The sequence below is a fragment of the Leisingera sp. CC-HEC096 genome, assembly GCF_059429235.1.
This window is the reverse complement of the sequence record NZ_JCAIJS010000005.1, coordinates 1-49,498: the sequence shown is the minus strand read 5'-3', so window position 1 is coordinate 49,498 and position 49,498 is coordinate 1. Positions and strand designations below refer to the sequence as shown.

General features: G+C 61.4%; 42 protein-coding genes. 20 read left to right on the top strand and 22 right to left on the bottom strand.

Annotation, left to right across the window (positions count from 1 at the left end):
- The 9 genes from rfbB to AC5STI_RS20355 form a co-directional block, all read right to left on the bottom strand.
- The coding region (rfbB, locus tag AC5STI_RS20395) for a dTDP-glucose 4,6-dehydratase (protein WP_495448092.1) at positions 1–1,040 on the bottom strand (1,040 nt) is incomplete at its 3' end.
- A gap of 3 nt (positions 1,041–1,043) precedes the next feature.
- Entirely contained in the window at positions 1,044–1,598 is a 555-nt protein-coding gene (gene rfbC / locus AC5STI_RS20390) for a dTDP-4-dehydrorhamnose 3,5-epimerase (RefSeq protein WP_495448091.1), read from the bottom strand.
- Between the two features lie 26 nt (positions 1,599–1,624).
- Positions 1,625–1,822 carry a hypothetical protein gene (locus tag AC5STI_RS20385; RefSeq protein WP_495448090.1) on the bottom strand — a complete coding sequence of 66 codons (198 nt, stop codon included), beginning with the start codon at positions 1,820–1,822 and terminating at the stop codon, positions 1,625–1,627.
- Complete coding sequence (locus AC5STI_RS20380; RefSeq protein WP_495448089.1) at positions 1,819–2,475, bottom strand: metallophosphoesterase; 657 nt, start codon at positions 2,473–2,475, stop codon at positions 1,819–1,821. The genes AC5STI_RS20385 and AC5STI_RS20380 overlap by 4 nt, the downstream gene beginning before the upstream one ends.
- A 463-nt stretch (positions 2,476–2,938) precedes the next feature.
- The gene (locus AC5STI_RS20375) at positions 2,939–3,451 is read right to left on the bottom strand and encodes a hypothetical protein (RefSeq protein WP_495448088.1); all 513 of its coding nucleotides are present in this window, start codon (positions 3,449–3,451) and stop codon (positions 2,939–2,941) included.
- Positions 3,452–3,777: 326 nt separating this feature from the next.
- Entirely contained in the window at positions 3,778–4,101 is a 324-nt protein-coding gene (locus tag AC5STI_RS20370) for a hypothetical protein (protein WP_495448087.1), read from the bottom strand.
- On the bottom strand, positions 4,101–4,775 hold the full coding sequence (locus AC5STI_RS20365) for a division plane positioning ATPase MipZ (RefSeq protein ID WP_495448086.1): 675 nt from the start codon (positions 4,773–4,775) through the stop codon (positions 4,101–4,103). The genes AC5STI_RS20370 and AC5STI_RS20365 overlap by 1 nt, the downstream gene beginning before the upstream one ends.
- A gap of 375 nt (positions 4,776–5,150) precedes the next feature.
- On the bottom strand, positions 5,151–6,203 hold the full coding sequence (locus AC5STI_RS20360) for a replication initiator protein A (RefSeq protein ID WP_495448085.1): 1,053 nt from the start codon (positions 6,201–6,203) through the stop codon (positions 5,151–5,153).
- Positions 6,204–6,630: 427 nt separating this feature from the next.
- Positions 6,631–7,635: a replication initiator protein A gene (locus tag AC5STI_RS20355; protein ID WP_495448084.1), complete on the bottom strand. Its 1,005-nt coding sequence runs from the start codon at positions 7,633–7,635 to the stop codon at positions 6,631–6,633.
- Positions 7,636–8,090: 455 nt separating this feature from the next.
- On the opposite strand from AC5STI_RS20355, the gene AC5STI_RS20350 reads away from it, so the two are divergent.
- Together AC5STI_RS20350 and AC5STI_RS20345 are read left to right on the top strand one after the other, a co-directional pair.
- Positions 8,091–9,524: a mannose-1-phosphate guanylyltransferase/mannose-6-phosphate isomerase gene (locus tag AC5STI_RS20350; RefSeq protein WP_495448083.1), complete on the top strand. Its 1,434-nt coding sequence runs from the start codon at positions 8,091–8,093 to the stop codon at positions 9,522–9,524.
- 155 nt (positions 9,525–9,679) lie between these two features.
- Complete coding sequence (locus AC5STI_RS20345) at positions 9,680–10,366, top strand: VPLPA-CTERM sorting domain-containing protein (RefSeq protein ID WP_495448082.1); 687 nt, start codon at positions 9,680–9,682, stop codon at positions 10,364–10,366.
- Between the two features lie 35 nt (positions 10,367–10,401).
- On the opposite strand, the gene AC5STI_RS20340 is transcribed toward AC5STI_RS20345, so the two are convergent.
- Positions 10,402–11,325, bottom strand: a complete 924-nt coding sequence (locus tag AC5STI_RS20340) for a LysR family transcriptional regulator (protein WP_495448081.1) — start codon at positions 11,323–11,325, stop codon at positions 10,402–10,404.
- A gap of 131 nt (positions 11,326–11,456) precedes the next feature.
- Here AC5STI_RS20340 and AC5STI_RS20335 point away from each other — a divergent pair, with 131 nt between their 5' ends.
- Positions 11,457–12,125 (top strand): hypothetical protein, encoded by a 669-nt coding sequence (locus AC5STI_RS20335; protein ID WP_495448080.1) that lies wholly within the window; start codon positions 11,457–11,459, stop codon positions 12,123–12,125.
- Positions 12,126–13,002: 877 nt separating this feature from the next.
- Here AC5STI_RS20335 and AC5STI_RS20330 read toward each other — a convergent pair.
- Positions 13,003–13,149, bottom strand: coding sequence for a hypothetical protein (locus AC5STI_RS20330; protein WP_495448078.1), 147 nt, complete (start codon positions 13,147–13,149; stop codon positions 13,003–13,005).
- Between the two features lie 265 nt (positions 13,150–13,414).
- Between AC5STI_RS20330 and AC5STI_RS20325 the strand changes: the two genes are divergently transcribed.
- The 3 genes from AC5STI_RS20325 (at position 13,415) to AC5STI_RS20315 (ending at position 17,138) form a co-directional block, all read left to right on the top strand.
- A complete protein-coding gene (locus AC5STI_RS20325; protein WP_495448077.1) occupies positions 13,415–14,275 on the top strand; it encodes a glycosyltransferase family 2 protein in 861 nt (286 codons plus the stop codon).
- A 326-nt stretch (positions 14,276–14,601) separates the two neighbouring features.
- Positions 14,602–15,897, top strand: a complete 1,296-nt coding sequence (locus tag AC5STI_RS20320; protein WP_495448076.1) for a nucleotide sugar dehydrogenase — start codon at positions 14,602–14,604, stop codon at positions 15,895–15,897.
- The gene (locus AC5STI_RS20315; RefSeq protein WP_495448075.1) at positions 15,894–17,138 is read left to right on the top strand and encodes a glycosyltransferase family 4 protein; all 1,245 of its coding nucleotides are present in this window, start codon (positions 15,894–15,896) and stop codon (positions 17,136–17,138) included. The genes AC5STI_RS20320 and AC5STI_RS20315 overlap by 4 nt, the downstream gene beginning before the upstream one ends.
- Positions 17,139–17,142: 4 nt before the next feature.
- Here the strand turns inward: AC5STI_RS20315 and AC5STI_RS20310 are convergent, their stop codons facing one another.
- Together AC5STI_RS20310 and AC5STI_RS20305 are read right to left on the bottom strand one after the other, a co-directional pair.
- Positions 17,143–17,769, bottom strand: coding sequence for an SGNH/GDSL hydrolase family protein (locus AC5STI_RS20310; RefSeq protein ID WP_495448074.1), 627 nt, complete (start codon positions 17,767–17,769; stop codon positions 17,143–17,145).
- A 75-nt stretch (positions 17,770–17,844) separates the two neighbouring features.
- Positions 17,845–18,351 (bottom strand): acyltransferase, encoded by a 507-nt coding sequence (locus tag AC5STI_RS20305; protein WP_495448073.1) that lies wholly within the window; start codon positions 18,349–18,351, stop codon positions 17,845–17,847.
- Between the two features lie 132 nt (positions 18,352–18,483).
- On the opposite strand from AC5STI_RS20305, the gene AC5STI_RS20300 reads away from it, so the two are divergent.
- The 11 genes from AC5STI_RS20300 to AC5STI_RS20250 all read left to right on the top strand — a co-directional run bounded on the left by AC5STI_RS20300 (position 18,484) and on the right by AC5STI_RS20250 (position 34,524).
- On the top strand, positions 18,484–19,761 hold the full coding sequence (locus tag AC5STI_RS20300; RefSeq protein WP_495448072.1) for a right-handed parallel beta-helix repeat-containing protein: 1,278 nt from the start codon (positions 18,484–18,486) through the stop codon (positions 19,759–19,761).
- On the top strand, positions 19,758–20,855 hold the full coding sequence (locus AC5STI_RS20295) for an acyltransferase family protein (protein ID WP_495448071.1): 1,098 nt from the start codon (positions 19,758–19,760) through the stop codon (positions 20,853–20,855). Before AC5STI_RS20300 ends, AC5STI_RS20295 begins: the two co-directional genes overlap by 4 nt.
- Positions 20,852–22,252 (top strand): O-antigen ligase family protein, encoded by a 1,401-nt coding sequence (locus AC5STI_RS20290; protein WP_495448070.1) that lies wholly within the window; start codon positions 20,852–20,854, stop codon positions 22,250–22,252. The genes AC5STI_RS20295 and AC5STI_RS20290 overlap by 4 nt, the downstream gene beginning before the upstream one ends.
- Positions 22,249–23,211 (top strand): glycosyltransferase family 2 protein, encoded by a 963-nt coding sequence (locus AC5STI_RS20285; protein WP_495448069.1) that lies wholly within the window; start codon positions 22,249–22,251, stop codon positions 23,209–23,211. The genes AC5STI_RS20290 and AC5STI_RS20285 overlap by 4 nt, the downstream gene beginning before the upstream one ends.
- Positions 23,212–23,802, top strand: a complete 591-nt coding sequence (locus AC5STI_RS20280) for an acyltransferase (RefSeq protein WP_495448068.1) — start codon at positions 23,212–23,214, stop codon at positions 23,800–23,802.
- Between the two features lie 23 nt (positions 23,803–23,825).
- Positions 23,826–24,782, top strand: a complete 957-nt coding sequence (locus AC5STI_RS20275; protein ID WP_495448067.1) for an endonuclease/exonuclease/phosphatase family protein — start codon at positions 23,826–23,828, stop codon at positions 24,780–24,782.
- Between the two features lie 128 nt (positions 24,783–24,910).
- Entirely contained in the window at positions 24,911–25,681 is a 771-nt protein-coding gene (locus AC5STI_RS20270; protein WP_495448066.1) for a sulfotransferase family 2 domain-containing protein, read from the top strand.
- Positions 25,682–25,690: 9 nt separating this feature from the next.
- Positions 25,691–27,103 carry an oligosaccharide flippase family protein gene (locus AC5STI_RS20265; protein ID WP_495448065.1) on the top strand — a complete coding sequence of 471 codons (1,413 nt, stop codon included), beginning with the start codon at positions 25,691–25,693 and terminating at the stop codon, positions 27,101–27,103.
- Positions 27,104–27,793: 690 nt separating this feature from the next.
- Positions 27,794–28,468 (top strand): sugar transferase, encoded by a 675-nt coding sequence (locus AC5STI_RS20260; protein ID WP_495448064.1) that lies wholly within the window; start codon positions 27,794–27,796, stop codon positions 28,466–28,468.
- Positions 28,469–28,779: 311 nt separating this feature from the next.
- Positions 28,780–30,783 carry a hypothetical protein gene (locus AC5STI_RS20255; protein ID WP_495448063.1) on the top strand — a complete coding sequence of 668 codons (2,004 nt, stop codon included), beginning with the start codon at positions 28,780–28,782 and terminating at the stop codon, positions 30,781–30,783.
- A gap of 531 nt (positions 30,784–31,314) precedes the next feature.
- Positions 31,315–34,524, top strand: a complete 3,210-nt coding sequence (locus AC5STI_RS20250) for a LamG-like jellyroll fold domain-containing protein (RefSeq protein ID WP_495448062.1) — start codon at positions 31,315–31,317, stop codon at positions 34,522–34,524.
- 89 nt (positions 34,525–34,613) lie between these two features.
- Here the strand turns inward: AC5STI_RS20250 and AC5STI_RS20245 are convergent, their stop codons facing one another.
- The 5 genes from AC5STI_RS20245 to AC5STI_RS20225 form a co-directional block, all read right to left on the bottom strand.
- Positions 34,614–35,078, bottom strand: coding sequence for a hypothetical protein (locus AC5STI_RS20245; RefSeq protein ID WP_495448061.1), 465 nt, complete (start codon positions 35,076–35,078; stop codon positions 34,614–34,616).
- A gap of 519 nt (positions 35,079–35,597) precedes the next feature.
- Positions 35,598–37,133, bottom strand: coding sequence for a VPLPA-CTERM-specific exosortase XrtD (xrtD, locus tag AC5STI_RS20240; protein WP_495448060.1), 1,536 nt, complete (start codon positions 37,131–37,133; stop codon positions 35,598–35,600).
- A 125-nt stretch (positions 37,134–37,258) separates the two neighbouring features.
- Complete coding sequence (locus tag AC5STI_RS20235; protein WP_495448059.1) at positions 37,259–38,404, bottom strand: TonB-dependent receptor; 1,146 nt, start codon at positions 38,402–38,404, stop codon at positions 37,259–37,261.
- 120 nt (positions 38,405–38,524) lie between these two features.
- Positions 38,525–39,136, bottom strand: coding sequence for a polysaccharide biosynthesis/export family protein (locus tag AC5STI_RS20230; protein ID WP_495448058.1), 612 nt, complete (start codon positions 39,134–39,136; stop codon positions 38,525–38,527).
- 154 nt (positions 39,137–39,290) lie between these two features.
- Complete coding sequence (locus AC5STI_RS20225; protein ID WP_495448057.1) at positions 39,291–41,723, bottom strand: tetratricopeptide repeat protein; 2,433 nt, start codon at positions 41,721–41,723, stop codon at positions 39,291–39,293.
- A gap of 294 nt (positions 41,724–42,017) precedes the next feature.
- On the opposite strand from AC5STI_RS20225, the gene AC5STI_RS20220 reads away from it, so the two are divergent.
- From AC5STI_RS20220 to AC5STI_RS20210, 3 genes are read left to right on the top strand one after another with little or no spacing between them, the layout of a single operon-like run.
- Positions 42,018–42,926, top strand: a complete 909-nt coding sequence (locus AC5STI_RS20220; protein ID WP_495448056.1) for an ExeA family protein — start codon at positions 42,018–42,020, stop codon at positions 42,924–42,926.
- A gap of 12 nt (positions 42,927–42,938) precedes the next feature.
- Positions 42,939–44,513 (top strand): GumC family protein, encoded by a 1,575-nt coding sequence (locus AC5STI_RS20215; RefSeq protein WP_495448055.1) that lies wholly within the window; start codon positions 42,939–42,941, stop codon positions 44,511–44,513.
- A gap of 18 nt (positions 44,514–44,531) precedes the next feature.
- Positions 44,532–45,371, top strand: a complete 840-nt coding sequence (locus AC5STI_RS20210; RefSeq protein ID WP_495448054.1) for a CpsD/CapB family tyrosine-protein kinase — start codon at positions 44,532–44,534, stop codon at positions 45,369–45,371.
- 48 nt (positions 45,372–45,419) lie between these two features.
- Here the strand turns inward: AC5STI_RS20210 and AC5STI_RS20205 are convergent, their stop codons facing one another.
- The 4 genes from AC5STI_RS20205 to AC5STI_RS20190 form a co-directional block, all read right to left on the bottom strand.
- The gene (locus tag AC5STI_RS20205) at positions 45,420–46,928 is read right to left on the bottom strand and encodes a hypothetical protein (protein ID WP_495448053.1); all 1,509 of its coding nucleotides are present in this window, start codon (positions 46,926–46,928) and stop codon (positions 45,420–45,422) included.
- Positions 46,929–47,114: 186 nt separating this feature from the next.
- Positions 47,115–48,017 carry a glucose-1-phosphate thymidylyltransferase RfbA gene (rfbA, locus tag AC5STI_RS20200; protein WP_495448052.1) on the bottom strand — a complete coding sequence of 301 codons (903 nt, stop codon included), beginning with the start codon at positions 48,015–48,017 and terminating at the stop codon, positions 47,115–47,117.
- Positions 48,014–48,865, bottom strand: a complete 852-nt coding sequence (gene rfbD / locus AC5STI_RS20195; protein WP_495448051.1) for a dTDP-4-dehydrorhamnose reductase — start codon at positions 48,863–48,865, stop codon at positions 48,014–48,016. The genes rfbA and rfbD overlap by 4 nt, the downstream gene beginning before the upstream one ends.
- A complete protein-coding gene (locus AC5STI_RS20190) occupies positions 48,862–49,335 on the bottom strand; it encodes a metal-dependent hydrolase (RefSeq protein ID WP_495448017.1) in 474 nt (157 codons plus the stop codon). Before AC5STI_RS20190 ends, rfbD begins: the two co-directional genes overlap by 4 nt.
- Positions 49,336–49,498 lie beyond the last annotated feature (163 nt).

Here is a 49,498-nt window from a genome sequence, read left to right as displayed (position 1 = left end):
CCCAGCCGCTGGCCGACACCGTCTCGGTTCTGCAGCGCGCGCCACCAGCTCTCGTTGTCCAGATACCATTGCACCGTCTTCTCCAGCCCCTCCTCCACCGTCACCGAGGGCCGCCAGCCCAGCTCCTGCCGGATGCGGGAGGGGTCGATCGCATAACGCGCGTCATGGCCCGGGCGGTCGGTCACAAAGGTGATCTGGTCCTTGTAAGGCTTCCCATCCGCGCGCGGCCGCCTTTCATCCAGAATGGCGCAGAGCGTCTGCACCAGCTCCAGATTGGTGCGCTCGTTTTCGCCCCCGATGTTGTAGGACCGCCCCAGTTCGCCCTTTTGCACCACCAAGAGCAGCGCATCCGCATGATCCTCCACATAGAGCCAGTCGCGCACGTTGGAGCCGTCGCCGTAGAGGGGCAGCGGCTTGCCCGCCAGCGCGTTCAGGATCACCACCGGGATCAGCTTTTCCGGGAAGTGATAGGGCCCGTAGTTGTTGGAGCAGTTGGTCAGCACCACCGGCAGCCCGTAGGTCTCGTGCCAGGCCCGGACCAGATGGTCGCTGGCGGCCTTGGAGGCCGAATAGGGCGAGCGCGGATCGTATGCCGTCTCCTCAGTAAACATCACCGCCGGGTCCGCAGGCAGGCTGCCATAGACCTCGTCCGTTGAGATGTGATGGAAACGGAACCCCTCCGGCCTGCCCGCCTGTTCCCAGTATTTCCGCGCCGCTTCCAGCATCTGATAGGTGCCGGTGATATTGGTTTCGATGAAATCGCCCGGCCCGTCGATCGAGCGGTCGACATGGCTTTCGGCGGCCAGATGCATCACCGCATCCGGGCGGTGGCGGGCAAAAACAGTGTCTAATGCGGCCCGGTCGCGGATATCGGCCTGCTCAAAGGCATAGGCCGGGCTTTCCGCCACGCTGGCCACATTGTCCAGGCAGGCGGCATAGGTCAGCGCATCCAGGTTCACCACCTGATGGCCGCGGGCGACCGCCAGCCGCACCACCGCAGAGCCGATGAACCCCGCCCCGCCTGTGACCAGCAGCTTCATCGCTTATCCCTCCCAGCTGAACGGGCTGTCGAAATCCGCCAGGGCAGGCGCCGCGGCGTCCTTCTCCGACAGGATGGGGCTGCCCTCAAATCCCCAGTCGATGCCGCAGCTGTCCCAGGCCACCGCGCCGTCGCACTCCAGCGCATAATAATCGGTGCATTTGTAGATCACCTCGGTCTCCGGCACCCGGGTGAGGAAGCCGTGCAGGAACCCCTTGGGCACCAGCAGCTGCTTGCCGTTCTCCGCCGTCAGCTCAATCCCGAACCATTTCCCATAGGCGGGCGAGCCCTTGCGGATATCCACCGCCACATCGAACAGCGCGCCGCGGCCGCAGCGCACCAGCTTGTCCTGGGCAGCGGGAGGCGCCTGGAAATGCAGGCCGCGCAGGGTGCCCGCCTGCACCGACAGCGAATGGTTGTCCTGCACGAAATCCAGATCAAGGCCCGCGTCCTGCATCCGCCGCCGGTTCCAGCTTTCGCTGAAAAAGCCGCGGGCATCGCCAAAGCGGGCAGGCGTCAGCACTTTCAGCCCCGGCAGTCCGGTTTCTTCTATCTGCACGGCAATAACCTTGTCTAAAACATCATCTAAAATACCGGGACCAGCAGATAGTTTATTTTTGAAACGCTGAAAACCGTTGTGAGCATCCACATGCACGATTGCATCGAAAACTCAAGCAGACCGCCCAAAACCCATGCAGATACAACCTGCAGGTTCGGGCAACAGAAAGCATCGAAAGGCTCCATTTCCTGCTGCAAAGCGTTGCGGTTTTGCAGCTTGGTCATGCGTGGACAGTCATGAATCGCGGCGCCCCCCCTGCCAGGCAGACCGCTGACAGCCTGCCAGTGGCGTAAGCCCCTGTATCGATTGCAATCCGACCCTTCTGAGCTGCAGCCTCCCTGACGACAGTGTGGCCATGCACCACCCAGATCCCGTCCCGCCGCGGGGTGCGGAGGAAGTCCGGATGCCCCCAGACATGAACGTCTTCCGGTTGCCCGGCCGGCGCTGCATACGGGTCAGCTCCGGCGTGGGTTGTCAGCACATTACCCGACAGCACCGAGGCCTGCAGCCCAGCCACCCAAGCAATCAGCGTCTCTCCCATCGCCTGCCGCAGCCGGTCACGGCAATCGCGCAGTTCCTCCCCGGTCATCTGCGGCCGGGCGCCGCGGATGCCGAAGGAGGCCAAGGTCTGCAGCCCGCCATGCATAATCCAGCGCCCGCCCTCGCGGGCGGGATCCGCCAGGAAGCGGAGCAGCATGTCTTCGTGATTGCCCTTCAGGCAGGTCAGGCCCGGTTGCTCGCTCAGATGGCGCAGGACTTGGGCGCTCTGCCCGCCCCGGTCGATATAGTCCCCGGCCAGAATGGTCCGATGATCCTGCGGAACCTTTGCCAGCATCTGTTCCAGCAGCGCAAAGCAGCCATGCACATCCCCGATCACGCAAAGCGGCGCGTCGGGAGCAGGGTCCGGAAAGGGAGCGCGCCACCCGGCCCACTGGAACAAGGATGACAACACGATGAACAGCTCTCCCGGTGGCCTGCTGGATGCAGTAAGCCCCGACGTGGAGCCACGCGCCAGGGCATTTACAGTCAGGGACGTGATAACAACATGCCCGCAATGGGGCAAGCATACCCCTATCACTACGGCCGCCCATGATCTTGTGGAGGCGGATAGTCGGGTTGCGGGCCTCCGCGATGAAGTAAACCCTCAGCAGCTCGGCTTAGCAGTCAGCCATCACCCGGCTAAATAGCCGAAATCCTTTTGCACCAAGGTCATCGTGATTGTTCAGCCCCCATTTCTTGGATCTGACCGTTTGGATAAGTTATGGCTGTGGAGGTGACCGAGCTGGCTCAGAAACAATTTGCCTGCTCATGATTGTCCGTACTGGGGCGAACAAGCGCACTCATGCGGCGCGGCATGCGGGCACTCCCATATCAATAATTCTGCTGCCCTTCACCTTGTGGATCCCTGAAATCCGATTTCGTCCCTCTGCCAGGAACCAAGCCCGCAGGGGTTCCGGATAATGATTTGCAATCACTCGGCTAAAATAGTCGAAATCCTTTTTTGCCAAGCGCTGGCCATTACGCGAAGGACCGTGAAAGCCGAATGTGGTATCGGGATCAACGCAGGCGCCCGGCAGGCCGAGGAACATAGTGCAGGTGGAATAACAAACTTGGCCGCGTATCTCGACCCGCACGCCGCTGTGCTGCAGCTTTCTCAGCTCGATCAGCCGCTCATGCAGGAAGCCGCCGTGGTCGCTGCCCACGACATAGGTCTGCTGCGCTGCGGCCGCCTGCGGCTGCAGAACCGCCAATGCCAGGCCCGCAGTTGCAGCGGCTTTGGCCGCCTTGCCAATGACGGAACGGGTGCGCCCCAGCAGGGCTATTGCCGAAGATGCGATGTTCAGTGCCAGCATGGTCATATCTCCAAAGCGAAAGGCGGCGTTGGAGACTGATTAAAAAAAGGTTGCGGACGGACCGGGTTGAGGATGTGGCGAAAATGCGCGCTTTATCAATATTTTATTGTGCAAGATAGATAAATTGCACTAACCTTTTCCGCAGTTTTTCTCAATCAAGGTTGCTGCGTGCGGACCGTATGAACACGGGCTGAGACCGCCCCGCGGCTTTAAGCTGTAAGGCTGCGGGTCTCTGCCAAAGAGCCTGCGGCAGGCAATCTGCTGTACCGGTCAGGGCGATGCGGGGACAGGCCGGTGGTCTGCACGGTCCCGTCCCCCCTGCCCTGTCAGAGGTATTCCTTTTCCAGCAGCGCCACCGCATGTTCCAGGGTCTCGCCCAGGCCCCAGCCGTTTTCATCAGCCACCTTGTAGAAGGCTTCGATCGTTTCCGGCCGCGCCTTAATGTTGAACTGGGCGTTGCGGCCGGTGCGGCGGCGGCGCGGCTGCTTCGGGGCTGCGGCCGCAGGTTTGGGTTCTCGGCTCTGAAAACCGGTCGCCTCTGCCGCTGCCCTGGCGGTATCCGCCCTGGGGGCGGTTTTCGGTTTCGGGGTGAAGCTGCTCAGGTCGCCCAGGGCATCGCCGAAACCGAGGTCTGCACGGGACTTGCTCATCAGGCGGGCACCTCCTGCTTCAGCCGGGCCACCACTTCGCCGGCAAATTCGCGCGCGTTGATGCGGGCCTTTTCGACATTGCTGACCTGGGCGGGGTCAAGGTCAGCCAGGGTGCCGCCGTAGTCGAACAGATCGCGGTAGGCGGCACGCTCGACGATCGGCACCCGGCAGACCTCGATGCCATTGGCTGCCAGCTGCTCCTGCACGTTCTTCAGCGCCCGCGAGCGTACCGCGGCGCTGGTGCGGGTGAGCACCACGCAATGGGGAATGGCGCGCCGTGCCATCTTGGCCTGGTTGCTGATCAGCCGGATGGTCTTGGCCCCTCCCCTCGCATCCATCGACGAGCCCTGCGCCGGGATCAGCACCAGGTCCGACATCCCGATGGCATTGGCCACCATCAGGCTGGCGGTACCCTCCAGATCGACGATGACAAATTGCGCCCGGGCCGAAGCCTCCTCAATCTGGTCGACGATGCTTTCCTCGGTCACACCGCCAATGATGGTGATGCTGTCCGGCTTACCAGGCAGCGCCCCCCATTGCGAAATCCAGCGCTCGGGGTCGGCATCGATGAGGGTGACGCTGGCGCCGTTTTCCGCCAGCTGGGTGGCCAGTATCAGGGCTGTCGTGGTTTTACCCGCCCCGCCCTTGGGGTTTGCAAATGAAATAATCGGCATGTCTGCTCCGCCTCTTTTTTTTCAGAGTACCAGATAGCGGACAGATATCTATAGATATTTTATTGGTATCCGAAAGCTAACAGATATCTAGTTGGTACTATTTGCTGCAGATCATGCGGGAGCGTACAGGCGGCTTGGGATCATAATAGTACCAAAAAGAATTCTAGTAGCTATCTGATGTAGTTTACCTGGGGCTTCAGGCTGACGCTCTCAGGCAGATGGGAAGGCCCTTGATGCCCAGCAGCTATTACTACTGCTTGCCACGTCCAGGGCCCACACATCCAGCGAGGGCAGATCTGCTGCTTTTAGAGGTGGTACCTTCGAGATACGCGCTAGCTACCAGATATCTAACTGGTACCATAAATCCGCCGTTCCCTAGGGGTGCCCGCGTTTTGCGAACCAGTTGCGGCAAAATCCGGTGAAAGCCTTGCCTGCATTTTTGGGAGGCTCTAACCCGCCATTGTCCATCCAGTCGCGCCATGCCTGTTCCAGGAAGTAAACATCCCATCCCGGTGCGGCCTGCCTAGCGTCCTCGTAGGCGGCCGCGGGCAGAGATACGCCCGGGGCAGGGGAGGCAACAAGTTCGCTGCGCCCGTGCATGGTACCCTTGTTGACAAACACCACCTGCGCGCCGTCGAGGCGGATTGCATAATCTGGCATGTGGCTGAATTCGGCATCAGCGTTAGCTATACCCAGCACCAGGCGCTTGAACTCCCGGGCCGAGGAACTGGAGCCGCATTTTTTTTGCAGCAGCTCCAGACCGATCCTCCACTCGCCCTTGGCACCGCAATGCTTGCGCGCCAGCTCGTAGATCCGCCGCTCCAGGGGTTTGCGCAAGCGAAAATAATCCCGGTGCAGGGTCAGCACCTCATTGGAGCGGATCGCGTTGAACACCCAGTCCGACAGTTCAACTTCGACTTCCTGCATCCGCCCGTCGCGCGTCTGCCGGAGGATCTTGGCCCTGTCGATCAGGCCAAACACATCCAGCTGCTCCTCGCCGCCGGTGATGATGTTGGTGCTGATGGTGGTGCCGCGCAGCCGTTCCAGCGCCGCCTTCAGTCCCTCATATCCCTGGCCATTGGTCATACGGTTGGTCGCGGTCAGCAGGTCATAAGCCTTGAAACGCACTTTCGATGTAATCTCACGGCCTTCGTTAGCCGCCGCAATCAGCTGGCTGATGCAGTAGATCAAAATATCTCGGTCATGGATTGTAGCCAGTCCCAGAACGGAAGGGGTGATCTCGACAAAACGGTCCTTCAGCTCATAGCGGCGCTGGCGGCGGTCAGGTTTGGTGGAAAGCGAAAAAACCGGATGCTCCATTGAGGCCATGTCCCCCTTGGGGACGGCGTCGAAAATATCGCAGACAAAAAAATCCTGCGTGGGGTGCCGATCCGGCAGAAGGGGAGGGCGGTTGCCGCTCTGATCCATAAAATACACCTCTGGAACAAACCACTGATCTCAATGAAAAGTTCTATCTTTAAACACCGGCACCATACTTCGATATTTCACACACGGGCAAGAGCGTTTCGACATTTCACACACAGGCAGGCACGTTTCGATATTTCACACACGCTCTTTCGATATTTCACACACGCTCTTTCGATATTTCACACACAGAGTGCTCTGAATTTAACCTTGGATTCAGAGCGTTGAAGGGCAAAGAAAAGTCGTAACACCTATTTAACACTATTTAACACCTACAACGGCTTCACATCCTGTGGATAACTTTTCCACTCTGCTGCTTTCCGCCACGCCTGTCAGGCAGGACCGCGAATAATGGGAAGTATTGGAGAACTCTTCCATCTAGCCAGAAAAGCCGCGCGCCATCTGGCGGCGCCAGCCCGGCTGCAGGATTTCAAGGACTGCCGCGCTTTTCAAACCAGCTGAGACAGAATTTCAGAAAATGCGCGTCCGGACGCTTCGGCTCGATCTCCTCCTTGGCGCACCAGCCCCGCCATTCATGCTCGATGAAGCGCACGTCCCAGCCGGGAGCACTATGCCGCGCCGCATCATAGGTTTCAGGCTGCAGCGGCGGAATACTGTCCTCGCCTGCCCCGCCCGCCAGATTCAAAAGCGAAATGCGGGAGGTGAACACCACCAGGTCGCCATCGATGTCCACGTCGTAATCTGGGAGGTGGTGAAACGCCTTGTTCTCCTCAACGATTTTGCCGAGCAAGCGCTTGAATTCCTTGGAGGTGGAGTTCGAGCCGCATTTGTACTTCAGCTTTTCCAGCCCGATGCGCCAGCTCGCCTGCATGCCGCAATGCTTGCGGGCTATCTCATAAAGCCGCCGCTCCAAAGGCTTGCGCAGCCGGAAATAGTCACGGTGCAGGGTCAGCACCTCGCGATGCTGGATCGCGTTGTAGACCCAGTCCGACAGCTTCACTTCCACCTCCTGCATGCGCCCTTCGCGGGTCTCACGCACGATGCGGTAGCGTTCAATCAAGCCGAAGCCGTCCAGGACCTCCACATTGCCGGTGGTGATATTGGTCTCGATCCTAGTGCCGCTCAGCCGCTCGAAGGCAGCCCGCAGCTGCTCATAGCCGCGCCCATCCATCCCCCGATTGGTCGCCTTGAGCAGGTCATGCGCCCGAAACCGCAGGGTCTGACCCACCTCCTGGCCCTCGTTCAGCGCAGCCATGATCTGGGAAATGCAGAAGATCAGCACATCCCGGTCATGCACTGTTGCCAGCCCCTTCACCGAGGGCGTCACCTCGACAAAATTGCGCCCGTTCTCGAACCGCCGGATATTCTTGTCTGGTTTTGTCGAAATCGAAAAGATCGGGTGTTCCATTGAGGCCATGTCGCCCTTGGGCGCGGCATCGAAGATATCGCACACAAAGAAATCTCCCTGACGCATGCGGTCAGGCAGCAATGGAGATTTTGCTAACGTGTTATCACCCACCATACCGGCACAAAACGTGTTATCACACACCGAGTCAAGAGGGGACGTGTTATCACCCACCCAACGTGTTATCACACACCACCTAACGTGTTATCACACACCATCCAACGTGTTATCACACACCCGACCTGAAAATTTGTTGTTTCCCTGCAAAGTTTTAGAGGGCGTTTCCAAACCCGTAACACAGACTCTAACACCTATTTAACACCCAGAAATGGTTCGAGCCTGTGGATAACTCTTGCCGGGCCGCGGCTACAGCCCGGCCATTCCTGCATCCCACCAGGCTTTCTGGCACCGAGTGATGAACCAGCGCGTGAAATCTTTGCGAAGAAATCACCCCCAGGCTTGCCAGTGGCAGGGTCATTCTCTAGGACCGGGCTGCAACCGACCTTTGATCGAGTGCTTTAATCATGTTGATTACGCCCGTCCTCCTGTGCGGAGGTTCTGGAACCCGTTTGTGGCCCTTGTCGCGCAAGAGCTACCCCAAACAATTTGCGCCCATCATGGGCGAAGAAACCCTGTTTCAGGCCACCGCCCGCCGCTTGTCCGGTGCATCGGACAGCCTGCGGTTTGCTGCACCGATGGTGCTGACCAATTCCGGTTTCCGCTTCATCGTGACAGAACAACTGCAGGCGGCAGGTATCGATCCGGGCGCCATCCTGATCGAACCGGAAGGGCGTAATACCGCACCCGCAGTGCTGGCAGCCGCGCTGCGGGCCCATGCCGAAGATGAGAATGCGGTGCTGCTGGTGGCACCGTCGGACCATGTTGTGCCGGACACCACGGCCTTCCATGCAGCTGTCGCGCGCGGTCTTGAGGCAGTGGCCCGGGGCCAACTGGTGACCTTCGGGATCACACCCACCCATGCCGAGACCGGCTATGGCTATCTGGAGCTTGCTGCCGCAGTGGGGGCAGGGGACGCCGCCGTGCCGCTTAAGAAATTTGTGGAAAAACCGGACGCCGCCCGCGCCGCCGACATGCTGGCGTCCGGGAATTTCAAATGGAATGCCGGCATCTTCCTGTTCCGGGCTTCTGATATCCTGGCAGCCTTCAAGGCCTATGCGCCAGCGCTGATGGCGCCGGTGCAGGCGGCGCTGGATGAAGCCAGGCCCGACCTCGGCTTCCTGCGCCTGGCGCCGGAGCCTTGGGGCCGGGCCGAAGACATCTCCATCGACTATGCGGTGATGGAAAAGGCGGAGAACCTCTCGGTGGTGCCCTTTGATGCGGCCTGGTCAGATCTTGGCGGCTGGGACGCGGTCTGGCGTGAAAGCGGGCCGGATGCACAGGGTGTTGTCGCCGCCGCTGGCGCCACCGCAATCGACTGCCGCGACACGCTTCTGCGGTCGGACAGCGAGCAGTTGGAAATTGTCGGCATCGGGCTGGAGGGTATCATCGCGGTGGCAATGAACGACGCGGTGCTGGTTGCCGACAGGTCCCGCGTCCAGGATGTAAAAAAGGCCGTTGCCGTGCTGAAGCAAAAGGGCGCCGCCCAGGCCACCCAGTTTCCCAAGGACCACCGCCCTTGGGGCTGGTTCGAGAGCCTGGTTGTGAGTGACCGTTTCCAGGTCAAACGGATCCAGGTGCATCCCGGTGCGGCGCTGTCGCTGCAAAGCCATCTGCACCGCTCTGAGCACTGGATCGTGGTGAAGGGCACCGCAAAGATAACAGTGAACGACGAGGTGAAACTGGTAACCGAAAACGAAAGCGTCTATGTACCTCTTGGTGCTGTTCACCGGATGGAGAATCCGGGCAAGGTACCGATGGTGCTGATCGAAGTACAGACTGGGGCCTATCTAGGCGAAGATGACATCGTGCGCTACGAAGATGTTTATGCGCGGGAGTAATCCGGGGCTTGTCAGGGTTTGCACCACCGGTGGCATTTCTTCATGGCTTCAGCATGATCCCACCTCGTGAGAGGATCGGTAAAAAGTGGAAGAGAGCAATAAGGCGTTCTATCCTTAGTTGACCTGGGGCAGCGCTCAACTTTTGGTTCGTAAACATGAAGCTTTTCAAAATCTTTCTCGCGACAACTGCTCTCAGCGCAGTGACGGCCGCCTCTGCAAGCGCGTTGTCACTGAAATTCGACAGCTCGAGTATTTCATCCAATTCCCTCGCCTCCGGAGCTGCGGGGGAGGTGGATATGACATTCAGCGACGCCGGGGGGGCAGTTCGGGTCAGTGCGATTGTCAGGAACACCACTGGCATGATCAGCTTCGGGGCCGGTGCGACGAGAGGGAAGCTTACCGGGTTCGGGTTCGACCTGTTGCCCGGGGTGGCGTTTGCCGGAACTTTTACGTCCGGTTCTTTCCTGGACGAAACACTGCTGAACGCTGCGTTCAACCCTTTCGGATCCTTGGACCTGGCGTTTGCTGACAACTCCAATTTCCTGGGCGGCAATCCAAAGAAGGCTTTGCCAGAGGGCCGGCAGGATTCCTTTGCGTTTGCACTGGCCCCCGGAGGGTTTGGAGACGCAGCGGCGCTGGAAGCTGCATTTCAGAATGCTTTCGCGAGTGGCACACTTGATGCAGGATTGCGGTTTCAGCAAGTCAATGCCGGAGCTGGCAGTGACAAACTGCTGCTGGCGCCTCAGGTGTCTGCGGTGCCGCTTCCGGCAGCGGGCCTGCTGCTTGCTTTCGGCCTTGGGGCCCTGGCTTTGTTCCGCCGGCGGATGGCCCGTGCGGCCTGATCCGCATCGGGGGGGAGGCTGATTGGCACCAGGCCCTAAGTTTTTTGAGCTGCGTAGGAACGAGCTTTTGCATCCGCGGGCAGAAAGTTCCCGATGGGCTCGGGCAGGTGGAGATTGTGCCATTTGCAGACTTCCCGGAGCAATCCGGCCGCCTTGTCCAAAGCAGGGTTGGCGATATCGGCGGGGCGGATGATGTATACCGGATGTGAAAACTTAACGGCTTCCTCAACAATGCGGATCCGCCCTGTTTCAAGAGCAGCGCGCGCAGAGTTCAACTTGACATAGACCGCCCCGCCATTTGCGAGAACGTAATCAAAAGCGAGGAGGCCATGGTCAAAGCTAAGCGGGGTGCCTTGGAACTCCGGGTAGCTGCTCCGGAAGGACGCTGTGAAGGTTTCCCCCCAGTCTACATACACAAACCGCGGGTCTGTGACGGAGCGGATTGCGGGATCCGTCGTCACGAGCAGCAAACGCTCCTCAGCCACCAGGTCCGACCGTAAGCCATCCCTCTCCGGCGGGGCATGCATCAGGGCAGCATCAATCGAGCCTTCCGAGAAGCGGTTGATTAAGTCCGCAGGAATATCAATCTTGATGCGGAGCGCCGTATCAGCCATCTCGCGCCGCAACAGGCTGATCCAGGGGGGCATCCAGGTGGAGGCCAGGCTGACTTCTCCGCCAAGGGACAAGCTGAAGGCACACCCTTCCGGCACTGAGAGATCGGAGAGCATACGCTCCCCAAGCTGAACAAATGCGGGGGCCAGGCGCAGGAACTGCTCCCCTGAGCGGGTGAGTTTCGCACCGGCCTTGCTTCTGACCAGAAGCTGCTTTCCAAGAGTATCTTCAAGCTTCCTGATCCTGGCGCTGACGGTTGTCTGAGCGATGTTCAGACGCGCTGCAGCATGCCCGAAGCTGCCCGCCGAAGCCACTTCCAGAAAGGTCTTCACGACATCAGTGTCCATAAATCATACGCAATGTTTATCCAGCAACATCATTGTTCACATGCAGCGAGATAATTCGTTTTACTACCTGGAGGAAGGTGTGTAGTTAAAAATTTAGTAACCTTCGTAAAGATTTTTTAGGGGAGTGAGATGTGTCTGACCGCAGCACAAATCTGCACAGCTTGTCCCAAGAGATATTTGAGAAATTAAAATGCGTAGTGGAATCCGCGTTACCGCTGCTGCGATCAGGAGATGATGAGTTCCACTTGAGGGACGTTTCGCTTCCTGATGAAGCACTGCCTTTCAGGGGGCCGGAGGAGGAACAGCGCCGCGCAGACAGACCTCTGTCCCTTTGGGAGCACTTGGACTCGGAAGTTGCACAACGTTTTTCGGTCAACAGCTTGAAGCTTGATCTTCCCTTTATTGTAATCTCTTCCAGCTTGGTGGAAGGCCGCCGTCTCGCGGGTCATATCACGAAGCAGGGCGGCGAGGTGCACTTGGTTACAGACCTTGACGAGGCACTTGGCGTCTTGCGCGGGCAGCCGGAGATCTGGTCGATGGCGGTGCTGGATGTCGACAGCCTTGGGGGGATTCTGGAACTGTCAGACGATCTGATGGATTTCCGTGCCGAAGTGCCGGAAGTGCCGGTCATGCTGGTGTCCGCAGGGTTTTCCCAAGATGATTTGACTGAAGAGCGTCTCCCGATGTGCGACGCTTCGGTTCGAAACCCTGCCCGTTTGCCTTCCATAGTGAAAGGCGTGGCAGCGGCAATCGAAAACAATAAGACATGGCGGATGCGCGCAGAAACATTATTGAATTGAATTTCAATAATTCGCGGTTCTTTTACTTCCTAGCTCCACCCTCTCCTTGAGGGTGAGCTATTAAATACACTTTTAAGTTTAAATAATAGATTCTCGGAAGGTCTTATTATCTTCGGGGCCTTATCTAGCGAGGTGCAGTTCGTGCAGTCTTGCTCCGTATGACTTCTCATCGGCGCACGCTCAACCAACCAAAAGAACCCTCCCGCGCAGGGTGAGGTATCCACCCCAGCAGAACGTGAGATCCGGCGTCCGAGATCAGAAATGCTGCCATCCGGTTCCATGCCGACTACAGGCCGGGGCAGCGGGCTGGTTTCCCTGCCGTAAGCGTTCAAAGGCATCGATAGCAACCCGCTCACTTTCCCGCGCGGCGAAGTTCCAGCCGACTTGGGGGGAAGCCAGAGCAAAGGCCAGGTTTTCCGGACTTCAGTAGTCTCTTCCGGGCAGAAGCTGCCGGAGCTGGGCCAGTCTCCCGCGGAGGCACTGACAGGAGCAAGGAGGGCCGGAAGGGCAGTCGGTGGTTTCTGAGCCTCGGAGGAAAACTGAGGCGCTTTGCGCCGCTCCGTAGGCGGGCTTTGGCTCGGCCCACGTTGCTGGCCCGGGCGAGCAACGTTCAATTCGGCCCTGCGGGCCTCATAGAAGGTCCACACATAACGCAGCAAGCTGCAAATCAGCGCAAGGCGCTGATTTAATTGGCAAAATTGGCATTTTTTCAAATTGGGGGTGGCAGCACCCTGTGAACCCGTATTTTTAAGGGGTCCAGAGGCCCCAAAATGGCCCGTGGCAGGGGTTGTGGCAGAGCTGTGCCATGCCATGCCACGCGAATGGCATGGCATGGCAGCGCGGTACTGGCCGGTTTCGGCCCGCTTCAGGAAGCTCATCATCGCTCAATCTCCGCCTCTGCTGCCGGTTCGTTTTCCATGCCGCCACGCTCTAAATCGCGCAGGATCGCCGTTTGAACCGATGTCTCGTTTGCCCGCAGTTTCTCGATCTGGAGTTCTTCGGACGACTGTGTTTTCGCGCGCATACTTTCCGCGGCCTCGGAGACCAATGCTCAAGAGTGTCTGGTGGTTCTTAAGTGGACATTTCAGAATGTGAATCCACCTGTGAGCGAATCTTTAACATATAAACATAGTTATGTTAAAATTATGGATTTCCTGGGGTGACCCGTGCTTGGCTGTTCCAAAACCTGTTTGCTGGCTTGAGCGCCCGGAGCCACTTCAACGGGTGACATTGCCGGTGTCTTGCGGCAAAGATGCCACGACGTTCTTCTGACCAAATTCAGTAGTTAAATGTTCGACGCTGCAATTATTATCCCGCACTTTAATGACCTGCGACGCCTCACGCGCTGCCTGAACGCCTTGATGCCGCAGCTTGTGCCCGGGGTTGAACTGCTTGTGGTCGACAATGCTTCGACCGAAGATCTGTCCTCCCTTCGCGCAGCATGGCCGGAATTGCGCATCGTCCACGAGCCGCGCAAGGGGGCGGCTGAAGCCCGCAACCGCGGGGTGGCCGAAACGAGGGCTCCGCGTCTGTTCTTCCTGGATTGCGATTGCGTGCCGGCAGCGGACTGGCTTGCCTCCGCCCTCGCGGTTGCGGACCGCGGCGATATCATCGGCGGCGCGGTGACAGTGTTTGACGAAACCCCGGCGCCACGGTCGGGCGCAGAGGCCTTTGAAACGGTCTTTGCTTTCCACAACCGCCGCTATGTCGAGGAAGAGAATTTCTCCGTCACCGCCAACCTGCTGACCCGGAGGGACGTATTTGAGGCAATCGGACCTTTCGTGGCCGGCGTGTCTGAAGATCTCGAATGGTGCCGCCGGGCGGCCGCCAAAGGCTATGGCCTGGTTTATGAGGACAGCCTGCGCGTGGCACATCCCTCGCGGCAGGACTGGGATGCATTGCGGCGGAAGTGGAAGCGCATGACAGAAGAAAAATTCTGTCTGAATGGAAACGGGCCGCTGGCGCGCCTTAGATGGGCTTTGGCATCCTTGATGATGCCAGGAAGTGCTTTGATCCACATGCCGCGCGTCATCCGCCATCCCGCACTGCGGGGAGCGGCCGAGCGCCGGGCGGCCTTGCAGACCCTTTTCAGACTCCGAATGCAAAGAATGGCGTGGATGCTGGCGCAGGCCTGGACGGGCAGCCGCTGAACCTGGGCCGGGTTTCGGAAAGCCGCGCCGCACAGGCCTGAGACGGCGGAACATTGCCAATGGAGCGTGCTCTGGGGTCCTATTTGGACTTTACCGCTGTAATCTCCTATGTCGTGTGCACGTCTCTCTTAGAATCTCTTTGACCTGTCGGCCTTGAAATCGACGGCGGCATCCCTGAAAAGGCACTTATCTGGATTGGTTCAGTGCGGAAATTTTGGCCATGCAGGTTAGGAATGATCCAGGACGGCCATGTTGTCATGTTAACCTGGCTGCTGCTCTGTTAGTGGACCGGTATTGGAAGTTCGATAGTTAAGGATTTTGGTCGCATGAAAATTGCAATTTTCGGCATCGGCTATGTGGGTTTGACGGCAGCGTGCTGCATCGCGATGGAAGGGCATCAGGTCACCGGGATTGATGTAAGCCAGGACAAGGTGACGGCCCTCCTGGAGGGGCGCCCTCCGATCATCGAACCGAAAATCGAACAGATGATGGCCGAAGCGCTGGCCGCCGGAACCCTGACCGCCTCTACCGGGATCGGCAGCAGCCTGGAGGACGCCGACATTGCCATCGTCTGTGTTGGCACTCCTTCTGGTCCCGACGGCGCGCATGACATGCGCTATATCATCGACGTCACGCAGCAGATCGCCCAAGCAGTCCCGGCCGGCCGCGCCAAGCCGCTGACGGTTGCCTTCCGCTCCACCTTCCGGCCCGGAACCGTCGAGGACATCGTCATGCCGATTTTCGAGGACCGGCTTGGTGCGGAATGGCACAAAGCGGTGGAAATCGTATACAATCCGGAATTCTTGCGCGAAGGCTCGGCGGTGGAAGACTATTTTGCCCCGCCGAAGATCGTGGTGGGCACTCGCGACGGCGAACCCAGCGCCAATATGGACCGGCTGCATGCCAATATCGAAGCGCCGGTCTTCCACGTCGGCTTCCGCACCGCGGAGTTCACCAAATTCGCTGACAACACCTGGCATGCAGTCAAGGTTGCCTATGCCAATGAGCTGGGCCGAATCTGCCTCGATCTGGGCATTCCGCCTGCAGATGTCCACAAGATCTTCGTCTCCGACACAAAGCTCAATGTCTCGCCCTACTACCTGCGCCCCGGCGGCGCCTTCGGTGGCTCCTGCCTGCCGAAGGATGTGCGCGCCCTGCAGCATATCGCCGGAGACATCGGCGCCAGCACCCATCTGATCGACAGCTTGCTGCGCTCGAACGAGGCGCATAAGCACCGGCTGTTCCTGCATGCCGCCGAAGGGCTGGCGCCGGGGGCTTCGGTGCTGATCGCGGGTCTCGCCTTCAAGGCTGACACCGATGACCTGCGCGAAAGCCCAAATGTGGACCTGGCTCGCAAGCTGCTGGCCGCCGGTTACGACGTGCGGATCTTCGACCCGGCGGTCGATGCCCGCAAGCTGGTCGGCGCCAACTTGGGCTATGCCTTCAGCCAACTGCCACAGCTGAAGCGCTTGCTGGTCACCAAGGCCGAGGCCGAAAGCGGATCCTTTGCCCGGGTGATGGCCACCAACGCAACCGTCAAGCTGCTGGATCTGCCTGCAGGCACCGAAATCGCCGATCTGTCGAAGCTGTCGGGGGTCCGCAAGAGCGGTGAGGCGGCATGAAGGACGTTTTGCACGCCTCGGATGTGTTCTCCCGGCTGGCTGATGAACGCACGCTGGCGGGACGCAAGATCCTGATATTGGTGGAAAACCTTCCGCTGCCCTTTGACCGGCGGGTCTGGCATGAATGCCTGACCCTGCGCGCCGCCGGAGCGGAAGTGGCAGTGATCTGCCCTACCGGCAAGGGTTATGAAAGCGCATACGAGGAGCTGGAAGGCATCCATATCTACCGCCATTCCTTGCCGCTGGACGCAAAAGGGGCGGCCGGCTACTTGGTGGAATACTCCGCCGCCCTGTGGCACCAGTTTCGCCTGTCCTGGAGGGTCTGGCGGCGGCACGGGTTCGACACCGTGCAGGCCTGCAACCCACCCGACCTGCTGTTCCTGGTGGCGCTGCCCTACAAATGGTTCAAGGGCGTGCGGTTCATCTTCGACCACCACGACATCAACCCGGAGCTGTATGAGGCCAAGTTCGGCCGCCGCGATTTCTTTTGGCGGTTAATGCTGTTCCTGGAGCGGCGCACCTTCAAGGCGGCGCAGACGGTGATCTCCACCAATAATTCCTACCGTGAGATCGCTCTGACCCGCGGCGGTAAGGAGCCCGAGGATGTCTTTGTGGTGCGCTCCGGGCCGAACCTCGACAAGATCAGGCTGATGGATCCGGATCCGAAGTGGCGCAACGGACGCCGTCATATGGTCGGCTATGTCGGGGTGATGGGCGACCAGGAAGGCATCGACCTGATGCTGGAGGCGGCGCGCATCCTGATCTTTGAGCACAAGCAGGATACCCAGTTCGTCTTTGTCGGCGGCGGCCCGGCGCTGGCGGCACTGCAGGAGCAGGCCCGGGCGCTGGGGCTGGACAGTCATGTCACCTTCACCGGGCGGGCTCCGGACGAGGATCTGTTCTCGGTGCTGTCCTCTGCGGATGTCTGCGTGAACCCGGACCGGGTGAATCCGATGAACGACAAATCGACCATGAACAAGATCCTGGAATACATGGCGTTTTCCAAACCGATTGTGCAGTTCGATGTGACCGAGGGGCGCTATTCGGCGCAAGAGGCTTCGCTTTATGCCGCCCCCAACGATAGCGCCGACATGGCCTCCAAGATCGCCGCGCTGCTTCAGGATCCCGAGCGATGTGCCGAGATGGGGCGGATCGGCCGCCAGCGCATCGAATCCGAGCTGAGCTGGGCCTATCAGGCGGACACGCTGATCGCGGCCTACAAGCGGGTGATGGAAAAGTAAGCCGTCAGCCGGGCGGCTCCCGGCCCGCATTCTGCAGCAGATAGTCTGCCAGCGTGGGCACAATCAGGTCCGCGGCGGTCTGCTGATCCGGGTGCAGGCCGTCCGCTTGCAGCCCCCGCGCCGCCCGCGGCAGGGCCAGCCAGCGCGGATAGAGATCCACCAGCCCAAGGTCCAGGGCTGCGGCCAGCTCGCGGTACTGGCGGTAATGCGCCCCGAGCCGCGGCCGCAGCAGGCCGCGCAGGCCCTGAGCCGGGCTCATCGTCAGCAGCACGATATCCGCTTGTGGCTGCAGAGCCCGCAGGTCCTGCACCAGCGCCGCATGGCTGCGGCGCGCGTCGGCCAGGCTTAGGCCGTCGCGGATGTCGGCATCATTGATGGCAAATTCAATGAACACCCAGTCGGGCGCGCCTTCCGCCGCCCGCCGGGTCTGGTCCTGGCCCCAGCGCGACCCGGCACCGGGCCGGGCCAGGATGCTGAGGTCGACTTGCTGGTTCAGGCGGGCCTGAAGCGCCTGGTGCAGGCTGTCCGGCCAGATCTCTTCATGCGACAGGCTGGTGCCCAGCAAGGTGATCCTGAGCGGGCGGCCGTCGGGCAGGCTCAGCGCGGCAGGACGGTCCTGGGGCGCAGGCACTGGGCGCGCCATCCAGAGTGTCGCTCCAAGGGCCAGGAGCGCCGCGCCGCAGGCGAGCCAAGCCCTGCGCATAGCTCAGGTCAGACCGGCTTCGGCCAGGCGGCTTTCGGTTTCATCGGCACTGAGATAGCGCCCGTAAGGGCCGACTTCGATGCCCGTGCGCACGATGCGGGCCGGGTTGCCGGCAGCGATGCTGTTGGGTGGCACTGATTTGGTCACGATGGCCCCGGCCGCGACGATACTGTTGTCGCCGATCTCCACCCCGGGCAGGATCATCGAGCGTCCGCCGATGAAGCAGTTCTTGCCGACGCGCGTGTGCAGATACAGGCCGCGTGTCCGGTCATGAGTCAGGATGCGTGCCTCGAAAGCGACATAAGAATTCTCGCCTACATGCACACCGATCGGGAAGGTCCGGTCGAGCTTGGCGGAAAGAGACATCTGCATCGTCGGATGCAGATCCATGCCCCAGAGGCGAACCAGTACCTGCCGCCGCAGGCCGACCAACAGATTCCTGAAACCTGCGATGCGGTTCAGCCCGCGCCGCCGTGCTTTTTGAGGGGGGGCTGCAACTTGATCTGGCATGGGTATGACTATTCCACTATACGCGGGTGGCAGTTTAACGTTTACGCACAAGCATGTGATTTTGGCGGCAGCCGGAAATTTTAATGTAGATGCATTGCAGGATCTTTTTGAGAGGTCAAGCGGGGAAGAGTGATGTTCCGGGTTCTTAGGGAGCAGTTAAAAATATTCTTTTCTGCTTGGCACTTTGCCGCCGTTCTGCTCTTGGCACTGCCTGTTCAGGCAAAAGAGGTGACTGTCGGATCCTCCGAAGCCTTGGCCGCAGCTCTTGTTAAGATGCGTGCCTCCGCGGGCGGCCCGTGGACAATCCGCCTGCTGCCGGCTGTCTATGACAGCGTTCTGATCAAGGATATCGAAGGCCCTCTGACACTGACGGCAGCGGATGCTAAGAACCGGCCGCGTCTGACCAAGCTGACAGTCGTCGGCAGCACTGGCGTGGCGTTTCATCAGCTGGTTATTGATTACGTTTTCCCTGGCGGCGATGCGCCGCTATGGGCGTCGCCGTTCCGGCTTTACCAGTCCCGGAACGTGAGCTTTGACAACGTCTTGTTCGACGGCGACATCTACCGGAGCGGCGCCCCTGCGGATGATGGTTTCCCCAGCGGCCGTGCCCTGCTTGCGGAGGACATCATGGGGCTTCGCATCCTCAACAGCGAGCTGCGGGGGTTCTGGCTTGGGGTGACGATTCTGCGCAGCGGCGATGTCGTGTTCGCGGGCAACGATGTGCACAGCCTGCGCAAGGATGGGATGAATCTGGCGCAGGTGCGCGATGTATTGATTGAAGACAATGTTTTCCGCGACTTCGACCGCTCTGCCTCATCGGATGATCACGCTGATTTCATTCAACTCTTTTCTACCAATACGGAAAAGCCCTCGGTGGGGGTGACGATCCGCAACAATATCTTCAATTCCGGCCATGGGCTCTATACCCAATCCATCTTCTTCCGCAATGACCGGGTCGACAAAGGCTTGGATGGCCCGGAAATGTTCTTTCGCGATATCTTGGTCGAAAATAACGTCATCATAAACGCCCACCTGCACGGCATCACTATTGGCGAGACCGACGGGCTGACTATTCGCAACAACACTCTGATCCGCAACCGCCGCTCAGAAGGAGAGAAGTTCTCCGAGCAGCTCGCCTCTCCCCGGATCAATGTGGCGCCTGCCAGCCGCAATGTTCGGATCGAGGGCAATATTGCCTACCGGTTTCCTGACCCGCAGGGGCCGGATTGGACACTGCAGAGCAATCTGGCTATCCAAGATGCCGGACTGGCTAGGCCCGGGTTCTACGATCTGGTTTTTGAGAACGCCCGCAAAGGAGATCCGCGGGACCTCGCCTCTTTCCGCTACCGGCGGGGCGGCCCGGCTGCTGGGCGCGGCATCGGCGCGCCGCAACTGGAGCCGGAAGAATGAACAAGAGTGGCCTCATACCGTCGCTAGACGGGTTTCGCGCAATCGCGATTGCCATCGTCTTCTCCGGCCACGTCCGGCTGCTTCCCGGCATCCCAGGCGGCTATGGGGTGACGATTTTCTTTTTCCTCTCCGGCTTTCTGATCACCTCGCTGCTGGTGCGGGAATACGAGCGCTTCGGCTCCATTTCCTTTCCGGCGTTTTTTGCCCGCCGGATCCTGCGTCTGCTGCCGCCTTTGGCCGCGACGCTGGCGGTCGGCACCCTTCTGGTGCTGGCAGGCCGGGTGCCGGGCGATCTGGATATCCAGACTTTCACTAGCCAGATCTTTTTCTATTTCAACTACTTTCATGTCTACGGCAGCGGCGGCAGCAGCGTCGAGGGCACCAGCATACTATGGTCTCTCTCAGTTGAGGAGCACTTCTACTTGGTCTGGCCGGTGCTGTTTCTCGCCATTGCACGGGGCAAGCTGGGGCTGGGATTTGTTGCCGCGGTTCTTGTGGCCATCCCGGCCTGGCGCGGCGTCCGCTTCTATTTTTGGGGCGATAGCGAATGGATCATTTATTCCCTGACAGATACCCGCTTTGACAGCCTGCTTTACGGCTGCCTGCTGGCGCTCCTGATGGCGCAAGGGCGTGCCGGACAGCTGTTTACGCAAACCGCGCGGGCGCGGGCGGTCTGGCTTGGCGCAGCCCTGCTGGTGACGCTGACAACACTGGCGCTGCGGGATCCGGCATTTCGGTCGACACTGCGCTATTCACTGCAGGGGCTCGCCCTCATGCCAGTGTTTTACTACGCGGTGACCCGGCCGGACCTGCTGGTCTTCCGGCCGCTGAACTGGGGCTGGGTGCGCTGGCTCGGGATCATGTCCTATACGTTCTATATCTGCCACTACGTTGTGATCTACCTGTTCAAGAGCTATGGGCTCTTTGACAGCAGCTATGCGCTGTTCTTCGGCGGGACATTGGGCCTGTCGCTGTTCTGGGCCGCAATGGTTTACTATTTTCTTGAGCGTCCGCTGGTTCCGCTCCGCAAACGCCTGACAGGTCATGCCGGGCCGCAAGCGGTTTCCGAAAGTCCTGTTCCCGAAAACACATGACTGACATCGCTTCCGCCCGCAACACGGCTTCCAAACAGGCCAAACCGATCAGCGCCGCTGCCCGCAGCAGGCTGGTCAGGCTGATCATCATTGCGCTGCTGACCCCGCTCTCCTTTGAGGTAGCGGGCATCCGGCTGACGCCCTCCCTGCTTCTGATGATCGCCTTGTTCCCCTTTCTCTTGCAGCAGTTCCTGGCCGGCGTGGTGCGCTGGCGTACACCGGATCTGCTGTTCAGCTTTTATGTGTTCTGGCAGGCGCTGACGATCCTGATGAACAATCCGGAACGTTTCGTGGCTTTTACCGGCCAGCAGACGCTTTCGACCTTTGCCGTCTACCTGGCCGGGCGCCTGCTTGTTCTGAACCGGCAGGACTTTATATCCTTCGTTCTGTTCTGGGCGGGTGCCTCGATGCTCAGTGTGCCCTTCACGCTTTACGAGGCGCTGCGCGATGATCCGGTCATCCTGCGACTGATCAGCGACTATACCCCGTTCAACTCTTTTGCGTTCAATAACTACGAGCCCCGTTTGGGCCTGTTTCGGGCGCAGTTCGTCTTTGTCCACCCGATCCACTACGGGCTGATGGGCGCCCTGATCCTGATGCCCTTCTGGCACGGCCTTGCTGCACGCTTGCCAGCTGCGCGGCGTGCCTGGGGCACGGTGCTTATCTTTGCTGCCACGTTTCTGTCGGTCTCCAGCGGCGCGGTGCTTTCGGTTGTCCTGCAGGCCGGAACCTTCCTCATGCACCGGGCCGCCGCGCGGGTCGGGCCGCCCTGGCGGGTGCTGCTGATTTCGGGCGGCGTAATTTATGCTCTGCTGGAGCTGCTGTCGAACAAGAGCGCCTTTGCCGCGGTTAGCGGGCGACTGGCGTTCAACTCCGGAACCGCCTACTACCGGACCCTGATCTGGGAATATGGCGGCGCTCAAGTGCTGCGGACACCGATTTTCGGAAACGGCTACAACTACTGGCCCCGGCCGCATTGGATGCTGGCAAGCGTGGACAACCACTGGCTCCTTATGGCGATGGTTCACGGTTTGCCCGCATTGATTCTGCTGGTCGCCGCGTTGCTTTATGCTTTTTTTGCGGTGAACAAGCCGGCGCTGCTTGGCGACCATGAACTGGATCGCATGCGGCTGAGCTGGACGCTGGCTCTGATTGGCCTGTGCATGAGCGCCTCGACAGTGGCGCTCTGGGGGGAGATCCAGATGTTCTTCATGCTCCTGTTCGGAGCAGGTTTCTGGCTGGCGGATACCGGTCCGACCGCAGCGTCGGAAGAAGCTGAACCGGCCGCGCAGGCACCCCGCCAACTGCCCTTTACCCGTTTCCCTTCCGGCGACAGGGTAGGCCGGAAGACGCGCCTGGGCCGCGCCGACCCGACATACAGCAGGACAAGTATATGACCATCGAGACTTCCCCCGTACCGACGGGCGTGCCCGAGCTGACGGTCATCATTGTCAGCTACAACACCCGCGATCTGACGCTGAAGGCGCTGGAGACGCTTTATACCACCACCCGGCGGACCCGGTTTCACACCGTGGTTTTCGACAATGCCTCGCAGGACGGCTCTGCCGAGGCCATCGCCGAAGCCTTTCCGCAGGTGGAACTCATCGCCTCCAAGGAAAACCTTGGCTTTGCCAAGGCCAACAACCTGGTGGCCGCGCAGGCCCGCACCGAGTGGCTGCTGCTGCTGAACCCGGATACCGAATGCCACGAGGGCGCCGTCGACAACCTGCTGGCGTTTTCCAGGGCGCATCCGCAGGCGGGCATCACCGGCGGGCGCACGGTGTTCCCGGACGGATCTCTCAACATCGCGTCCTGCTGGATGCGGATCACCCCTTGGTCGGCTTTCTGCAAGGCCACCGGACTGTCGTCGGTCTTCTCCAGCAGCCGGTTTTTCAACAGTGAAGGTATCGGCGACTGGCAGCGCGACAGCGTGCGCGAGGTCGACATTGTCGTCGGCTGCTTTTTCATGATTCCGCGCGCGCTCTGGAACCGGCTGGGCGGCTTTGACCTGAAATACTTCATGTATGGCGAGGAGGCCGATCTCTGCCTGCGGGCCCGCGCCCTCGGCTACCGCCCGATGATCACCCCGCAGGCTCAGATCATGCATTTGGTCGGGGCCGCCTCTAAGACCCAAGCCCGCAAATACGTGCTCAGCGCCAAGGGGCGGATGACCCTGATGCAGGACCACTGGCCGGCCTGGCAGGTGCCGTTCGGGCGGGCAACGCTGGCGGCCTGGGCCGGCAGCCGGGCGCTGGCGGCGGGCGCCGTGGCGAAACTGACCGGCCGCAAGACGGAAGCGGCACAGAAATGGGCCGGGATCTGGGCGGCGCGGCGGGACTGGCTGCAGGGGTACTGAATGCATAAAGAAGCTGTTCACAAGATGCGCCGCAGCCGGGCGCAGCGTTTCCTGAGGCTTCTGGGATCGGTCTGCGATCCCCGCGCCTGGGCGCATCTGGTCAAGGTCGTCAACTACTATAACTATTCCCACCTGCAGGAGCTGCGCAAAGCACAGGTGGCGCGTTCCGCCAACATCTCGCCCACAGCCAGTTTCGCCAACGGCCGGAACATTGAAATCGGCGCCCGGGTAACCTTGGGGGCAGATTGCAGGATCTGGGCCGGGCCGGGCAGCGCGCGAGTGGTGATCGGGGAGGATGCCCTGTTTGCGCCTGACGTGATGGTGACCGCCAGCACCTACCGCTACAACGACGGCGCACCGGTCACCGCCCAGGCGATGGACGAGGCAGACATTGTCATCGGCCCTGACTGCTGGATCGGGCGCGGCGCGATCCTGCTGGCCGGCACCCGGCTGGGGCGCGGAGTGATCGTGGGGGCGCATTCGGTCGTGCGCGGCAGTTTTCCCGACAATGCGGTGATTGCCGGTGCGCCGGCCCGGGCCGTCAGCCGGCGTCAGCTGGCAGCGGCAGAGTCTGCTGCCGCCGACGGCTGACGCTGACGATGATGTCGCCCTGGATGCATCGCCTGGCAGGCGCTTGCCTGCTGCTCACTGCCTGCGCCTTGGCCGCGGGGCTGTTTGGGCATCTGGTCCCGGACGGCAGCCCGCTGCTATCCACTGTCCTGCGCATGCTGGACAGCCTGCGCCCGCATCTGCTGGCGCTGGCGGCCGTGGGCGGCGCCGGGCTGGCCGGCCTGGGGCTGCGGCGGACCGGGCTGGCCTGCCTGCTGGCGGCCGCTCTGGGGGGCGGGTTGCTGATCCTGGATTACCGGGCCCGGGCCCTGCCGCTCAGCAGCGCGCCGGGGGCCGGGCTGACGGTGCTGTGGTTCAACCTCGAGAAGGACAACCCGGTGCCCCCTGCCCGGCTGGAGGCGGCGCTGCGCGCCTCTGGCGCCGATGTGATCGTGCTGGCCGAGGCGCTGTCGGCCCGGCCTGTGATGCCGGGCCTGCGTGCGCACTACCCGTACCAGGCAGGCTGCGCCTCCGCCCGAGCCTGCGAGCTGCTGATCCTGTCCCGCGTCCCGATCGGGGAGCCGCTGCTGTTTGACACCTTTGCCGGGCCTGACCGGTTTGCCAGTTTCGAGCCCCAGCTTCCAGGGGCGGGCCGGGTGCGGATTGTTGCCCTGCACCGGATCAAGCCCTGGTATCTGGGCATGACCGGAATGGAACAGGCCTGGATCGGCGCCGTTCTGGCGCGGGCGCCGCAGCGGCCGCTGATCGTGATGGGGGATTTCAACGCCGCCCCCTGGAGCCGCAGCCTGCGCAGCCTGGAGCAGACGCAAGGGCTGCGCCACCCCGCTCTCCCGATTGCCACCTGGCCGCGGGAGCTGGGGGGATTAGGGCTGCCGATCGATCACATCCTGCTGCGCGGTGCTGCGGTGTTCCAGGATATTTCGCCTTGGGGAGAGCAGCTGGGCTCCAATCATCGGGGGCTGCTGGCGCGGATCGCGCTGCCGTCGGCAGCTCCTCCCTGAGCGTCCCCGGACAGGAGCTAACTTTCCCTTGCATTTCCACCGGCGGCCCGAAAGATTGAGGCGCCTTTGCTGCCCCCGTCTTTCAGCGCCGCCCTTCTTCCTTCCGCCCTTCTCCGATGAGACGCCTCATGCCATTTTTCAAAATTGATAACAGCCTCGTTTATTACGCTCATGTTCCGAAATGCGGCGGCACGTCCATTGGCTACTACATCAATGAGCGCTTCGGCCCCCTTGCCTTTCAGGACAACACCTATTTCAAACGGCCGGAACACTGCCGCTGGACCCGGTCCTCGGCGCAGCATGTCGATGCCGCAGTGCTGGAACACTTGATTCCCCTGTCGTTCTTCTCGGCGATTTTCACCATCGTGCGGCACCCGGTGGCCCGGGTGGTGAGCATCTACCATTTCCAGCTTGAAGTGGAGCGCTCCATTCCCGGCGGCACCAGTTTCGGCGACTGGCTGAAAGGGCTTGAGGCGCAATATGCCGAAGCCCCGTTTGCCTATGACAACCATGCCCGCCCGATGAGCGACATCGTGCCGGAAGGCGCCACGGTCTTTCACATGGAGCATGGGCTCGATGCGCTGGTGCCCTGGTTCGACCAGCTGGCCGGCCGGGCAAACGGCCCGCGGGCTATTCTCCCGGAAAACACCCGGGGCCAGTTTGTGCACACGGGCCGGGAACGGGTGGTCCCAGGTGATGCGGAGCTGGAACTGATCGCCTCCATCTATGCGGAAGATTACAAGCGGTTTGGATACAGCCTGCATGACAAGCTGCCCAAAACGCCGCCCCCGGCCATCGGTGCGGACTTCCTGGCGCAGCGCGACCGGGCCCTGGCCGCGGCACAGCAGCCCGTTGCACGGCTGAAGCGCAAGCTCCGCCAGAAGCTGCGCAAGGTCTGACGGCTGCCGATGCTGCGCAAGATCCTTCTGCTGCTGTCCGGCAATGCAGCGACCTCGATGATGCTGTTTGCCCGCAACTTAGCCTTGGCCTGGCTGGTGCCGGTGGCGGACTACGGCATCGCATCGACCTTTGCGATCGCCATGGCGGTGGTGGAGATGTCGACCCAGTTCGGCCTGCAGGTGCAGATCGTGCAGGACCGGCAAGGAGATGACCCGCGGTTCCAGGCGGCGCTGCAGGGGTTCCAAGTGCTGCGCGGGGTGCTGGCGGGAGCGGCGCTGTTCCTGCTGGCCGAACCGATCGCGGCTTTCATGCACATTCCGCAGGCGGCCTGGGCCTATCAGGTGATGGCGCTGGTGCCGGTGCTGCGCTCCCTGCAGCATTTTGACATCCACCGGCTGAACCGCGACATGCGCTTTGCACCGCTGCTGCTGACCGGAGGGCTGCCCGCGCTGGCGTCGCTGCTGGCGCTCTGGCCGCTGGCGGCCTGGCTCGGAGACTACCGGGTCATGCTCTATGCGCTCCTTTTGCAGGCGGTTCTGGAGACGGCGACCTCGCATTTGACTGCGGAGCGGCGCTACCGGCTGGTGCTGGACCGGGCGGTGATGGGCCAGTCCCTGCGGTTCGGGTGGCCGCTGCTGTTGAACGGGGGGCTTCTGTTCCTGGTGTTCCAGGGCGACAAGGTGATTGTCGGGCGGGAGCTGGGCATTGAGGTGCTGGCGGTCTTTGCCATGGGGGTGACGCTGACGCTGACGCCCACGCTGGTGATGACCAAGTCCGTCCAGAACCTGTTTCTGACGCCGCTCAGCAGGGCTGCGGAAACCCGGGCCGCCAGCCCGGTGCCATTTCAGCGGGCCGCTGAAGCGGCTATCCAGGGCAATATTTTGGGCGGTGCGGTGTTGATCGCTGGCACGCTGCTGCTGGGGCCGTGGTTTGTCAGGGTTGCCTTAGGGGAGGCCTATGGCGCGCTCTCCTGGATGCTGGTCTGGCTGGCAATCCAACAGGGGCTGCGGGTGTTCAAAAGCGGCCCGAACTTAGTGGCGCTGGCCTGCGGGCACACCGTGAACGCATTGGTGTCAAACGCGGTTCGTGCAGCTAGCCTCGGGTTGACCTGGTGGCTGGCTGTGCAAGGCTTCGGGCTGCCGGCGATCCTTGCCGTTGCCATTGCCGCTGAGGCCATCGGCGGTGTTCTGTCAGTGGTTCTGATGCAGTTTCGTGTGCGGATTGCGCTGTGGCCGCTTCTGCCTAGCCTGATGGCTGCGCTGGGAGGGGTGCTGACCGCTGGGGCCGCGGCGGCGGCCCCCTCGATTGGCCTGCCGCAGGCCTGGGTCACAGGCTGTACTCTGCTGACCCTGGTGTTCTTTGTCTTGCTTCTGGCGGCCGGGGGGGCGTTCCGGCAGCATCTGCGCAAAGCGGAGGCCTGAGCCTGCCCCGGTCTGGGCCGCTAGCTTAAGTCAAGGCAGCTGGGCCTTGCATCACAGCCACAATCGCCACCTTCTAAGCTCATTGTTTCTAATTTGACTACATGTTTCACCTGTTTGAGGTAGAAGTTCCAAGGGGACGGAGTTTTGATTCTGAGGGCGACTTGGTGATGCTTGTTATCTATATCCTAGCCTCTGCATATATTTGCGTGGCAGTGTTTTCTGTCATCATGACATGTCTAGAAAGCGCAAAAAACCCTTATGGAAGAAAGGCTTATCACGGAATCGGGGTGCTCCTGTGCCTCGTGTGGCCAGTCATGCTCATTGCGATCCTGGTTACGCAGACGTACATGCTGTTCAATGGCCGCCGGATGAGTCACAGCAACAGCTAAAACCATGGTCGTGCGGCATCATAAGGTGCCTGGCTGAATGAGATAAGCCTTTGGTACTATAAGGCAATCCTGCGCAAGGGCCGCGTGCTGAATCGTGGCGGGAGATCTGAGACAGCTTGTTTTCTGGATCCTGCCAGCCTGTCTGCCTTGCCCCGTGAACCTTCTTGTTTGAGGTGTATTAACGGTTGATGCCATGTTCGTAAAATTTATAACTAAGTTAATTAAAGGCTAACGGCATGGCCGCGCGAATCCTCCTCCTGGCAAAGGGGAACGCGGTATTGGATTTACAGGGTATTGATTAATGCATGATTTGGTTGCACCGGCTGCGGATACAGGCCTGGTACTGAAGGGACAGAAGCGTTTTCCCTCTGGGTATTATGCGTCTTTTGGAAAGCGGCTGCTCGACATCCTGGCTGTTTTTTGCGTGGCACCAGTTGTTGCTCTTGTTCTGATCCCCTTTATGGCTCTGATTGCCCGCGATGGCGGCAGCCCGTTTTACACGCAACTGCGCCTTGGCCGGGGCGGTAAAGTTTACCGCATGTGGAAACTGCGCTCGATGGTGGTGGATGCGGACAAGAAGCTGAACGCCTATTTGGAGGCCAACCCGGAGGCTAGGGCGGAATGGGACCGGACACAGAAGCTGAAAAACGACCCGCGCATCACCAGGGTGGGCCATTTGATCCGCAAGACCTCCCTGGATGAGCTGCCGCAGCTGTGGAATGTGCTGACCGGCGAGATGAGCCTGGTAGGCCCGCGCCCGATGATGGTGTCGCAGAGAAATCTGTACCCTGGCCAGGATTACTATGCGCTGCGTCCGGGCATTACCGGCGCCTGGCAGGTTTCGGCCCGCAATGAAAGCACCTTTGCAGAGCGTGCCTCTTATGACAGCAAGTATCTGCGCCGTCTGTCTGCCAGGACGGATGCCGCCATTCTGGCCAGGACAGTTGTTGTCGTGTGTAAGGCAACCGGGCACTGAGACCCGCTGCCTGAGCCGCGCTTCCGGCTGAAGAGGCGGTTTTCCCCATTGCGAAAGCAGCGGGTGTTGCGCGGCGGCGGCAACCGGCGTGCGCCCGCTTTTCCAGATCTTTTCTTTTTACAGCTATCAACCCTTTCCTGAGCAGCTCGCCGCGGAGCCAAAAACTGCCGGGAGACTTTCATGCATCGGGTTGATCAATTTTTACGCTGCAGTAACGGGCTGGCACACCCGCTCCTCATGCTTGCATGCCGGGCAAGCATGACCAGGACAGTCGTCGCTGGCAGCCAAGCAATCAATGCGGAGCGGCGGTGATGCTTGGGGTGGGTTTTTCCGTCACCGGGCACACGGTTTGCCAGCGCCGCCAGAGCAGCGCTGGCGGCCCCTTTAAGGCTGTCATTCTAGGTCAGAGCGAGGACTTCTACGTCATCAGCTCTGGCAAAAATATCCTCGCACCCGAGCCGCTGGTGGCTCAGGGCCTTGTGACCTTCTGGTGGCACAACAGGGTGACTGACGGCGCGCCGGGGGTTCAATCGGTTACTCTGGACGATGCTGCGGTAGCAGGCGATGCCCGGGTGACCGCCGGCATGGTTGCGATGGCGAATGTGTTCATGCGCCATCTGCCGGGCCGTGAGGTGCATCTGGTGATGCTGGTGCAGTCGGGCACGCAGCCGCGCGAGGTGATGGACGATGCATTTGTGCCCAGCAACCCCGAGGCGCCGAAACGCCGCTGGCAGGATGACTGGGAGGTCCATGCCGCCGCCACGGCGGACGGGGTGCCAGTGCAGTGGGGCTGGCACTCGTGGTTTGCCGGGCCCGGGGCCTATGCGGATGATTACGGTAAGGCATTTGCGGCCTACCTCTGGGGCCGTGATCTGAACGGGGGATTGCTAACTTATTCCGAGGGTGCGCCGCTGAGCCTGACGGTTGGCGGAAACACCTGGGCCGTCTCCCGCACCCTGCGCGACATGTTCGGCGGCGAAGGCCCCACATGGATTGGCATGGGCGGCGCACATCGTTTCGAGGACTACTCGGCAACCGATCTGCGGAACGCCACTACCTATGCGGGCGGCGGTGTTCAGGCCAACTTTCTCAACAAGGAGCGGGCCACCAGCTCGTGGCGCAATCTTCTGGAGAGCCCGGCGTTTTCGAGCCGCGTCTCGCGCGTGGGGATGCACCTCAATGCCCACAGCATCGGCGAGCCGGATGGCACGGGCGGCTGGACGGATGGAACCCACCCCTCCGGCTGGACTGATGACGGCATCAATGCCCGCGCGCGCCAGACCGCCCATACGATCCTGCGCGGCGCAGGCCTAACCAGCTATGCGCTGCCGGTGATCGACCAGGCCGAATGGCAGCCGGACGGCTCCTTTATGGAGTTCTGGAGCAGCGCAGGCCCCATCACCACCCTGCGGGCAGAGGCAGGCGATCCGGCGCTGCCCGCTACATACCCGCATTGGACCGAAGTGCTGGGAGTGCAGGTGGATGGGGTGCCTGCCGAACGTGCCGAGCTGGCGGCGGGCCGGGTGCGGGTCTACCCCAACAGCGGGTCTTTCACCAATCTCAGCCGCGTCAGCTTCGGCGAGGGCGGCGGCTCGGGGAACCTGCTGTTCCCCGAGGACTCGCAAAATGCGCTCTACCGTAACTTCCCCATCGTGGATGTGGGCCTCGCGGACGTGCCCGGGCTGCCGCTGGCGCATCTGCCCGATGACGCAGTGATGGCCTCCACCGTGCCCGGCGCACCCTCTTTCACTGCCTCGGCTGCCGGACCCTATTTCGTGGATCCAGCCACCGTGCCAGCGGGCACCAGCGCGGTCACATTCACAGCTGACATTGTGCTGGCGTCAGATCCTGCGGATGGCTCCCCCACGGTGTTCTCGATCAACGGCTTGCAGCTCCGCCTCCAGCCGGTGCTGCCGAACAACTTCCTCAGAATGACGGTCAAGGACGGCTCCGGCGCCACGATGGTCAACAACGCATCCAGCGCAACCGGCGTTTTTGTGACGGAAGCGCTCTCCACCTTTACCTGCTCCGTGGATCTGGCCGCGGGCTATGCCCGGGTGTGGACGGATGGCGTGCTGGTCATTGATGAGGCGTTCAGCTCCGCCGCGCCCGCGTTCCAAACCAGCCGCCGCGTGGCACTGCTGGCGGAGGCGTTTGGCTCCGATCAGACCGAGGCGACCGTCCAGCGCGCGGCGGTCTGGTTTGAGGCTGCACCAGACGGCACCGTGCCGGGCAATCCGCCGCACGCCGAAATTGCAGGCGGTACGGCCACGGTGAATGCGCACGCCTGGAAAACCGGTGCAGACGCGGTCTGACGGCGGGAAAGCGGCCTTTGCGGGCCGCTCAGCGCCAGCGAGTAAGCGGTCAGCACAACTCCGGCTGCGCCCGCAGACGGATAAAGCAGCACGCCGATCCAAAGCGGCAGCCCCGCCGCCGCATACCCCAGAGCCGCGGCGGCAAACCCCGTAATCATACCCGAAATTAATACTGCCAGAACCTTGGGGCCTGCTTTCCTGGCACCCAGTCTAGACTGGCGGCCATGCGGCCCCATAAGCCTGACTTTTGGAGAGGTCTCCTCCACAAGAGGTGAGAAGCTCTCTTAAGACGCGCCCGGTCAGCGCAAGAGATCAGGTCGCCGTGCCTTCCGCCTGCATGACTGCCAGAAGCGGCCGCCCTGCCCGGCGGCCAAGCAGCCTCCAGCGGCTGCGGACCTAACCTGAAATCCTTACATTTTCCTAAAGTTCTGCAAGCAAGACATACTAATGTCCGAATCCAACCGCTGATTGTCCCGTTCGGGTGCGTAAACCAGAGCCCAAGCTAAACGCACTGAATTAGAGGGCATGGTCATGATGGAATATCAGAAAGTGGTGTGCCGCACGCAGGAAGAATTGGATGCTGCGTATAAGGCAATGTCGGCAGGTGAAGGCGGGGAAATCCTGCTTGCGTCCGGCACGACGTTTCAATTCCGAGCCTGGGATATTGAGAAGCACTGGAATGAGGCCCCGGTCACGATTCGCTCCCTCGATCCCGACTCGCCGGCCTCGATGGACATGGTGAGAATGAAAGGGATCGAAAACGTCACATTCGAGGATATCAGCATGCACCTCGAAAACGGGGCGTCCCACGGGGCAAGCGGCATGATAAACCTCAATAGCTGCAGCGGGATCACCTTCCGTAACTGTGAGATGACTGGCGCCGCCGAAGGCCCGCCCGGTACCGTTGAAAACTTTGAAGTTGCAGCAAATTCTTCCGTCGTGCGGGACTCGGAAGCGATTATTTTCGAAGACAACACTATTTCCGGCTTTAACCATGGCCTGGCTTTCCTGGATTGTCGCGACGTGACCGTTAAGGGTAACGAGATGAAGGAGATGCAGGGTGATGGCATCAGGATCGGGGGGGTGGACGGCATGCAGGTGGCAGGCAATCACCTTCATGACTTCCTCGGTTCCACTCAGGAATTCAATCACTCCGACTTTATTCAGCTGTGGGGGCGGAACATTTCTATAAACAACAAGGATATTTCAATCACTGAAAATATATTGAATACTGGAAGTGGCGCGCAGTATCAAATGATATTTGGTGCCAATAGTGAATTCGAGGAAAATGGATTATATTTTCAGAACATAGAAATTGCGGGAAATGTTATATTCGGGTCCCACTATAATTCCATCGCCATTGACCACACAAAGGATGCCGTTGTCCGGAACAATACCGTCTTGTACAATAAGAGCGCCTACAGCGTGGAGAAAGACGGGTCTTTTGCAGCTGTAGGCAAGGCCGGGGTGATCGACATCGGCGGTATCGGAGCCGTTGTGGAGAACAACATCGCTCACATGGTCCAGAACGCGGGCAGCAATACGGTTCTAGGCACCGGGGATAACCCGGAAAATGATTTCCGGAATCATTTTATCAATGCGGAAGCAGGCGGCGATGGCGATCTGCGCGATCTCATGCTGCGCCCGGACAGCCCGCTGAATGGTGTTGCAGGCAGCTGGCTGACCTGGGCGGATTCAGATGCGGACAGCCTGACGGCGGTGGCGGATGTCACGGTTTCCGATTTCGATCATTCGCTGGTGACGCTGTCGGCGGAGTTTTCCCGCGGGCCGGACGGCTACGCTGCTGAGAATGGCGCGCAGTTTCTTTGGATCTTTGCGGATGGCACCACCAGGAGCGGCGCCGTGGTGGAGCACGACTTCGAAACCGCAGGCCGGCACGACTACGTCCTGGTTGCCACTCTGCCCGACGGGTCGCGCGATGTCATCAGCCGCAGCATCGATATCGAGTCCCCGCGTGTCTTCGACCTGACATTCTCGGGTCAGGAGTGGGCGGACACTGCGGACGGGGAGGCCAGCATCGCGCTTGCGGGCGGAGCAGCAGTTCAGGACGGCTGGCTGCAGATCGGCGGCCAGGCGCACCTTGAGGTGGCCCGTTCCACCGACGGTCTCTTCGCGCTCGATAGCTTCAATCTGGGCATTAGCATCGATCGCGAAGACGGTGCAGAGGGGACTTTTCTCGAGCTGTCCCGCACCTTCTCTGCCCGCATCGATACGGACGGTCACGTGTGGTTCACCCTCATTACTGATGAGGGGGAATTCACCCTCATCAGCGGCGAAGCCCTCTTTGCTGATGAGCAGCCGCATCACTTGAATTTCGTGTATGACGGTGACACCGGCAGCCTTGCGCTGATGGCCGACGGCAAGCTGACCGACTCTATTGAAGCCCATGGCACAACCAACCCAAAACTATACTGGGGGCTGACCGTCGGGCGCACCTGGGGGGATACCTTGCCTGCTCATGTGAAGGACGTCTATTTTCTAAATGAGAGCATCTCCCGGGATGGCAGCCAGCCCTATGACCTCGGCCCCGATGCCGAACCCAGTTTCCTGGGACACCTGTTCTGGGATGCCAGCGGGGTGGAGGCCATCGATCTCGACTACAGCCTGTCCGGCCCCGGCCCCTGGACGCCAGAGGGGATCAACATCAGTGAGAACCAGCTCACCCTGACCCGCCAGAACGATGTTTTCTATGAGGCAGAGGCCTTCAGCCTGTCCTTCGACCTGCAGCTCAATGAGGCCGGCGGGCATGGCACGGTTGTTTATCTGCACGATACTCTGGAACTGACTCTGAACGAGGCCGGGCAGCTGGTTCTGCGCCTCAACACCAGCGAAGGCTGGGAACAGATCGCCACTGCCCCGGCCGCTTGGGACGAGGAGGTGCATTCGATCAGTATTGCATACGACGGTGCTGAAAACAGCCTGCAGCTGATTGTGGACGGCACCCTGGCCGCCAGCGGAACGCATAGCGGCGAGACCCCGGAAATCAAGTACTGGGGGGTCAGCTTCGGCCACCCTTGGGCGGATAGCTCGCTTGATGCCATGGTCAATTACATCAGCGTCTCCAGCGCGGGCGAGATCCAGGACGGCGCGCCCGGGGCGGGCAGCACTTATGACTTCGCGGCCCATGACCTTTCCGGAGAGGCGGTGCTTGCCTTCGATTTCGAGGGCGGCCAGCTTGCTGATCTCTCGGGCGGGGGTGCCACGGTTGACACTCCCGAGGGGAACCTGGTTTTCAGCGAAGAGCGCGGCTCGCAGGTGCTTCAGGTCACCTCCGGCCCCGCCGCCGCCGAAGTCTCACGCGAGTACGATGCGCTTTACGAGCAGGATGACTTTGTTTTTGCGTTGGATCTGAAAAGTGAGTCTGAAAACGGGCGGTCGGTCTTCGGCGTGCACAAGGCATTCCGGCTCGATGTGGCGGATGATGACCTGGTGTTCCGGATGACAACCTCCGAAGGCCAGTTCGAAGTCGCAACCGATGGCGACGTCCTAGCGGACAGGGGGTGGCATGCGGTCGAAATTGCCTATTCAGACAGCCTCGGAGTGCTGCAGATCAGCGTCGATGGCGTGCTTGCCGATACCGTGGCCGCAGGCGGCCAGACACCGGAGCGGGAATACTGGGGGTTGGACCTGGGCAGCAAATGGGGCCGCGGCTTCGAAGGGCAGATCGACGACTTTGCTTTCATGACGGACGTCAATGCCGATCACTTCGATCTGTTCTGAGAGGGGCGCCGTGCAGCAGGCCGACGGAGATGAAAAAAGAGCGGCTCTCTGAGCCGCTCTTTGAAACGGTAGAGTGGCGGCTGGCTAGATCAGGCCTGCTTGCGCAAACGGGCCAGAGCCAGACCACCCAGTGCGGTCAGCATCAGAGCTGCGGCAGCCGGGACCGGCACAGCAGCCAGGGTTGACGAGATATTCGCACCCGGAGCCAAGCTGCCGTAGGAAATCACCAGCTCCGAGGTGGTGCCGGAGGCAATATTGGCGCCGAAGTCAGGCGAAACTGCGTTTCCGTCCAGCGTGAAGGTCGCGCCGGTCAGCGAGTTGAACAGGGTGTCGAAGGCCAGCCGCAGGTTTGCGCCTACGTCATTCAGGATATTCAGAGTGATGCTGCCCGGGCCTTCAGATGTGAAAGCGATTGCCCCGAGCGAGCCAGTGCCGTCTGAGAAGGCAAACGTGTCACCGTCGCTAAGAGTACCAGAAAAGGTCAGTGCCGAAGCTGACACGGGAGCAAGTGCAGCGACTGCTGCTGCGGCTGCGTATTTGAGACTTTTAATCACTTTACCATCCTCAAAATTGATAAACCTGCACCGTGATGAGAGGTGCCCGTACCTTTGGCAAATCCCTTCTCATGCTTCAGGAAACCTGCCTTTGCGTGGTTAGGGATACCTGAGTTGGATACGGCTGGCAATAATTCCTTAACCATGACACCCCAATTTTGCAGACAAAGAACATTTTGCAGATGCAAGGGGCAAAAAAACGGGAATTCCGGTCCCGCGTTTAGCGGAAACTACCCGCTGCCGGGAGGGCTGTGCATAAATTGGGCGAATTCAGTGAAAAAGGGGCGAATCACAGATCACTAGGCCCCTAGCGCGGCAGGACAGTAAAGAACCTGAACACATCAGGTATTGCTGGACACCCGCAAGACTTGTGTCCCTGCGTGACACAGCGGAGCCGGGCGTTTCCGGTTGCTCCTTGCCGGAAGCCGTAAAAACTTACTCATCCGGCGTACCTCTTAAGGCTGGCTTGGTCGCAGTGGCAGGCTGCCGGTGATCGCCGTACCGAATATGCTCTCCGCCTTATTCCGGAATGTAACGTGGCAGGGATTGCAGCGCCTGTGCCATCAGCGCTTCAAGACGGCGGGCGGCGGCGTCTTCGGTTTCTCCCTCGTTGATACGGGTGACAAAACGCACCATGGCACCGTCGCTGCGCCCGCGCAGGAGAGTGTCGCGCAGAACAGAGAACTTGGCCGTCACATCATTGGTCATGCGGGTGCCGCGCTGTTCGAACCAGTAATAGACCAGTTGCCGCTGCAGCCCCTTCTCGATAACGGCCCGATTCACGGTGAAGGTGCCGTAGATTGTCCCGGGCATGGTGACGCTGTGCTGTTTCAAGGAAAAGATTTCCCAGCCGCCATTGGGCAGGCAGACTTCCGGCGAGTGAATGCCCTCCCCCTCGGTCTGGCTGTGATACCAAGCAGCGAAGAATTCGACCGGGGCCGCGGTGTCTGGGGTGCTGTAGACCGCAGTGATGTAATCGGTGGCACCCAGAACCTCGGCCACCTCCGGATCAAGGGTGCCGGAATAGCCGGACCACGCGCCGAGGCGGCTGGGAAACAGGGCAAAGCTGTCGCGCGGCGGTACCTGGGGCTCGGGGCGCGGCAACAGCACAAAGGCCGCGGAGACCGTGAAGCTGGCCACGACGGCAGCCGCAAGGGCGCGGTTTGCGGGCAGGCGGAAGATCCGTGCTGCTTGCGGGCCGAGCCCTTGAAAGTCCAGGTCGATGGTTTCGTACAGGGTTTTCGGGGTGCGGTTCAGCCATTGCAGCAGCAGGGCGGTCAGGAACAGCAGCCCGACGCAGGCGCCGAAGATCACCCAGCCCTCGAAAAAATGCAGGAATCCATCGGCCTGCTCGATGCCGTAGGAATTGACCAGCACACCGATCACTCCGATGCGGAAGGCATTCATGAATACTGTTAGCGGCGCGGCAAGCAGAAACAGCAGCACTTTGTGCCAGTAGGGACCACGGTACAGGATTGCCATCAAGTAGGAAAAGCTGAGGATCGGAAACAGGTAGCGCAAGCCCGAACAGGCCTCGGCCACCTGCAGCTTGTAAGGCCCCAGGTCGATGATGTTGCCATCCAAGTAGACCGGTACATCCGCCAGCCGGATGAACCAGACCCCCAGTTCGGAGGAAACACCCTGGAGGAAGATTGTCAGCTTCCAGTACAGGATCTGCGGCAGCGGCAACATGAAGATGAGGTGCAGGACGGGCATCTGGTGGCGGCGCCCTTCCGCCCAGCCAAAGCTCAGGAGGACAAGGCCGCCGACCCAGATGATAAGGGCATAGGACACTACGTCCGGCACCGCAGTGGCATTGCCCAGGATCCCCAGCAGGAGCGCCGCAATGACGATCAGAACGCCGGGACGGCGGTCAGCAGGGGTGCCGGAGGGCAGAGGCGTTTTGTCCCGCAGCTCGCGCAGGAAAAGGTAAAGCGAGATCAGCGGGATCAGAGGCCCGTGGCTGTACTCCGGGGTGAGCCAGATCTCCCCGAGCGACACCGCCGCCATCCAGAACACCGGCAGGCCGGCCAGCACCAGCAGAGCCAGCAGCACCACTCCCGGACGCAGGCGTCCGGCAAGAGCGGCTTGGGGGGCGAAAGAGCGTCCGGCGGGCATGACGGGAGACCTAGCGAATTGGGTTAACAGGCGGCACAGGAAACTGGGGCAGCGGGCCGGAGTCAGGAGTCCCCGGTCCAGGCCCGCTTCAGGGTGAAATACAGCGCTTCGGAGGTGGCGCGGGCGCTGCCGTTCTCATCACGGGAAGTACGGCTGACACCGACGGCCAGGCTCCATTCATCTGTCAGCTGACGGCTGAGGCTGGCACTCACTCCGTATTCCGTAATCTCTTCGCTGCTGTCCAGCGTATCGCGGTCCAGATAGCGCACATCGAAGTTCAGATCGGTCAAGGATGTCAGCGCGATACCATAGCCGAGCTGGCCTGTAGTGCGCAGCAGCACGCTGCCATCGGAGGCATCGCTGACCTCTCGGTTTAACTGGGCCCGTAGCAGGCTGCTGCGCGACAGCTGATGCTGATAGCCGAAGCGGCCGATCACGGAAGTATCACTGCCATCGGCGAAGGAGCCACCAAGATCAAGGGAGACCTGGCCTTGTTCGCCTAGTTTCCGGGTCCCCCCGAAGGTCAGGGCCACCCGGTCGGCCGACTGGTCGGGCCAGGACAGCGACAGCGCACTGCGCAGCTCGCCTGCTGGCCGGGAGAAGACCAGCCCGGCATCGGCGCCCCGGGTGCTGGTGCGGGGGCTGCCGTCCTCGTCACTTTGGCTATAGCGCAGCCGTGATGTCAGCTGCAGCACCGGGGTCAGGTTGAAGCGCCCGGTCAGCGCCGCATTGACGCTGTCTACATCCTGCAGGGTGGAGTCCGCGGAAAGGCCGCTGTAGCGAACCGTGGCGGCCCCTGCGGTCCAGCCCCAGCCGAAAGGCCGGTTTTCGCCGAACTGAGCACCTAGCTGGAACGTGCCGCTGGTGCGCGTGCCGCTGCTGGAGAGGTCATCGAGATCGTCGATCACCCCATCATCATCCACTAGGTCCAGCGCCTGGAGATTGTCCAGTTCAAAGCGCCGCAGCGAGGCATAGGCCGTCAGCCGCGATCCCGGCGCGGTATGCGCATAGCGCAGCTCCGCGCCGCTGTCGTCCAGCTCAGGATCACCGCTGTTGCCGGACAAGGGCAGCCGCAGCGCCGTCTGCAGCCGCAGCGACAGATCATCCCGGCGCGTCCTGCTTTGGATCGTATAGGCTAGAGTGGTGGTCGAGAGAGTTTCTGTTTCGTCTTGCCCGGGATCCAGATCCGGGTTGCGTACGGTTTCCACGTCTTGCAGGAATTCGAAGCGCGTGGATTTCCCACCCGTTTCCTGCCCTCCCGCGGGCAGGGCAGCAAGCCCCGCGCACAGGGTTAGGGTTTTACCTAGATGCTGCATGTCAGAGGGAAATCACTCGAACAGTCGGCGTGCGGGCACGACAATCACGTCACCACCCACAACCTTGCTGGTTCCCACGTTGCTCTGCCCCGCAAGCACCTTGCCGTAGTCGAAGCGGTAGACCGTCTCGCCGGAGCTGGACAGACGCCGCAGCTGGACCCGTTTCACCGCGGCGAAATCCGTCACCCCGCCGGCCAAGGCCAGCGCCTGCAGCAGCGTGGTGTTGCGGCCCACGTCGACATAACCGGGCTTGTTGACCTCGCCGATCACATAGACCTTGCGCGAGACGCTGCCGGTCACCGGCCGCTGCGACAGCAGCGACACCAGGACATTCGGTCGCTTGGCAAAATTGGGAGCCAGAGCCGTGGCCAGGCGGTCGCTAACCTGCGCCCGGGTCTTGCCGCCTACAGAGACAGTGCCGACCAGCGGAACGGAAATGCTTCCATCCGGGCCGACCAGGACTTCACGGTTGATTGTGGCGTCCTCCAGGACTTCCACGCGCAGCGTGTCCCCAGCGCGGATCCTGTACTCCTGAGCCTCCGCCGCGGCGGCCAGGAAAATCCCGCAGGCCAGTGCCGACCAAACCCAGGTGATGAAGGTTTTAGCTTTTTTCGTCGCGTTCATCTTGAATATCTTGCTCCAAATTCGCTGCGCCGCCATACGGAGCGGAATATGCCCCGGATCTACATGCATTATTCACCGTCTATAAGCTGCAAGGCGGCTGAATCCATTTTCCCGTGCCTTGTATGCCACATTGCGGAATAAATCCAGATTTCGATCAGCCGCCCAGCTTGCTGAACAGCTCCTTGGCACGGGCAAATTGCGGAACCGTTTCGTCACCTCCCGCCAGCCCAAATCCGCGGCTCAATTCCGCCTGGGCGTCCGTATCCCGGCCCGCTTGGGCGTAGGCATGCGCCAGATTGAACGCGACGGTGGGATTGCCGGGCAGGCCGCGCGCCGCCGCCTGCAGGTTCAGCACGGCCGCGTCGGTCTCACCGTTCAGGTATTGTACCCAGCCCAGCGTGTCGAGCATGGCAGGAATGGATGTGCCATTCAGCCGCTGGGCGATGGCATATGCGCGTTTGATGTCTTCAGGACTGTCACGGTGGGTCGCCAGCATGCTGGCCAGATTGTTGGCCACGATCAGGCTGTCGGGATCCGCCTCGTAGAGTTCCTCGTAGATCGCGATAGCCTCTTCCGCGTGCTGCTGCTCCTCCAGCTCGACGGCCCGCAGCATCAGCAGCGCAGCGGCATCAGGCTGGCGCTCCAGAGCAGCATCAAGCAGCTCTCGTGCGCCCTCTCCGCGGCCCGCCTCCCGCAAAGCGGTATAGAGGCGCCGCAGCACGATCAGGTTTTCCGGGTGTTCCTCCAAAAGTGCGCTGTAGACATTGATCGCCTCTTCCGGCTGCCCTTCCAGCGCGTAGAGGTTGCCTTCCAGCAGGCGCAAGGCCATGTTGCCGGGGAATTTCTCCTGCATACTGGCAATCTGGTTTCGGGCATCAGTGAGACGCCCGGTCATCATCTGAACGCGCAGGATTTGCAGAGCGGTGATGAGTTCGCCGTCGCCGCCGCTTTCGCTGGCAGTGCTGCGCAGGAAGGCAAACCCTTCCTCAAGCCGGTTCTGATTAAACAGCAGCGCGGCTTGCAGCGACCGGGCCAGCGGGGCGGCATTGGGGTTCTGGCTGTTGGCCAGCCGGTCCAAGATGCCGCGGGCGCCTTCAAAGTCGCCGCGGCGCATCAGCACCTGCCCCAGCAAGCGCGCCACATCCAGATTGCCGTTGGCGCCGAAAGAATCTGTCAGAACCTGATCCGCCGCGGCCAGCTGGCCGCGCGCGATCTGAAAACGGGCATAGATTAGCGCTTCACGCGGAGCCGCGCTGGTGATTCCGACCGCCTGGGCCAGGCGCTGCTCCGCAAGCTCGACATTGCCCAGTTTCTGTTGAGCTTCGGCCAGCAGAATAAGGGTATCGGCATTGCGCGGATCCTGGCCTAGCGCGTGGCGCAGCCCGGTGACCGCTTCTGAAAGCCTGTCTTCGCGGATGTGCCAAGCGGCGCGTGCGCTCAGGGCTGCCACGTTCCCGGGGTCGCTTTCCAGAACTTGCCCGACCAACTCCCGTGCTGCCTCCTGATCGCCGCTGGCCGCTTTCATACGCGACAAGGACATGCGAGCGTCATTGACCAGGTCGGGTGCTTCGGCTTGATCAATAATCCGCGCCGCTTCAGCCATAGCGGCTGCGCTGTCCCCGCCTTGGAACCGGATTAGCGCCTGCTGCAGGGCATACTGCCGGGCGAGATCGGTCCCGGCGTTTGCCGATTTCAGCCGCTCCAGCTCGGCCAGAGCCGCCTCCTCCCCCCTAGTCTGGGCCAGCAGCGACACCACGGCCATGTGTCCCTCGGATGCAGCACCTGCGGCCCCTGCCCGTTCGCGCAGAAACGCTTCCAGCGTTTCGAAGTCATTGCGCGATCGGTACCATTTGATCATGAGGTCAACGATCACCTCATCGTCCGGGAACCGCTCATACATACGGTGCAGCTGCGCGCCGGCTTCCCCGGTCTGCCCTGCACGCTGCAGGATCATCAGCCGGGTCATGTGCAGTGACCTCGCGTCAGGATGCAATGTCAGCAGCCGGTCAAGATAGGGCAGTGCGCGCGCCGGGGCCGGGCTGGTGGCATGCCAGTCCACCAGGAGCCGCAGGGCTGTCGGCAACTCCGGATGTGTCTGCAACAGCGCCTCGGCTTCCTGCGCCGCCTTGCCAGCCTCAACGGCATTTTGGCTCTGCTTGGCCTGGTAATAGGCGATGATAACAGAAAGCGCCTGGCTGGCCGGATCCTTCGGGGCCATTTCAAACGCCGCAGTGCCGTGGCGGCGCACCTCATCCCAATTATCCAAGTCAAGCGCAATCTCAGCCAGCTGGCGGCGTACATCGACCGCATCGGGATATTGCTCGACAAGCCGCAGATACTGTCCATAGGCTTCTTGGACATCACCGCGCTCCAGCACGAGATCGGCATAGAGATGACGGGCTTCGCGGTGCCGCGTGTTGTTATCAAAGACATTACGCAGCTCGACGAGCGCGCGCTCAGTGTCCCCCTCTTCCAGCAGCACCAGCGCCGACTGGTAATGGTCTTCAGCGCGCTCCTCGCGGCTTTTGCAGCCTGCCAGTGCTCCAGTGATAAGGATGACAATAAGGAAATTTTTAAATCTGAACATCAGTATAACCCGGGAATAAGCAGAGCCGCATCACGGCGCTTAGCATGAAAGAAAAAGGAATTCACCGGGAAACCGCCTCGAAGCGGCCGGAATTCACGGGTCGCAACGACACCTGAAATCCGTATCGGAAAATGCAACTCGGTCCCCATGCTGCTGCAGAAAAACGAGCTGCTCTCTTTCTCATATGCCCGGGCGATTGCCAGCACTCAGGATTGCAGTTACAGAACACCAGGACACGTAGTGCCAGTAAGCCGTGCCCGTGGCAGTCGCGCTGCCTGTTAGTTTGGATGTGCCATGAACTTTAATTTCAATTTTTATCTTGAGCATTTCGGCTTGCACAGGCGGCCCTTCACCCTGGTCCCCGATCCCGGCTTCATGTTCTGGTCGCGCGCGCACAGGAAAGCCCGGGCGGTTCTGGAATACGGGCTGATCTCGCGGTCTCCGATCACCTTGGTGACTGGCGAGGTGGGATCGGGAAAAACCACGCTGCTGCGCGATTTGCTGCAAAGTGTTGGTGAAGAGCTGCTGATCGGCCTGATCTCAAACTCCGCAGCGTCCAGCCGCTTGGATCTGCTGCGCCTGATCCTGAACGCGCTGGACCAGGAGATCTGCGAAGAGGAGTCCTATGCCACCCTCAACCGCAGGCTCGAGGACCTGCTGGTGGAGGAATACGGCAAAGGCCGGCGGGTCGTGCTGATCTTTGATGAGGCGCAGAACCTGGGCCGGGACTCGCTTGAGCATCTGCGCATGCTAACAAACATCAATTTCGCAGATCATGAGCTGGTGCAGCTGGTCCTGGTCGGCCAGCCCGAATTGCGCGACATCATCATGCGCTCGGACATGACCCAGCTGGCGCAGCGCATCTCGGCCAGCGTCTTCCTGCCCCGGCTGACAGACGCTGACGTTGAAACCTATGTCAGCCACCGGCTGAACGTCGCCGGAGCGCAGCAGGCGGTTTTTCTGCCAGAAACGTTTCCCATGATCCGCCAAGCAACGGGCGGAATACCTCGGCTAATCAACCAGCTGTGCGATTTTGCGCTTCTGTATGCCTTCGAAGCGGGCGCGCATACCGTCGACGAGGCAGCTGTCCAAGAGGTCTTGGATGACAATCTTTTCTTCTGCGCCGGGCGCGGGCATCCGCTGCGGCTGGTCCAGGACGATGCCGAACAGCCTGCCCGGCTGGACAGCGACGAAATGAAGTAGGACTGGGCTGAAATGGAATTTGAGTATTATTGGCGGATTTTCCGCAAGCACTTGCCTTATATCGTTATCCTGACAGCCCTTGGAACGGTGGCCGGCCTGGTCATTGCGCTTGCGCTGCCGCCGGTCTACCGGTCGCAGGCGACGCTGATCGTGGAGTCGGAACAGATTCCCGGCGACCTGGCGGCCAGCACCGTGCGCACCGGGGAAATCGAGGCGCTGCAGATCATCCGGCAGCGTATCCTCAGCCGTGACATTCTGCTGGAGCTGGCCAATGACTTGAACCTCTACGCTGGCCAGGAGGATCTGATCGCCGATGACAAAGTCGAGGACCTGCGCGCGCGGATCGAGATCGTCACCCCTCGCGGCCAGGTGCGCCGCGGCGAAAGCGCGGCGACTATCGTCACCGTCGGCTTCGAGGCGGAGAGCGCGGCGCTGAGCGCGCAGACCGCCAATGAGGTGGTCACCCTGATCTTGCAGGAAAACGTGCGGATGCGGACCAACGTGGCCCGCCAGACCCTGGAATTCTTCACCCAGGAGGTGGATCGGCTGGAGCAGAGCCTCAGCCGCGTCAGCAGCCAAATCCTGAATTTCCAGGAGAACAACCTTGATGCTCTGCCCGACAGCATGGAGTTCCGCCGGGGCCAGCAGGCGGCCCTGCAAGAGCGCCTCACCCAGCTGGAGCGTGAAAAGAGCGCCCTGCAGGAGCGGCGCGCCCAGCTCTCCACCCTGTTTGAGACCACCGGCCAGACCAGTCTGACGGACCGCGGCAGGCCCGGCCGCGCGCAGGCCCGGCCGGAAGAGCAGCAGCTCGCGGAACTGCGCAGCGAATACGCGCGCCTCTCCGCGACCCTGTCCGCAAACCACCCCCGCATGATCCTGCTGGCCTCCCAGATTGACGCCGCGGCGGCGGCCGCCGCCGCGCTGCCGCCTGCCGCCGCCGGGGACAACGGCCAGAGTCTCGAGTTGTCGCTTTACGATATCCAGGTTGCCGATATCGACGCACAGATCAGCTACATCGAGGACCAGCACGCCGCTAGCGAGGCCCGCATGCAGGAGATTGCCCGCACCATCGAGGCAACCCCCGGCAATGCGGTCACCCTGGCCTCAATGGAACGCGACTACGCCAACCTGCAGGAACAGTATAATCTGGCCGTCGCCAACAAAGCGCGCGCTGAAACCGGCAGCATGATCGAGTCGCTGTCGCGGGGGCAGCGCATCACTGTGGTCGAGCAGGCAGTGCCGCCGGAAGCGCCGCTCAGCCCGAACCGACCCGTCATCGCCTTGGGCGGCCTCTTCACCGGGCTGCTGCTCGGAGCGGGCCTCCTGGTGCTGCGCGAACTGCTGAACCGCGCGGTGCGCAGGCCCCAGGACCTGGAGAAGGGGCTGCAGATCGCCACCTTTGCGACGATCCCCTACATGACGACTCGGGCCGAACAGCTGCGCCGCCGCAGCGTCATCCTAGGGGCTGCCGCCGCCCTGGCAGCCGGTGCCCCTCTGATCCTGTGGTACGTGGACCGGCAGGTAGCCCCCCTTCAGCCGGTTGTCGAGCGTGTCCTCGACAAGGCAGGCCTTGGTCATTTTCTCTGAGTACGGAGTAAAACAGGAATGGAACGTCTTCAGGCCGCAATCACCAAGGCCCGGCAGAAACAGGCAGGCGCCCAGCCGGAGGCGGCAGCCCGCCACCGGGACATGCGGCCCGCCGCCCAGACCGCCCCGGCTGCAGCGCCCGCGCTGTGGCAGGCGCTGCCCGAAGTAAACCCCGATCCCCGCCTGCTCGCCCGCAACCGCATCGTCGCAATGGAGGCCTCCCCCGAGGCCACGCCCTTCGACATGCTGCGCACCCGGGCGCTGCGGCTGATGCAAGAACATGGCTGGCACCGTCTTGCCATAACCTCTCCGACCCCGGGATGCGGCAAGAGTACGGTGGCGTTGAACCTGGCCTTCTCGATGGCCCGCCAGCCGGGTACACGCGCCATCTCGATCGAGGCCGATATGCGCCGGCCAAGCCACGACCGGCTGCTGGGAATGTCCCGTCAAGACCGGCGCAGTGCCTCACTGGCCGAGGTAGTGAGCGCCGGTGCGGCCTTTGAAGAGGCGGCGGTCCGGTGCGGCAGCGGTTTGGCCTTCCTGACAAATGACACCCCCGTGCGGAACGCCTCCGACATCCTCCTGGGCGGTGCTGTGGGAGAGGTCCTGGCGGGGGTCGAGTCCGACTATCAGCCGCATGCGATGATTTTCGACATGCCTCCGGTTCTGGTCAATGACGATACGATGGCCTTCATGCAGCACGTGGATTGCGTTCTGATCGTCGCCGCAGCCGAACACAGCACGGTCGAGGACATCGACCGCTGCGAAAGAGAACTGGCCTCGCAGACCAATGTCCTGGGGGTGGTTCTAAACAAATGCCACTTCACCCCATCCGAATACGGCGGATACGGGTACTGAACTACAGCAGATGATGGCACGGGCCTCCCCGCTGCCATCGTTTGCACCCTAGCGGCTGCGGCCCCTCCGCAGCGCCCAAGGGCGCAGCAGCAGAACCAACCCCAGTAACATCCCCCAGAGCGCTGCCGGCACCGGGACCGGCGATGCAGTCACCGGATCGCTGGTCGTGGAGGAGGGAGTGGTGAGTGACGGAAAGAAAGGTGTCCCCGGGGTGGGTGTGCGCCCGCCGGGAGGAGACGTGTCAAGGCTGCCGCCGGCCGGTGTTCCGCCGCCTGCCAGGCTGCTTGCGCCAAGCCCGCTGGGTAGAGCCAGCACTCGCGGGCCTCCTTGAAGACCCGGATCAAAAAAGTTGGTCACGCCAGCAAGCCGAGCAAGCTCTTGCGCCTGCAAGGAACCGACAGAGAAGCACGCTTGGGCCAGCGGGGCGCAGGCCCCGTAAATATCGCTGCTCTCCGTAATCTCCAGAACGGACAGAGGCTGGGCAGCGGCATCAATATAAACCTCGCCCAAAACCTGCGGCGTAAATACCCGTTTCGCAGTGCCGTTTTTTGGCGTCAACAGAACCAGCTGCACGCTCCCCTTGCCTGTCAGCCCATAGGCTGCAATCTCCCCAGCGTCATTGACCGCTTCAGCGCGGATCAGGCTGACGCCATCAGGCAGTTTCTCGGACAAGCGGTTATTCAGATCGATGGCGTTATTCCCATCTGCCGGCCAGAGCATCGCCCGGGACCTGTTCGCCAGCCCGTCCGTGAGCTTGGCACCCACCACATCGCCTGCGCCATTGACGCCAAGCGCCTCCGTAGGGGAACCCTCAGGTGTGGCTAGAAGGCGTGCCGCGGCGCCCTCACGCCAAACAAAGCCCTGGCTGATGCCCGCAAGATTGGCCTGCCCTATGACATGGCCGCGCGGCGAAACCGCTTTGGCGGATTCCGGCGCCGCGCCTTCAATGGCGGGCAGCAGCTGCAGCGCTGCACCCGGGGTCCAGATGAACACGCCGGCAGTCTTGTCCTTGTCCAGAGCCCGGCCGACAACCGCGCCTGTCGCGCCGAGGTTCTGTGCTTCGGTGAGGACCATGCCTTCGGGCAGCTGCACCAGCGCGTTGAGATCCAGCAAACCGTCTCCGCTCCAGACAAAAGCTCGATGCTCCACCCCGTCCTGCTGCCAGCCTATTGGCAGGTTTCCCGTTTCATCGGTTTCCGGGACGCTGCTTTTCGCGCTGGGAGGGCCTTTGAGCACAATGAGGCCCTGTTCCGGGTTCCATGCAAATCCCGCGTTTTGCTGTTCCGCAGTCAGGATGCCTGCCGGAGACCCGGCGGGCGCGGCCGGCACTTGCTCCGCAGCGGGGGCGCCGAGATCTCGGAAATTGGTCGCGCGCGACCACACATATGGCTGCTGTCGCGACAATGCCGCGATTTGATCGCGCGATATCTCGCCCGGAGTCAGTGCTTCAGTTTGTGTCGCAGACCACCCAGCAGAGGCGCACAGCACCGCGAAACAAACCCCTCCTGCGCGAATGAGGAACTTAGGTTTCCGACCTGTACTGCCAATACCCGACATGTGCTTCTCTTTATGGCTTAACTAAATTCACTGAACTGACATTTAGCGATGCTTTGCAGCGCGTCATAGAGAAATGACAAAGGACTGCTCAATTATTGCCTGTGAATGTCGTACATTTCACTCAGACGTGCAAGGTCGCCGTGATCTTCGAAGACCACCTGCGGCCAGCAAAGGGAATTCCGGCTCCTATCCCAGCAGCCGCTGCAGATAAGCGCCGTAGGCGTTCTTGGCATATTTCCCGGCCTGCGCCTGCAGCTCGGCGGCGGTGATCCAGCCGCGCCCGTAGGCGACCTCCTCCGGGCAGCCGGCCTGCAGCCCCTGGCGCTCCTGCAGGGTGCGCACGAAATTGCCCGCATCCAGGAGCGAGCCATGGGTGCCGGTATCAAGCCAGGCATAGCCCCGCCCCATGGTCTCCACCCGCAAGGCGCCCTCGTTCAGGTAGCTTTGCAAGAGATCGGTGATCTCCAGCTCGCCGCGGGGGGAGGGCTGCACCCGGCGGGCCCGCTCAGGCGCCGATCCATCCAGGAAATACAGCCCCGTCACCGCATAGTTCGAGGGCGGAACGGGGGGCTTTTCGATGATCTCGCGCGCGGTGCCATCCGCGCCGAAGGCCACCACGCCATAGCGCTCCGGATCCGCCACGTGATAGCCGAAGACGGTGCCGCCCGCCGCCTGGCGGTCCGCCGCCGCCATGAGCTCCGGCAGGCCGTGGCCGAAAAAGATGTTGTCGCCCAGCACCAGCGCCGACGGCGCCCCCGCCAGAAAGTCCTCGGCCAGGATAAACGCCTGCGCCAGCCCGTCGGGCGAGGGCTGCACCACATAGGTGAGTTCAATCCCCCACTGGCTGCCATCGCCCAGCAGCCGCTGGAACTGCGCCTGGTCCTGCGGCGTGGTGATCACGCAGATCTCGCGGATGCCTGCCAGCATCAGCACCGACAGCGGGTAGTAGATCATCGGTTTGTCATAAAGCGGCAAGAGCTGTTTGGAGACGGCCATGGTGATCGGGTAGAGCCTGGTGCCGGAGCCGCCCGCCAGGATGATGCCCTTGCGGCCGGAGACTGTCCTCATGCCGGGTTTGCCCTCTGTCATGCCAATTCTCCCAAATCCTTTAAAATCTCATCCAGACCCGACCGCCAATCCGGCTGCGGGATACCAAAAACAGTCTCTAACGCGGAGCAATCGAGGCGTGAATTCAAGGGCCGCGCCGCCGGCGCGGGGTAATCCGCGGTGGGGATGTCCTCAACGTCGCAGGCAATCCCGGCCCGGGCAAAGATCTCGCGCGCAAAGCCTGCCCAGCTGGTCTGGGGCCGGCCTGCAAAATGATAGGTGCCGGACTTGCCCGGGTCCTCAATCAGCTGCCGTGCCATAGCGATGCAGGCCGCCGCAATGTCCCGCGCAGGCGCCGGGGCGCCGATCTGGTCCGCCACGATGGTCAGCCGCTCCCGTTCCTTGCCCAAGCGCAGCATGGTTTTCACAAAATTGCTGCCATGCGCCGAGACCACCCAGGAGGTGCGCAGGATCGCGTGAGTTCCGCCCGCCGCGCGCACCGCTTCCTCGCCCGCCAGTTTGGAGCGTCCATAGGCATTGAGCGGCGCGGGGGTATCGCCGGGCTGCCAGGGGGCCTCGCCGCTGCCGTCAAAAACGTAGTCGGTGGAGACGGTGACAAAGGGAATGCCCATCTCCGCACAGGCTGCCGCCATCGCGCCGGGGGCGGCCCCGTTGATCACATTGGCCAGCGCCTCCTCGCTCTCCGCCTTGTCGACGGCGGTATAGGCAGCGGCATTGATCACGGCTTGCGGCTGCGCCTGCCGGATGGCCGCGGCGCAGGCCGCCGGATGGCTCAGATCCGCCTGATCGCGGCCCAGGCAGGCGGCGCCGTCATAGGCTGCCAGCTCCTGCCCCAGCTGGCCGGTCTTGCCGAAAACCAGGATGGTCATACGCATCTCCCCTTACACCACAGATACAAGGCTAGCGCCCAGACGCTCAGCTCCAGCGAAAAGGTCCAGTGCAGCAGGAAGGACAGCACCCAATGCGCTTGGGCGGCAGGCACTGCAACCAACGTATAGAGGCGGTCGTCGAACGGTGCCCCCCACAGAATACCGCCGCCGATGGCGTCCAGAACCATGTGCAGGAAAAGGGCTGCAAAGAATATCAGCGCCGGGACCAGCAGAGACCTGGCAAAGACGGCCAGGCCCGGCAGTGCCAGCGCTGCAATTGCGGCCCAGAAGGCCGGCACATGCACCCAGTAGCGGTGATGATGAATGCTGCCCTGATCCACGAAATGGAACCACAGCATGTCAAAATCCGGCAGCACCGCGCCAATGAGCGCGGCGGGCATCAACAACCGGTGCTTCTCAGGCGCCAGCCGTGCCAGCACATAGCCGGAGGGCAGATGCGCGGTCAGCATGGGGGAGTACTATCCGGAAAAAATACCGCCCGGCCGTTAGGCCGGGCAGCCCCCGTCCCGCCCCTGTCATGCCGGAGGCGTGCTTTCAGCTCGGGGCGGGGGCTTCTCCCCCACCCGCGGCCGGGGGCTGCCCTCCGTGGCATTTCCGCTCTCACTTCCCCGT

Bases quoted from the DNA above. Each gene is read 5' to 3' on its own strand.
- AC5STI_RS20325 (WP_495448077.1), top strand. From the start codon at position 13,415: ATGTTCGACGCTGCAATTATTATCCCGCACTTTAATGACCTGCGACGC.
- AC5STI_RS20265 (WP_495448065.1), top strand. From the start codon at position 25,691: ATGCTGCGCAAGATCCTTCTGCTGCTGTCCGGCAATGCAGCGACCTCG.
- AC5STI_RS20225 (WP_495448057.1), bottom strand. From the start codon at position 41,723: ATGTTCAGATTTAAAAATTTCCTTATTGTCATCCTTATCACTGGAGCA.
- AC5STI_RS20360 (WP_495448085.1), bottom strand. From the start codon at position 6,203: ATGGATCAGAGCGGCAACCGCCCTCCCCTTCTGCCGGATCGGCACCCC.
- AC5STI_RS20355 (WP_495448084.1), bottom strand. From the start codon at position 7,635: ATGCGTCAGGGAGATTTCTTTGTGTGCGATATCTTCGATGCCGCGCCC.
- AC5STI_RS20205 (WP_495448053.1), bottom strand. From the start codon at position 46,928: ATGTCGGGTATTGGCAGTACAGGTCGGAAACCTAAGTTCCTCATTCGC.
- AC5STI_RS20250 (WP_495448062.1), top strand. From the start codon at position 31,315: ATGATGGAATATCAGAAAGTGGTGTGCCGCACGCAGGAAGAATTGGAT.
- AC5STI_RS20295 (WP_495448071.1), top strand. From the start codon at position 19,758: ATGAACAAGAGTGGCCTCATACCGTCGCTAGACGGGTTTCGCGCAATC.
- AC5STI_RS20255 (WP_495448063.1), top strand. From the start codon at position 28,780: ATGCTTGGGGTGGGTTTTTCCGTCACCGGGCACACGGTTTGCCAGCGC.
- rfbD (WP_495448051.1), bottom strand. From the start codon at position 48,865: ATGACCATCCTGGTTTTCGGCAAGACCGGCCAGCTGGGGCAGGAGCTG.
- AC5STI_RS20340 (WP_495448081.1), bottom strand. From the start codon at position 11,325: ATGGACACTGATGTCGTGAAGACCTTTCTGGAAGTGGCTTCGGCGGGC.
- AC5STI_RS20365 (WP_495448086.1), bottom strand. From the start codon at position 4,775: ATGCCGATTATTTCATTTGCAAACCCCAAGGGCGGGGCGGGTAAAACC.
- AC5STI_RS20375 (WP_495448088.1), bottom strand. From the start codon at position 3,451: ATGCTGGCACTGAACATCGCATCTTCGGCAATAGCCCTGCTGGGGCGC.
- AC5STI_RS20220 (WP_495448056.1), top strand. From the start codon at position 42,018: ATGAACTTTAATTTCAATTTTTATCTTGAGCATTTCGGCTTGCACAGG.
- AC5STI_RS20270 (WP_495448066.1), top strand. From the start codon at position 24,911: ATGCCATTTTTCAAAATTGATAACAGCCTCGTTTATTACGCTCATGTT.
- AC5STI_RS20320 (WP_495448076.1), top strand. From the start codon at position 14,602: ATGAAAATTGCAATTTTCGGCATCGGCTATGTGGGTTTGACGGCAGCG.
- AC5STI_RS20350 (WP_495448083.1), top strand. From the start codon at position 8,091: ATGTTGATTACGCCCGTCCTCCTGTGCGGAGGTTCTGGAACCCGTTTG.
- AC5STI_RS20275 (WP_495448067.1), top strand. From the start codon at position 23,826: ATGCATCGCCTGGCAGGCGCTTGCCTGCTGCTCACTGCCTGCGCCTTG.
- AC5STI_RS20190 (WP_495448017.1), bottom strand. From the start codon at position 49,335: ATGCTGACCGCGCATCTGCCCTCCGGCTATGTGCTGGCACGGCTGGCG.
- AC5STI_RS20370 (WP_495448087.1), bottom strand. From the start codon at position 4,101: ATGAGCAAGTCCCGTGCAGACCTCGGTTTCGGCGATGCCCTGGGCGAC.
- AC5STI_RS20260 (WP_495448064.1), top strand. From the start codon at position 27,794: ATGCATGATTTGGTTGCACCGGCTGCGGATACAGGCCTGGTACTGAAG.
- rfbA (WP_495448052.1), bottom strand. From the start codon at position 48,017: ATGACAGAGGGCAAACCCGGCATGAGGACAGTCTCCGGCCGCAAGGGC.
- AC5STI_RS20290 (WP_495448070.1), top strand. From the start codon at position 20,852: ATGACTGACATCGCTTCCGCCCGCAACACGGCTTCCAAACAGGCCAAA.
- AC5STI_RS20230 (WP_495448058.1), bottom strand. From the start codon at position 39,136: ATGAACGCGACGAAAAAAGCTAAAACCTTCATCACCTGGGTTTGGTCG.
- AC5STI_RS20315 (WP_495448075.1), top strand. From the start codon at position 15,894: ATGAAGGACGTTTTGCACGCCTCGGATGTGTTCTCCCGGCTGGCTGAT.
- AC5STI_RS20300 (WP_495448072.1), top strand. From the start codon at position 18,484: ATGTTCCGGGTTCTTAGGGAGCAGTTAAAAATATTCTTTTCTGCTTGG.
- AC5STI_RS20215 (WP_495448055.1), top strand. From the start codon at position 42,939: ATGGAATTTGAGTATTATTGGCGGATTTTCCGCAAGCACTTGCCTTAT.
- AC5STI_RS20385 (WP_495448090.1), bottom strand. From the start codon at position 1,822: ATGACCAAGCTGCAAAACCGCAACGCTTTGCAGCAGGAAATGGAGCCT.
- AC5STI_RS20280 (WP_495448068.1), top strand. From the start codon at position 23,212: ATGCATAAAGAAGCTGTTCACAAGATGCGCCGCAGCCGGGCGCAGCGT.
- AC5STI_RS20210 (WP_495448054.1), top strand. From the start codon at position 44,532: ATGGAACGTCTTCAGGCCGCAATCACCAAGGCCCGGCAGAAACAGGCA.
- AC5STI_RS20305 (WP_495448073.1), bottom strand. From the start codon at position 18,351: ATGCCAGATCAAGTTGCAGCCCCCCCTCAAAAAGCACGGCGGCGCGGG.
- AC5STI_RS20285 (WP_495448069.1), top strand. From the start codon at position 22,249: ATGACCATCGAGACTTCCCCCGTACCGACGGGCGTGCCCGAGCTGACG.
- AC5STI_RS20345 (WP_495448082.1), top strand. From the start codon at position 9,680: ATGAAGCTTTTCAAAATCTTTCTCGCGACAACTGCTCTCAGCGCAGTG.
- AC5STI_RS20330 (WP_495448078.1), bottom strand. From the start codon at position 13,149: ATGCGCGCGAAAACACAGTCGTCCGAAGAACTCCAGATCGAGAAACTG.